The 57671-nt window shown below is 72.0% G+C and carries 48 protein-coding genes and 3 pseudogenes (1 of these 51 running past the window's edge); 30 read left to right on the forward strand and 21 right to left on the reverse strand.

Annotated features, from left to right (window positions below):
- Nucleotides 1-314: 314 nt before the first annotated feature.
- The 4 genes and pseudogenes from AB0I21_RS32620 to AB0I21_RS32635 all read right to left on the reverse strand — a co-directional run.
- Nucleotides 315-455, reverse strand: coding sequence for a hypothetical protein (locus AB0I21_RS32620; protein WP_360566937.1), 141 nt, complete (start codon nt 453-455; stop codon nt 315-317).
- 32 nt (nt 456-487) lie between these two features.
- A complete protein-coding gene (locus tag AB0I21_RS32625; RefSeq protein WP_360566939.1) occupies nt 488-1033 on the reverse strand; it encodes a hypothetical protein in 546 nt (181 codons plus the stop codon).
- A gap of 1174 nt (nt 1034-2207) precedes the next feature.
- A complete protein-coding gene (locus tag AB0I21_RS32630; protein ID WP_360566941.1) occupies nt 2208-3950 on the reverse strand; it encodes an IS1634 family transposase in 1743 nt (580 codons plus the stop codon).
- A 188-nt stretch (nt 3951-4138) separates the two neighbouring features.
- Nucleotides 4139-4327: pseudogene (locus AB0I21_RS32635) on the reverse strand (tyrosine-type recombinase/integrase); the annotation flags it as partial.
- Nucleotides 4328-4712: 385 nt separating this feature from the next.
- Here AB0I21_RS32635 and AB0I21_RS32640 point away from each other — a divergent pair.
- Entirely contained in the window at nt 4713-5306 is a 594-nt protein-coding gene (locus tag AB0I21_RS32640) for a TlpA disulfide reductase family protein (protein ID WP_360566943.1), read from the forward strand.
- Between the two features lie 280 nt (nt 5307-5586).
- Here AB0I21_RS32640 and AB0I21_RS32645 read toward each other — a convergent pair whose 3' ends face one another.
- The 3 genes from AB0I21_RS32645 to AB0I21_RS32655 all read right to left on the reverse strand — a co-directional run bounded on the left by AB0I21_RS32645 (nt 5587) and on the right by AB0I21_RS32655 (nt 7713).
- Nucleotides 5587-6300, reverse strand: a complete 714-nt coding sequence (locus AB0I21_RS32645) for a YcnI family protein (protein ID WP_360566945.1) — start codon at nt 6298-6300, stop codon at nt 5587-5589.
- Nucleotides 6301-6379: 79 nt separating this feature from the next.
- A complete protein-coding gene (locus AB0I21_RS32650) occupies nt 6380-6844 on the reverse strand; it encodes a vitamin K epoxide reductase family protein (protein ID WP_360566946.1) in 465 nt (154 codons plus the stop codon).
- Nucleotides 6845-6846: 2 nt separating this feature from the next.
- Nucleotides 6847-7713, reverse strand: coding sequence for a DUF929 family protein (locus AB0I21_RS32655; protein ID WP_360566948.1), 867 nt, complete (start codon nt 7711-7713; stop codon nt 6847-6849).
- Nucleotides 7714-7961: 248 nt separating this feature from the next.
- Here AB0I21_RS32655 and AB0I21_RS32660 point away from each other — a divergent pair, with 248 nt between their 5' ends.
- The 4 genes from AB0I21_RS32660 (at nt 7962) to AB0I21_RS32675 (ending at nt 11534) form a co-directional block, all read left to right on the forward strand.
- Nucleotides 7962-8777, forward strand: coding sequence for a cyclase family protein (locus AB0I21_RS32660; protein WP_360566949.1), 816 nt, complete (start codon nt 7962-7964; stop codon nt 8775-8777).
- A gap of 25 nt (nt 8778-8802) precedes the next feature.
- Complete coding sequence (locus tag AB0I21_RS32665; protein ID WP_360566951.1) at nt 8803-9321, forward strand: M15 family metallopeptidase; 519 nt, start codon at nt 8803-8805, stop codon at nt 9319-9321.
- A gap of 32 nt (nt 9322-9353) precedes the next feature.
- Nucleotides 9354-9806: a hypothetical protein gene (locus tag AB0I21_RS32670; RefSeq protein ID WP_360566953.1), complete on the forward strand. Its 453-nt coding sequence runs from the start codon at nt 9354-9356 to the stop codon at nt 9804-9806.
- 798 nt (nt 9807-10604) lie between these two features.
- On the forward strand, nt 10605-11534 hold the full coding sequence (locus AB0I21_RS32675; RefSeq protein ID WP_360566955.1) for a helix-hairpin-helix domain-containing protein: 930 nt from the start codon (nt 10605-10607) through the stop codon (nt 11532-11534).
- Between the two features lie 691 nt (nt 11535-12225).
- Here the strand turns inward: AB0I21_RS32675 and AB0I21_RS32680 are convergent.
- From AB0I21_RS32680 to AB0I21_RS32695, 4 genes and pseudogenes are all read right to left on the reverse strand, one after another.
- Nucleotides 12226-12846 (reverse strand): LUD domain-containing protein, encoded by a 621-nt coding sequence (locus AB0I21_RS32680; protein WP_360566957.1) that lies wholly within the window; start codon nt 12844-12846, stop codon nt 12226-12228.
- An 869-nt stretch (nt 12847-13715) separates the two neighbouring features.
- Nucleotides 13716-15170 (reverse strand): annotated as a pseudogene (locus AB0I21_RS32685) (LutB/LldF family L-lactate oxidation iron-sulfur protein); the annotation flags it as partial.
- Entirely contained in the window at nt 15167-15916 is a 750-nt protein-coding gene (locus AB0I21_RS32690) for a (Fe-S)-binding protein (protein WP_360566959.1), read from the reverse strand. The gene AB0I21_RS32690 and the pseudogene AB0I21_RS32685, both read right to left, overlap by 4 nt.
- A gap of 3 nt (nt 15917-15919) precedes the next feature.
- Nucleotides 15920-16963 carry a LacI family DNA-binding transcriptional regulator gene (locus AB0I21_RS32695; RefSeq protein ID WP_360566961.1) on the reverse strand — a complete coding sequence of 348 codons (1044 nt, stop codon included), beginning with the start codon at nt 16961-16963 and terminating at the stop codon, nt 15920-15922.
- Between the two features lie 115 nt (nt 16964-17078).
- Between AB0I21_RS32695 and AB0I21_RS32700 the strand changes: the two genes are divergently transcribed.
- The 8 genes from AB0I21_RS32700 (at nt 17079) to AB0I21_RS32735 (ending at nt 26684) form a co-directional block, all read left to right on the forward strand.
- Nucleotides 17079-18590, forward strand: coding sequence for a sugar ABC transporter ATP-binding protein (locus AB0I21_RS32700; RefSeq protein WP_360566963.1), 1512 nt, complete (start codon nt 17079-17081; stop codon nt 18588-18590).
- A gap of 82 nt (nt 18591-18672) precedes the next feature.
- Nucleotides 18673-19692, forward strand: coding sequence for an ABC transporter permease (locus tag AB0I21_RS32705; protein WP_360566965.1), 1020 nt, complete (start codon nt 18673-18675; stop codon nt 19690-19692).
- Nucleotides 19689-20720 carry an ABC transporter permease gene (locus AB0I21_RS32710; RefSeq protein ID WP_360566966.1) on the forward strand — a complete coding sequence of 344 codons (1032 nt, stop codon included), beginning with the start codon at nt 19689-19691 and terminating at the stop codon, nt 20718-20720. Before AB0I21_RS32705 ends, AB0I21_RS32710 begins: the two co-directional genes overlap by 4 nt.
- Before the next feature lie 55 nt (nt 20721-20775).
- Nucleotides 20776-21828, forward strand: coding sequence for a rhamnose ABC transporter substrate-binding protein (gene rhaS, locus AB0I21_RS32715; protein WP_360566968.1), 1053 nt, complete (start codon nt 20776-20778; stop codon nt 21826-21828).
- Nucleotides 21829-21839: 11 nt separating this feature from the next.
- Entirely contained in the window at nt 21840-22163 is a 324-nt protein-coding gene (locus AB0I21_RS32720; RefSeq protein ID WP_360566970.1) for an L-rhamnose mutarotase, read from the forward strand.
- Complete coding sequence (rhaI, locus tag AB0I21_RS32725; protein ID WP_360566972.1) at nt 22160-23338, forward strand: L-rhamnose isomerase; 1179 nt, start codon at nt 22160-22162, stop codon at nt 23336-23338. The genes AB0I21_RS32720 and rhaI overlap by 4 nt, the downstream gene beginning before the upstream one ends.
- Complete coding sequence (locus AB0I21_RS32730) at nt 23335-25320, forward strand: bifunctional aldolase/short-chain dehydrogenase (protein WP_360566974.1); 1986 nt, start codon at nt 23335-23337, stop codon at nt 25318-25320. Before rhaI ends, AB0I21_RS32730 begins: the two co-directional genes overlap by 4 nt.
- On the forward strand, nt 25317-26684 hold the full coding sequence (locus tag AB0I21_RS32735) for a rhamnulokinase family protein (RefSeq protein WP_360566975.1): 1368 nt from the start codon (nt 25317-25319) through the stop codon (nt 26682-26684). Before AB0I21_RS32730 ends, AB0I21_RS32735 begins: the two co-directional genes overlap by 4 nt.
- Here the strand turns inward: AB0I21_RS32735 and AB0I21_RS32740 are convergent.
- The 5 genes from AB0I21_RS32740 to AB0I21_RS32760 all read right to left on the reverse strand — a co-directional run bounded on the left by AB0I21_RS32740 (nt 26669) and on the right by AB0I21_RS32760 (nt 32269).
- A complete protein-coding gene (locus AB0I21_RS32740) occupies nt 26669-27199 on the reverse strand; it encodes an HD domain-containing protein (protein WP_360566977.1) in 531 nt (176 codons plus the stop codon). The genes AB0I21_RS32735 and AB0I21_RS32740 overlap by 16 nt on opposite strands.
- Nucleotides 27196-27843 (reverse strand): 4'-phosphopantetheinyl transferase superfamily protein, encoded by a 648-nt coding sequence (locus AB0I21_RS32745; RefSeq protein ID WP_360566979.1) that lies wholly within the window; start codon nt 27841-27843, stop codon nt 27196-27198. Before AB0I21_RS32745 ends, AB0I21_RS32740 begins: the two co-directional genes overlap by 4 nt.
- A gap of 796 nt (nt 27844-28639) precedes the next feature.
- Entirely contained in the window at nt 28640-29641 is a 1002-nt protein-coding gene (locus AB0I21_RS32750) for a hypothetical protein (RefSeq protein WP_360566981.1), read from the reverse strand.
- Nucleotides 29642-29720: 79 nt separating this feature from the next.
- Nucleotides 29721-31160 carry an FAD-dependent oxidoreductase gene (locus AB0I21_RS32755; RefSeq protein WP_360566982.1) on the reverse strand — a complete coding sequence of 480 codons (1440 nt, stop codon included), beginning with the start codon at nt 31158-31160 and terminating at the stop codon, nt 29721-29723.
- Nucleotides 31157-32269, reverse strand: coding sequence for a polysaccharide pyruvyl transferase family protein (locus AB0I21_RS32760; RefSeq protein WP_360566984.1), 1113 nt, complete (start codon nt 32267-32269; stop codon nt 31157-31159). Before AB0I21_RS32760 ends, AB0I21_RS32755 begins: the two co-directional genes overlap by 4 nt.
- Before the next feature lie 86 nt (nt 32270-32355).
- On the opposite strand from AB0I21_RS32760, the gene AB0I21_RS32765 reads away from it, so the two are divergent.
- The 5 genes from AB0I21_RS32765 (at nt 32356) to AB0I21_RS32785 (ending at nt 38676) form a co-directional block, all read left to right on the forward strand.
- Complete coding sequence (locus AB0I21_RS32765) at nt 32356-33372, forward strand: potassium channel family protein (protein WP_360566986.1); 1017 nt, start codon at nt 32356-32358, stop codon at nt 33370-33372.
- A 76-nt stretch (nt 33373-33448) separates the two neighbouring features.
- Nucleotides 33449-34000 carry a hypothetical protein gene (locus AB0I21_RS32770; protein WP_360566987.1) on the forward strand — a complete coding sequence of 184 codons (552 nt, stop codon included), beginning with the start codon at nt 33449-33451 and terminating at the stop codon, nt 33998-34000.
- Nucleotides 34001-34136: 136 nt separating this feature from the next.
- A complete protein-coding gene (locus AB0I21_RS32775; protein ID WP_360567063.1) occupies nt 34137-34637 on the forward strand; it encodes a sigma-70 family RNA polymerase sigma factor in 501 nt (166 codons plus the stop codon).
- Nucleotides 34634-35680, forward strand: coding sequence for a hypothetical protein (locus AB0I21_RS32780; protein ID WP_360566989.1), 1047 nt, complete (start codon nt 34634-34636; stop codon nt 35678-35680). The genes AB0I21_RS32775 and AB0I21_RS32780 overlap by 4 nt, the downstream gene beginning before the upstream one ends.
- Nucleotides 35681-35769: 89 nt before the next feature.
- Nucleotides 35770-38676 (forward strand): RICIN domain-containing protein, encoded by a 2907-nt coding sequence (locus AB0I21_RS32785; RefSeq protein ID WP_360566991.1) that lies wholly within the window; start codon nt 35770-35772, stop codon nt 38674-38676.
- Here AB0I21_RS32785 and AB0I21_RS32790 read toward each other — a convergent pair.
- Nucleotides 38673-39572: a pirin family protein gene (locus AB0I21_RS32790; protein WP_360566993.1), complete on the reverse strand. Its 900-nt coding sequence runs from the start codon at nt 39570-39572 to the stop codon at nt 38673-38675. The genes AB0I21_RS32785 and AB0I21_RS32790 overlap by 4 nt on opposite strands.
- A 68-nt stretch (nt 39573-39640) precedes the next feature.
- On the opposite strand from AB0I21_RS32790, the gene AB0I21_RS32795 reads away from it, so the two are divergent.
- Nucleotides 39641-40195 carry a hypothetical protein gene (locus AB0I21_RS32795; protein WP_360566995.1) on the forward strand — a complete coding sequence of 185 codons (555 nt, stop codon included), beginning with the start codon at nt 39641-39643 and terminating at the stop codon, nt 40193-40195.
- Here AB0I21_RS32795 and AB0I21_RS32800 read toward each other — a convergent pair.
- Nucleotides 40192-41211 carry an ROK family protein gene (locus tag AB0I21_RS32800; RefSeq protein ID WP_360566997.1) on the reverse strand — a complete coding sequence of 340 codons (1020 nt, stop codon included), beginning with the start codon at nt 41209-41211 and terminating at the stop codon, nt 40192-40194. The two genes, AB0I21_RS32795 and AB0I21_RS32800, sit on opposite strands and share 4 nt — an antisense overlap.
- Nucleotides 41212-41307: 96 nt before the next feature.
- Here AB0I21_RS32800 and AB0I21_RS32805 point away from each other — a divergent pair, with 96 nt between their 5' ends.
- Genes AB0I21_RS32805 through AB0I21_RS32825 form a run of 5 tightly spaced genes read left to right on the forward strand, consistent with a single transcriptional unit; the run spans nt 41308 to nt 48138 of the window.
- Nucleotides 41308-42732, forward strand: a complete 1425-nt coding sequence (locus AB0I21_RS32805) for a hypothetical protein (protein WP_360566999.1) — start codon at nt 41308-41310, stop codon at nt 42730-42732.
- Nucleotides 42733-42774: 42 nt separating this feature from the next.
- Complete coding sequence (locus AB0I21_RS32810; protein WP_360567001.1) at nt 42775-45135, forward strand: hypothetical protein; 2361 nt, start codon at nt 42775-42777, stop codon at nt 45133-45135.
- A complete protein-coding gene (locus AB0I21_RS32815; RefSeq protein ID WP_360567002.1) occupies nt 45132-46244 on the forward strand; it encodes a DegT/DnrJ/EryC1/StrS family aminotransferase in 1113 nt (370 codons plus the stop codon). The genes AB0I21_RS32810 and AB0I21_RS32815 overlap by 4 nt, the downstream gene beginning before the upstream one ends.
- Nucleotides 46232-47197 (forward strand): glycosyltransferase family 2 protein, encoded by a 966-nt coding sequence (locus AB0I21_RS32820; RefSeq protein WP_360567004.1) that lies wholly within the window; start codon nt 46232-46234, stop codon nt 47195-47197. The genes AB0I21_RS32815 and AB0I21_RS32820 overlap by 13 nt, the downstream gene beginning before the upstream one ends.
- Nucleotides 47197-48138, forward strand: a complete 942-nt coding sequence (locus AB0I21_RS32825; RefSeq protein WP_360567006.1) for a WxcM-like domain-containing protein — start codon at nt 47197-47199, stop codon at nt 48136-48138. The genes AB0I21_RS32820 and AB0I21_RS32825 overlap by 1 nt, the downstream gene beginning before the upstream one ends.
- Here the strand turns inward: AB0I21_RS32825 and AB0I21_RS32830 are convergent.
- Both AB0I21_RS32830 and AB0I21_RS32835 read right to left on the reverse strand, forming a co-directional pair.
- Nucleotides 48106-48747: a response regulator transcription factor gene (locus AB0I21_RS32830; RefSeq protein ID WP_360567008.1), complete on the reverse strand. Its 642-nt coding sequence runs from the start codon at nt 48745-48747 to the stop codon at nt 48106-48108. The genes AB0I21_RS32825 and AB0I21_RS32830 overlap by 33 nt on opposite strands.
- A complete protein-coding gene (locus AB0I21_RS32835; RefSeq protein WP_360567010.1) occupies nt 48711-50543 on the reverse strand; it encodes a histidine kinase in 1833 nt (610 codons plus the stop codon). The genes AB0I21_RS32830 and AB0I21_RS32835 overlap by 37 nt, the downstream gene beginning before the upstream one ends.
- A gap of 134 nt (nt 50544-50677) precedes the next feature.
- Between AB0I21_RS32835 and AB0I21_RS32840 the strand changes: the two are divergent.
- From AB0I21_RS32840 to AB0I21_RS32860, 5 genes and pseudogenes are all read left to right on the forward strand, one after another.
- Nucleotides 50678-51328 (forward strand): annotated as a pseudogene (locus AB0I21_RS32840) (ABC transporter ATP-binding protein); the annotation flags it as partial.
- Nucleotides 51329-51402: 74 nt separating this feature from the next.
- Nucleotides 51403-52143 (forward strand): ABC transporter permease, encoded by a 741-nt coding sequence (locus AB0I21_RS32845; RefSeq protein ID WP_360567011.1) that lies wholly within the window; start codon nt 51403-51405, stop codon nt 52141-52143.
- Between the two features lie 57 nt (nt 52144-52200).
- Nucleotides 52201-53313 carry an alanine racemase gene (gene alr / locus AB0I21_RS32850; protein ID WP_360567012.1) on the forward strand — a complete coding sequence of 371 codons (1113 nt, stop codon included), beginning with the start codon at nt 52201-52203 and terminating at the stop codon, nt 53311-53313.
- Entirely contained in the window at nt 53306-54376 is a 1071-nt protein-coding gene (locus AB0I21_RS32855) for a D-alanine--D-alanine ligase family protein (RefSeq protein ID WP_344503322.1), read from the forward strand. The genes alr and AB0I21_RS32855 overlap by 8 nt, the downstream gene beginning before the upstream one ends.
- A gap of 106 nt (nt 54377-54482) precedes the next feature.
- Complete coding sequence (locus tag AB0I21_RS32860; RefSeq protein ID WP_360567014.1) at nt 54483-55115, forward strand: hypothetical protein; 633 nt, start codon at nt 54483-54485, stop codon at nt 55113-55115.
- A 58-nt stretch (nt 55116-55173) separates the two neighbouring features.
- On the opposite strand, the gene AB0I21_RS32865 is transcribed toward AB0I21_RS32860, so the two are convergent.
- Nucleotides 55174-56013 (reverse strand): phosphoribosylaminoimidazolesuccinocarboxamide synthase, encoded by an 840-nt coding sequence (locus tag AB0I21_RS32865; RefSeq protein ID WP_360567064.1) that lies wholly within the window; start codon nt 56011-56013, stop codon nt 55174-55176.
- A 74-nt stretch (nt 56014-56087) separates the two neighbouring features.
- Between AB0I21_RS32865 and AB0I21_RS32870 the strand changes: the two genes are divergently transcribed.
- Nucleotides 56088-57671, forward strand: the 5' portion of a protein-coding gene (locus AB0I21_RS32870; RefSeq protein ID WP_360567016.1) for an FAD-dependent oxidoreductase. Its footprint extends 408 nt past the window's final position; the window shows 1584 of its 1992 coding nt (coding positions 1-1584); it begins with the start codon at nt 56088-56090; the stop codon falls past the right edge of the window.

The raw sequence follows: 57671 nt of genomic DNA on the forward strand, positions 1-57671 counted from the left end.
TACCGCTGTTCCGTCATGGTCAACTCCACCAGCACTCGGCGGAGTGTCACCCATCAAGTGAAGTCAACCTGTAACGGATCAAGCGGAGTACGACAGCCGCGTCTGGCCGTAAGGGTGAGAACTTTCCATACGTCTTCAAGGCGGCCCTGGCGGGCCGCTCGCGCTGCTCGGGACACGCCGCGCCTTGCCGCTTCGCTCCCGGCGCGGCGGCCCCGGCCGCGCGGAAGTTTCCGCTGGGCACGCCGAAGCCCCGGAAATCTCCAGGCGAGATCCCGGGGCGTAGCGCGATAGTACGGCCGACTGAACAGGGTCGATCAGCGATCCCGCTGCTCGTTGCGCCGGCGCTCTTCTTCTTCGCGGGCCTTGCGTTCCTCGGCCTCGCGCGCCCGCTTCAGCTCCTCCCAAGCCTGCGTCTCTCGCGGGTCTTCCTCTTGTTGGTTCGTGTATTTCGCCATCAGTCGCTCCTTCGTCGCAGCGCGATCAATGCCTAGGACGCCTCTGCGTGGACAATCTTTCGCGCAAATATGACAACGTTCTTCTTACGGCGACGCTCACACACCACTCGGCTAACAATTCGGACCGTTGTGGGAGTTGCCAACCCGAGACTCAGAAGCAGCTCATCCGTTACCGATTCGCTCGGTTCGATCCAACTGTGATCAGCGAAGAGTTCGTGGACCCCGCCGATTCGCTCCCATTCGACCGACGCCGGAGGATCGGGCTGCTCAGCCGATAGTCGGTTGACCATCAAGCCGGTACCCTGCTGCCTGATCGCGATCATGGAGGAGCCGATATTAGTTGCTGTGGCGTTTACTTGTAGCACATCTTTCCCGGCGACGCGGATCCACTGGCCCGTCAGCGTCACTTGGAGACGCGGCTGGAAGGTACGCCCCTTTGCAAATTTGAAGTATGCCCATGTGCCGCCGACGATTAAGGCTAGCGCTGTCACGACCGAGCCAGCAGCCTGCGCGACGGTACTAAAGGTGCCCAGAAAACCGCCTTCTTCGAGCAAAAGGCCAGCCAGATCTGTCCGCATCAGGCTGCCTCCTGCGGGTGGGCCCTGTGGGAATTCGTAATCCTAGCGGACATTCGGCTAGCAATCCGGCTTGGACGTCGCCCGATCGTCCATATCTGGGCGACCCGGTGGACGACCATGCGATCGCCTCCGGCGGGCAGGGCCTCCGGCCCTCCGACCCGGAGCGTGCCTCCGGCGGCCAGGGCTGCGCGCCCTGGACTGCGGCGGGCCGGGAAGCCCTCGGTGGGCTCCGAGCCCTCCCGTTGCGCACCGAGGGCTGCCATGCCGCACCGGCAGGGCGCCAGCGGCCGAGGGCAGCATTCCGGTCCGTACGTCATGGCGCCCCACCGGCACAGCATGTCCGGGCGGAGCCTGCGCAACGGGAAGCCTCTCCGGGTCGGACGTATGTTGCGGAGCAACCGCCAAGACGGGTTGCGCGACGCCGCCAGTGGGAGAAATCTGGGAGACGATCTTGCGAATTGACCCTCAGGACGCCTACGGAGACCTACAGGCACCAACGCGCTGAGCAGCGCAAACAGGATCAGCGCGAGGTAGATCGACGATGTTGACCTTGTTGACACGGAAGAGGTCACTGGTTCAAACCCAGTATCGCCCACCAGCAAAGGGCCCGTTCTCGGAGATCGAGAACGGGCCTTTCGCATGCAGGGGCCCTAACAGGGGGGCTACGGCGCGGCAGCGGCCCGGAGGCGCCCCGACGCCGTCACCGTCATCGGTCTTTCAATCGAAGGGCGATGCGTTGAGCGATCCGGCCCACGGCGACGCTGACCAGTAAGGCTGCCGGAGCTTTCTGCCAGTCGGGATATCCAGGCAGCCAGTGGCGTGACGTCACCGCCAGCGCGACGGCGACGGATATTGCAGCAACCGTGCCGACGGTACGGGAGGGTGGCTGGCTGTCAGCCTTATTCATCTGGTTTCAATACCTCGCCACCACTGTGGCTGTCCAGGGGTCTACGGCGCTGCGGCCGTCCCACCAGGCAAGCCGAACATTTGGTTCATGACCTCGGCGCCGTTCAGCCCGGGTTCGACGTAATTCGGTGGCCGGGAGAGTCGGATCTGGGCGCTGACCTGGGCGGACATGGTTGGGCCGCCTGGAGGGCGTTTCTCTAGGCGGTGGCGTTCCGGCTGGTCAGCGGGGTGCGGGTTGAAGGTCGAGGATCTGCTTGGGGTGGGGGTGTCAACGGCGGATCAGATCCAGATCCAGTCTCAGGCCGCCGTCGACAGGGGGATGCCGAGCTTGGCGAGGAGGTCTCGCTGGGTCTTGGTGAGGGTGGTGACCTGCTGGAACGTGCCGGTGGGGCCGGTGAACGTTCCGGTGGGGAGGCGTTGGAGTTCGCGGCGGGCTTGGGGCCAGGTTGTGCCGGTGCGGGTTTCGATGATGCGGACGAGCAGCAGGGCGAGCCAGCACAGCACGACGTGGGCGCGGATGCGTGCTTCGAGCCGGTGGTAAACCGGTCGGAGGTCGATGATCTGTTTTCATGTCGCGCCAGCCGCGTTCGACCTCGAGGAGTTGCTTGTAGCCCAGGGCGATGTCCTCGGCGCTGAGGTGGGGGTCGGAGCAGCGCAGGAGGTACTTGCCGTCGAGGTTCTCCTCCGCCTTGATCCTGGCGTGGTCGATGCGGAGCTTCCCGGCGGGGGTGGCTCGCAGGTAGCGGTTCAGTCCGGGCTTGCCGGCGATCTTCCCGCGCAGTTCGCCGCGTTTGAACTCGCTGAGCTGGTCGGTGTCGGCGATCAGTTCCTGCAGGTGGGTGACGAGTTGCTCACGCATGTGCTGGTCGCGTTGCGCGGCTTCGGGGTTGTGGCAGATGACGAACCGGTCGGTGTCGCTGATGCGGACTTCCTTGACGCGCATGTTCTCGGCGATCTCGGTGTAGCGGCCCTGCCGGGACAGGGCAGCCTTGACCTCGGGCGATCCGGAGCGCAGCTTCTCGCCGATGATGTAGGCGTGGTCGCCCTGGCGTAGGTAGCGGCGGTTCTCCGCGGAGGAGAAGCCGCGGTCGGTCACCCACACGATCTTCGACAGGGTCCAGTCCCGCATCTCGTCCTTGACCTGCCGGATCACCGTCTGGTCGGAGGCGTTGCCCGGCCAGCACCAGCAGCGCACCGGGATGCCGTCGCGGGTCACGGCCATGCCGATGACGATCTGTGGCAGGTCGTCGCGGGCATCCTTGGACTTGCCGTAGGCGCGGAACCCACCATGGTTGCCGTCGCTGCCGGTCTCGTTGCCGGTGTCGTTGTCGGTCTTACTGTGCTGTAGCGGGCGGCCGGTGTCGTCGCGGGCGACAGGCGCGTCGGGCTCCTCCAGTTCGAAGTAGGTGTTGGTGGTATCGAAGAACAGCAGGTCCACTTCAAGGTTCAGCAGCGTGGCGACCTCGTCGAAGACCTGCTTCTCCACCTCGCCGGTGACCTCGTGCAGCCAGTCCATCGCCCGGTAGCAGGACTGTTCGCCGATCTCGGCCAGCCCGTCGATGTGCGTGTCGTTGGTGATCCAGTCGGCGGCGGCGAGCTTCGACGACGGCGCCAGGGCCCGGTTGGCGACCAGAGCGAACAGCACCCGCTCGGTAGTGCTCATGTCCCGGGGCCGGCCGCGTTTGGGCTGTCCGGCCCGGGCCACGATCTGGTCGATGCGCAGGCTATGCCACAAGTGGTCCAGTACGTAGGTGCCGCCGAACGGCACCGAGGAGACGAACTCCAGGTCGGATGCGGCGGTGGCCGCGAGTGCGTCGCCGGGGTCGAGGAGTTTCGATAGAGACGCGACGAGACGTTTGACGGCGTCGCGGTCGAGGTGGTCCTCGCGGCCGAAGGTGAACAGCACCTTGGGCACTGCCCGGCCCGTGGCCGGGTCCCATTCGTTGTGGGCCAGGTGCAGGTAGCGGACCGTGCCGGACTTGTTCTCCCGTTTCGTCGTCTTCACGTACACGGCTCTAGACCATGCAAGGAACGCCCATTTCAGGGAAGGCTTAAACAACGAATCGCGTCTCTAGGCGCTTCCGGCTGTTCCGCCACTCCCGGCCCGCTGACCAGCAGGTTCTGCCCCGCAGTACCTCCAGGACAGCCGAATTACGTCGAACGCCGGTTCAGCAGGACCGGTCGGAGCTGGTGGCGTTAGACCGCCTCGGTGACCCTCGTCCCCGCGTGTCCGACGATGTCGGCGATCTGCTCCAGGGTCATCCCGTGCGCGGAAGCGATCGACACGAAGCTGTGTCGTAGCTCACGCGGCGTCCAGCTGTGATCCGTCAGCCCGGCCTTCCTGGCGACGGCCCGGAAGGCGCGCCGCACGTTGGCCGCGTCGAGCGCCGCCCAGCCATGAGCGTCCTCGTGGTGTGTGAGTAGCGCGACTGGATCGAACCGTCCTCGTGGCCGATCTGGTCATCCATGAGCGGTGCCGGCGTGCGACGTCGACGAGTTTCGGACCCGCCTGCCGCGCCGGGCCGGACGATGTGCTCCTCACCAGATCGGCCAGCCACCAGGGGATGAACACCGTCCGGTACGAGTCGTTCTTCGGCGGGCAGTGGACGAGTTCGCCGGTGTCCAATTCGTACGGCTGCCGGCGCTGCACCGAGCGTGATGCGGACGCGGAGCCGATCGACGGTGTGCGTTCCGGCGGCGCGGCTCAGATGAGAGGCAGGGATCGGCTACCGTCTACACGAATTTCGAGAGGTGTGTCGACCTCCAAGGGGGCATGGTGTCCACACATCATCGCGTTGTCGCATGCACAATCGTCGCAGTCGGCCTGGCGGCGGCGTGGTATTTGCAGGACACGGCCACCACGACCGGCCCGGGGGACGTCGCAGCGCGTCCCTCTGCTACCGCCATCGTCCAAGTTCCGCCGGCGAGCCGTCAGGCCGCGCCGGCGCTGACCGGGCAACTCCTCGACGCCAGCGCCTTCCGTCTCGCCGAATGGCGCGGATACGTCGTGGTCGTCAACTTCTGGGCGTCCTGGTGTGCGCCCTGCGGTGACGAAGCACCGGATCTGCAGGCCGTCGCCGACGCCACGGCCGGCCTCAGCGTGCGCATGCTCGGCGTGAACATCAACGATGACCGCGACGAGGCCAGGAAGTTTGTCGACGCCTACCATCTGACCTACCCGAGCCTGTTCGATCCGGCCGGTGAGATTCCGCTGATCTTTCCCGCGATCTCGCCCCGCACGCTCCCGAACACCGTCATCCTTGACCGGGCCGGCAACGTGGCAGCCGTCGCTCGCCGCAAAGTCACCCGCACCGAACTCGAGGCCGCTGTTCGAGCCCTCCTTGCGGAGTCGGTGGCAACCGGGTGACTGGCAGCCAACCGCTCCGCGGTCCGGATCCGTGCTGGCGCGTCGATGGCGGCGTTCCGTACGTTCGCCTCATGCCTGAGCCTTTGAACGTAGTGGCACCGAGTTCCCAGCAAGGAGGCACGCCAGGACAGTCGTTGTAGCCGACGACAAGGGCGGCGATGAACCGTTGCCGGGGCCGCCGGGCGGCGTGACCCGCAGCGTCACGGTGGCTGCGGTGATCAAAAAGCGGATCCGGTCGTGGTGACCGGATCCGCTGTTCGATCAAGCGGGGGTGCTGTCCTCAGGACGTCCGGGAGCGGCGGAGAGCCAGGACGGCGACGACCAGGCCGGCCAGGCCGGCGACGAGGCCCGCGATGCCCAGGCCGATGGCCGTACCGTCGCCGCTGTCGCCGTCGTCGTCCTTCGCGGCGACCGAAGCGGCAGGTGCCGCGGAGGCCCCGGATGCCGCAGCGTCGGTCTTCTTGGTGAGCTTGAGGACGGGGGCGGGGTGTTCGGCCTCGGCGCTGGCGGCGGGCTCGTCGATCCAGCGGACGATCTCGCCGGTGGAGTAGGTCTGGAGGGCCTTGAAGACGATCTGGTCGGTGGTCGGCAGGGGGCCGAGGGAGACGTCGAACTCCTGGAACTGGTGGGGCTTGATCTCCGCGCCGGCCGACGCGGTCCAGGTGATTTTGGAGACGGCGTCGGTGAGCTCGCCGTCGTCGGTCTTGATCGGGGTGGCGAGCTTGCTGGTCTCGGCGACGGCGGTCCAGCCCTGGAGCGGTTTGAGCGACACCGACGCGATCGGCTTGTCGGTGGGCAGCGCGATCTCGAGCTTGGTGGTGGAGGCGTCGTCGCGCTCGTTCGGCACCCGGAACGTCACCTTGGTGTAGCCGCCCTGCGTGGCGGTGTTGGGGTTGACGGTGACGTGAGCGGAGGCGGCGGCGGGGAAGGCGAGTGCAGCGGCGGCGGCCGCGGCGACGGCGACACCCGCGCGGACCACGTGGGTCAGGCGCATGATGCGGGCTGTCCTCTCGGGCAGGAACGACAAGGTCAACCGGGTAGTCGCCCCGGATCACCGGAAAGTTCCCGCGGTTCTACGCTAAATCCGCCGGGTCGGCATACGCCGTGCCGAGCGCCGTGACGGCGAACAGGCCGATCGCCAGGACGTGCACCGCCGTGCACCACAGGCAGATCGCGTCGAGGGTGAAGAGCTCCGCGTAGACGAGCCAGACGACGAACAGCACGCCGACGCCGGTGCAGGCGAGGCGGGCGAGCCGCACGTCCCGTCGGGGTGTCCGCCACAGCGCCGACAGGGCGAGCATGGCGACGAAGTACAGCAGACCCAGCACCGCCACGGGGATGCCGAACACCGCGGACTGCTCGCTGGTGGTGACCTTCAGGCAGTTGAGCGCTCCCGTGTCCGGGCAGGCGAGGGTCGTCGACGACGTGAAGTGCTCATACGTCAGGTACGCGGACACGGCCAGGCCGAGCACGGACAGCACCAGCGAAACGGGCGGCACCCACCGCTGCACCAGCGGGCCGGTGGTGGTCTCGGTCATGCTCAGACCTTTCCCTGGAAGGCGGTCACGGCCTGGGAGGTGCAGACGTTCGCCGGTTTGCCGCCGGTCACCTTGCACAGCACGGCGGTGATCGCGTTGGCGTTGCCGTTGACCGCCTTCGCGATCTCGCTGCCGGGGTCGGACAGCGCCTTGGTCACCTGCTCGGCGGTCATGCCGGCGAGCAGCTCCGGGCTGAACGTCGCGCCGGAGGTGATCGCCTGGTTGGCGTAGTCGACGAACGGGATCGATCCGGCGGACTTCGCGTCCACGTAGGGCGGGGCGTTGAACTTCTGCACCAGCTGCGCCTGCTGGGGGGTCAGCTGGTCCAGCGGCGTGTACGAGCCGCCCTTGCGGGTCCTGCCGCTGGTCTCGACGCCCTGGAAGGTGAGCACGTCGCTGGTGTACGTGCTGCCGTGGAACGACACCGTCGGCGTGTCGGGGTACACGTCGTCGGACGCCGAAGCGGTGATCGTCAGGCCGCTGAACGTCCCGAACCTGGACAGCGCCACGACCACCGGCCAGCGCTGCGCGGCGCAGAACGGGCAATACTCGGCGCCGACATACAGCACCAGGGGCTTGCCGCCCTCGGTGAGCACCGGCTGGCCGGTGACCGCCTTCGGCAGGATCTCGGCGGATCCGACGCCGACCTGGTCGAGGACCGCGGGCGGCACGGACGTCAACTGCGCGACGATCGCGGCGGCCGCCTCGCCGGTGGGAAAGGCCGGTGTGGGCTTGGTCTCGGGGCCGCCGGCGCCGCCGAGCTTGGCGACGATCATGACCGCGAACACGACCAGGACGGCGGCGATCGCGGCCGTCGCCTTGCGCATCCTGCCCCGCCTGGCGGTCGCCCGCTCCTGGATCAGTCGCATCCGTCGCGCGTATTCGCGCGAGTCCCGCTGGCGCTTCGACACGCGCAACCCCCCACTCGTCTGTCTATTAGTCGTATCGGACCCGCCCGTTGGTTCCCTCCGTGGCTGAATTTAGGCAGACACGCGTCCGTCGCACTGGGTCGAAGGGCCCGCCACGCCGGGTACAGCGGCAGATCTTGCGCGGGCCGGTGTGGCGGTGCAATGTGGCTTGTCGGCACCTGGACACGGACGCGAGGGGCTAAACGACCATGCAGCGACGACATCTTCTGACAGCGGCGGCGAGCGGCGCGGTCGCCGGCGCCGCGGGACTGGCCGGCACCGCGTCGGCCGGCGAAAGCGGGGGGCCAGCGTTGAAGCCCGGCAAGACCCGGCTGATCAGCCTGTCGCACGTCAACGACCCGGCGACGACCAACATCTACCCCGGCGACCCGGCGTTCGAGCTGGAGACCATCGCCACCATCGAGAACGAGGGCTACTACCTGCAGTACGTCCGCGAGGGCGAGGCGACCGGCACACACTGGGGCGCGCCCGGGCACTTCAACGCCGGCGAGCCACTGGCGGACGACCTCGACCCCAACGACCTGTTTCTGCCCGCGGTCAAGATCGACGTGCGGGACAAGTGCGCCCGCAACGCCGACTACGCGCTGACGGTCGACGACGTGAAGCAGTGGGAGCGCCGGCACGGCCGCATCCCCGCCGAGTCGATGATCATCATGTGGACCGGCTGGGAGTACAAGTGGGGGACCGACGCGTTCCCGAACCTCGACGCCGACGGGGTCCTGCACCAGCCGGGCTTCGCACCCGAGACGGTCCAGTGGTTCATCGACACCGGCCGGATCGGGCGCAACGGCGGCACCGGCATCGACACGTTCGGCCCCGACCTGGGCACCGACCCCGACTTCAGGGCGTCGCTGCTGGTGTACCGGCGGCACCGCATCAGCCTGGAGATCCTGGCCAACCTGGCCAAGTTCCCGGCGACCGGCGGGTCGATCCTGTGCGGCGGCTTCATCAACGCGAAGGGCTCCGGGTCGACCGCGCTCATCTACGGCGTCCTTCCTCACTAAAGTCGCGCCTCCGGGTGCCGATGCGGTGCGTGTGGAAGGCATCACCGGCATCGCCACCCGGATGGCAGAGATCCGCTCGCAGCTCGCCGCCCTGTCCCCGCCTCCTCCTGCCGTACAGGCCGCGCCGGAGTCGTCCTTCGCCTCCGCGTTGTCGGCGGCGACGTCGTTGCAGGACCGCTACGAGAACGGCCGCATCCCCGTCGCGGCGCTCGCCGAGGTCGGCTCGACCGGGCACCGCCTCGCCGCCCCGGCCGCGGCCGCGCTCGAGAGCCTCCTGCGCGCGGCGCAGCGCGACGGCGTGAAGATCGGGATCACCGACTCGTACCGCAGCTATGACGAGCAGGTCGACCTCGCCCGCCGCAAGGGCCTCTACTCCCAGGGCGGCCTGGCGGCGAAGCCCGGCACCAGCGACCACGGCTGGGGCCTCGCCGTCGACCTGGACCTCGACGCCAGGGCGCAGGCCTGGATGCGGGCCAACGGCGGCCGTTTCGGCTTCACCGAGAACACGCCGCGCGAGCCGTGGCACTGGAAGTTCACCGCCTGAAGTTGTCGTACCCGGCGGTTACGCTGCCGGGCATGGTGTTGTCGTTGCTGCTCACCGCGCATCTCGGCCTGGCCGCCATGTGGTGCGGCTCGATGGGCTACAGCCTGCTGGTCGTCCAGCCGAAGCTGGCCCGCGCCGGGCTCGGCGACGACCAGCTGGAGGAGCTGCTGACGCTGCTCGCCCAGGGCAACCGCTGGAAGGTCATCCCGATCGTCGCCGCCCTGCTGGCCACGGCCGCCGCGATCCTCACACTGACGGGCAGTGCTGCCTTCATCGCGGTGTTGCTCCTGTACGGCGTGGCCGCCGCCGTGTTCGCCGACGTGTCCTGGCGGCACTGGCCGACCAGGGTGTTCGCGCTGCCCGCCGAGCGTCCCGGCCTGCGCCGCGCACTCCGCTTACGCGCCTGGACGATGCTGGTCCTGGTCGGCGCGGCCTTCACCACCGCGCTGTGGACGTCGGCGTGGGCTTGGGCGGGTGCGTCCTGACCTCCCCGGTTAGCGGTCGTAGGTGAGCCACCGGTTCAGCTCGACGGGGCAGTGGTCTTCGTTGGCGATGATCATTGGGTCGGGCCGTGCGGCGGGCGGTGGGGGTGCGGGTCGTGCGTAGCCACGATTGTCGGTGGGCTGCTGGTCACGGGCGCTGTGATCGTTGCTCTGACGGGCGGTGCTGTCTTCGTCGCGGTGTTTGCCCATGTACGGTGTGGCCGCCGTCGCCGTGTTCGCCGGCGTGTGCTGGCGGCGCTGGCCCCGGGGTGTTCGCGCTGTCTGCCGTGCGTCCGGGCCAGCGCCGCGCTCCTGTCCTGGTCGGCGCGGCCTTCACCGTCGCGCTGTGGACGTCGGCGTGGGCCTGGTCGGGTGCGTCCTGACCCTGGTCAGCGGTCGTCGGTGAGCCACCGGTTCAGCTCGACAGGGCCGTGGTCTTCGTTGGCGATGATCATTGGGTCGGGCCGTGCGGCGGGCGGTCGGGGTGCGGGTCGTGCGTAGCCACGATCGTCGGTGGGCTGCTGGTCACGGGCGCTGTGATCGTTGCTCTGACGGGCGGTGCTGTCTTCGTCGCCGTGTTTGCTCATGTACGGCGCGGCGCCGTCGCCGTGTTCGCCGACGTGTCCTGGCGGCGCTGGCCGACGCGGGTGTGTTCGTGCTTCCCGCTGAGCGCCACGGTCTGCGCTGCGATCGTCGTTCTGGCGGACGGTGCTGTGGGCAACGGCCTGGGCCGGCCGCTGTTAGTGTTCGCGGGGCGACCAGCGTCGATGCAATGGCCGCCCGGACTGACAGGAGGACCTGATGTATCCGGCACCCGCCGCCCGCCCGAGTTTCGGCTGGAAGCTCCTGCAGAGCTGGTGGGTCCTCATCTCGATCCTGGGGTTCGGCTGCTTCAGCGGCGCGGGCCTGGTCCTCGTCGGTCTGCGCGCACGGAAGCCGGCGTGGTGGGGCTGCGGCGTCGGGTACCTCCTCATCGGCACGGCCATGGTCGTCCTGTCCGAGAAGGCCACGATGCCGGACGATCCTTCCAGCGGCGGCGGCTTCGCGGCGCTGTGGCTCGTGCTGTGGGTGGTGTGCGTCGTGCACTCGTTCGTGCTCAACGTGTACTGGCTCCGCTGGCTGGAGCAGCGCCGCGCCGTGGCGGCGTTCGGCTCTCCCGCGGCCGTCGGCTCCCCGGCCGCGTTCGGGTCGCCCGCGGCGTTCGGGTCTCCGGCCGCCTTCGGTTCGCCTGCGGCGTTCGGCTCGCCGGTGGGTCCGGCGTCCGCGGTGCCGTATTCCGTGCCGCCGGCCGGTTTCCCTGCCCAGGCGACCCCGTCCGCCGGGTTCAATCCGTACGCGACGCCGGCGGCCGGTTTCCCCGCGCAGGCGACGCCGCCCGCCGGCTTCGGTCCGCAGGCCACGCCGTCGGCCGGCTTTCCGGCCCAGTCCGGCGGGTTCACGTCGCAGCAGTTCACGGTCGACCCGATCCCGTCGACCTCCACCACCCCGTGGCCCGCCCCGACACCCTGGACGCCGACCGCCGCTTCTGTCGACGTCAACACCGCCGACGCCACGCTGCTCGCCACCCTCGACGGCTTCGACGCCGCCCGCGTCGCGTACGTCCTCTCCGAACGCCACCGCCGCGGCGGCTTCACCAGCCTCTCCGAGTTCGCCACGACCGCCCAGCTGTCCCCGCACCAGTTCGACCGTATCCAGCACCGCCTGACCCTCACACCCCCTCGCCGGTACTGATCCGGCGTGTACAGGCTCCCTCGCACAGCGTGACGCGACTGGATTCGGCGTTGCGCGGGAGGGAGAATGGTGGGGCAGCGCCAATCGGGGGAGGCGGCGCATGTTCGCTCTGCCATTGTCTGAGATGTGTCGATCTGATCTGGTGGCTGGCCAGCACGCCCGCCGCCGCGAGGAACGCCGGCGGGCCAGGGCCGAGTTCGCCGAGGCGCGCACGCACGGACTCGCCGCCCGCCACGCCTTGAAGCTGGCCCGCCTCCGCCCGCCACCGTCCGACAGGCCACACACCGCAGCTCGGTTCGCAGCCCAGCCCGCTGACGGGCCTGCTGCCGTGGCTCCGCCTACTGCCCGGCCCACTGCTGTGGTTTCGCGTGCTGCCGGGCCTGCTGACTGGTCCCCTGCCCGGCCGGCTGTTGTGGTCCCGCACGTCGCGTGTCTTCACCGACGATCGCGCCGACCGGCCGCCCGCGCGCGGGTCGCGGCGGTCCAGCTGGCACTCTTCCCGATCGATCTCGTGCTCGACGCACTTCCACCGAGGGCCGCCCCGGTCGACGCAGTTTGTGGAGGAGCTTCAGCTGGGCCGGGGATGGCTTCGCCCGCACCGGAAGTTGCTTCGGCTGGGTCGGGGGTGGCTTTCCCCGCACCGGAAGTTGCTTCGGCTGGGTCGGGGGTGGCTCTGGGCGCGGCGGGGGTGCTAGTGGACGAGGAGGACGACCAGGGTGCGGGGGCCATGGACGCCTTCGACGCGGTTGAGTTCGATGTCGCTGGTGGCGGAGGGGCCGCTGATGAGGGTCAGGGGGCGGGTCGGGGTGAGGCGGGCGAGCAGGTCGGGGACGGTGCGGACGACCTGGTCGGCGCGGACCACGCAGAAGTGGCGGTCGGGGACGAGGGTGATCGCGCGGCGGCCCTGGTCGGGGCTGCCGTCGAGGGCGATCGTCCCGGTCTCGGCGCACGCGGCGGCGCAGGCGGTGGCGACGCCGGCGAAGGTGTCCAGGTCGGCGGGGGTGAGGGTGCCGTCGTCGACGTGGGCGCCGGGGAGCTCGAACGGCAGGGCCGGCGGCACGATCAGCCGGCCGCCGGGAGGCATGGTGGCGTCCAGGGCGGCCCGCAGGTCGGTCTCGAGCGTGGCGGGGGTGGTGGGGACGACCGTGGCTTTGTAGTCGGTCAGGCGGTCGGCGAGCAGGGACAGCAGCTCGGGGGAGTCCGTCGGCACCGCCCCCGCGCGCCGGTAGTCCCGTGGCACGGCGGGCACGGCCGGGTCGGACCCGAGCGCGGCCCGGATACGGGCCAGCACGTCGGCGCGGGCGTCAGTCATCGGCCCTCCTGCGCATCGAGATGGGGGAGGTCACGCCGCTGATCAGAAGACTCGCCAGGAAGGCCACCAGCGGGCGACCCCGGCCGGGGATCAGCCGGCGAACCGGGGCGGAGGTCAGAAGCGGGGCCGGGACCAGGATCAGATGACGGTTCGGGAAGCGGTTCAGAGGCCGGCCCGGGGCGGAGGTCAGCAGGCGAGCTCGGAAGGAGATCGGCAGGCGAGCTGGGCTGGGGGTCCGAAGCCGAGCCGGTCCGGGCGTCGGCGGGCAGGTCGGGCTGGGCAGCTGGAGGTGGGCTGGAGCGTGGGCCAGCGGGCGAGCCGGGCTGGGCGTCGGAAGCCGTGCCGGTCCGGGCGTCGGCGGGCAGGCCGGAGTGGGGGTCGGCGGGCCGGGAGTCAGGCGCCGGGCCGGGATCGGCGTCAGCGGGCAGATCGGGCTGGGCAACAGAAGGCGGGCCGGATCGAGGGCCAGCGGGCGAGTTGGGCTGGGCGTCGGATGGCGGGCCGCCGGGATGGGCGTCGGCGGGCAGATCGGGCTGGGCAGCCGGAGGTGGGCCGGAGCGAGGGCCAGCAGGCGAGTTGGGCTGGGCGTCAGAAGGCGGGCCGGAGCGGGAGTCAGGAGGCGAGCCGGGACCGGGGTTGGTGGGTGAGTTGGGGTGGGCGTCAGAAGGCGGGCTGGAGCGGGGGGCAGGAGGCGAGCTGGGATCGGGGTCAGTAGACAGGCCGGGGCCGGGGTTGGTGGGTGAGTTGGGGTGGGCGTCAGAAGGCGGGCTGGAGCGGGGGGCAGGAGGCGAGCCGGGATCGGGGTCAGTAGACAGGCCGGGGCCGGGGTTGGTGGGTGAGGTGGGGCGGGCGTCTGAAGGTGGTGCGGGGCGGGTGCGCCACCAGTCGCGGAAGGACTGGGCCGGGGGGCGGGGGAGGTCGCGGGAGGTGGTCCATGCGGAGAGGGGTGGGGGCAGGGTCGTGATGTGGTCGGTGCGGCGGCCGAGGAGGCGGCCGAGGCGTAGGAGGCGTTCGGCGCTGCGGAAGCGGGCCGGGCGGGACATCACCCAGGACATGGCGGCCATGGTGATGGCCTCGGGGGAGGGGAGCGGGGAGGCGGCGCGGGCTTCCACGTGGCGGTTTCGCAGGTGTACGAGCATCGAGGGGATGTCGATGCGGACGGGGCAGGCGTCGAAGCAGGCGCCGCAGAGGCTGGAGGCGTAGGGGAGGGAAGCGTTGTCCTCGACGCCGGTGAGCTGGGGGCTGAGGACGGCGCCGATCGGGCCGGGGTAGACGGAGCCGTAGGCGTGGCCGCCGGTGCGTTCGTAGACGGGGCAGACGTTGAGGCAGGCGCTGCACCGGATGCAGTGCAGGGCGGCCCGGCCCGAAGGGTCCGACAGGACGGCGGTGCGGCCGTTGTCGACCAGGACGAGATGGAAGTCCTGCGGGCCGTCGCCGGGGGTGACGCCGGTCCAGAGGGACGTGTAGGGGTTCATCCGCTCGCCGGTCGACGAGCGGGGCAGCAGCTGCAGGAACACCTCCAGGTCGGTCCACGTGGGGACGACCTTCTCGATGCCCATGACGGTGATCAGGGTCTGCGGGAGGGTCAGGCACATGCGGCCGTTGCCCTCGGACTCGACGACGGCGAGGGTGCCGGTCGCGGCGACCGCGAAGTTGGCCCCCGACACCGCGACCCGGGCGGTCAGGAACTTCTCGCGCAGGTACGCGCGGGCGGCCATCGCCAGCTCACGCGGGTCGTCGGAGAGCGAGGAGGCGGCAGGCATCGTGCGGCGGAAGATGTCGCGGATCTCGGTGCGGTTGCGGTGGATGGCGGGGACCAGGATGTGCGACGGCTTGTCGTCGCCGAGCTGCACGATGAGCTCCGCCAGGTCGGTCTCCCACGCGGTGACACCGCCCTCGGCGAGCGCCTCGTTGAGCCCGATCTCCTGCGTCGCCATCGACTTGACCTTGACGACCTCGGTGGCGCCGGTCGCGCGGACCAGGTCGAGGACGATCGCGTTGGCCTCGACCGCGTCGCGGGCCCAGTGCACGGTGCCGCCGCGGGCGGTCACCTGCTCCTCCAACTGCTCCAGGTACACATCCAAGCGAGCCATGGTGGAGGCCTTGATCGCCTCGCCGGCGAGGCGCAGCTCCTCCCAGTCGGGCACCTCGGCCACGACGGCGGCACGCTTGCCGCGGATGGTGCTCGTGGCATGGCCCAGGTTGCGCCGCAGCTGGTCGTCGGCGAGCGCCGTCCGGGCCGCGACCGGGAAGGACGTCGAGCCACGCAGCGCGCCGACCCCTCGCGGCGCGTACACCGGCATCCCAAGGAACACGGAGGTCATGTCGCCGCCAGAATCTCTGCGAGGTGCACGGGCCGGGCGACCGCCTCCAAAGAAGATGCATCAGAGGAAGAGAGGCGGGACAGGCCGCCGCCGATGTGCATGAGGCAGGACGAGTCGCCGGCCGAGACGACCGAGGCGCCGGTGGACAGGACGCTGCGGAGCTTGTCGCTGAGCATGGCCGCGGACGTGTCGGCGTTCTTCAGCGCGAACGTGCCGCCGAAGCCGCAGCACTGGTCGGCGCCGGGCAGCTCGACGAGGTCGATGTCGCGGACCGCGCGCAGCAGCCGCAGCGGCCGGTCACCGACCCGCAGCATGCGCAGCGAATGGCAGGTCGGGTGGTAGGTGACGCGGTGCGGGAAGCGGGCGCCGACGTCGGTGACGCCGAGGACGTCGACGAGGAACTCCGACAGCTCATAGGTGCGCTCGCCGAGCTCCTCCGCCCGGTGCGACAGCGCGACCCGGCCGGCCCGGCGGGCGACGGCCGCGTGCTGGTGGCGGATCGAGCCGACGCACGAGCCCGACGGCGCGACGATCGCCTCGTAGCCGGCGAACGTGTCGACCTGGTGCTCGACCAGCTTCAAGGCTTCGCGCTGGTACCCCGTGTTGATGTGCATCTGGCCGCAGCAGGTCTGCGCCTCGGGGAAGACGACCTCGTGGCCGAGCCGCTCCAGCAGCTCGACCGTGGCCCGGCCGACCTGCGGAAACATCGCGTCGGCGAGACAGGTCACGAACAGTGCCACACGCATCGATCACCGCCCTTTCGGAGAATCCCGCTGAGATGGCCGGCGGGTGCGGGGCCGGCCACTCGACTCGCGGACGATCAGCTCCGGCTGGAACACCACGTGGCGGTGCTCATGGCGGCCGTCGTCCTCGATCTCCTCGAGCAGCAGGGCCGTGGCGGTGCGACCGAGCTGTTCCCGAGGCTGTCGCACGGAGGATAGCGGCACCGCGGCCGCCGCGGCGAATTCGATGTCGTCATATCCCACGATCGCCACGTCCTGCGGCACGCGGATGCCCCGCTGGGTGAGGCCCTGCAGCACGCCGAGCGCGACGAGGTCGTTGGCGCAGAAGACCGCCGTGGAGCCGGCCGCGGCGTCGATCTCGGCGGCGGCCGCCCGGCCCGCGGCGACGGTGAGGTTGGGCGTGGGGACCACCGAGAGCTCGGCCTTCCCGGCCACGGCCGCGGAGATCCCGGCGTGCCGCTCCCGGACCTGGGTGATGGAGGCCGGCCCGCCGACGAACGTGATCCGCCGGTGGCCCTGCTCCACGAGGTGCTCGCCGGCGAGCCGGCCGCCGAGCACGTCGTCGACGGCGACCGAGCAGCGGCTGTGCCGGCCGGTGCCGCGGTCGACCAGCACGACCGGGGTGCCGCGCTGGATGAGCAGCTCCAGGCGCGAGTTCGGCGACTCGTCGACGGGCGTGATCAGGACACCGCGGACCCGCTGCTCCTCGAGGAGGTCGAGGTGGCGGTGCTCGCGGCCGGCGTCCTCGCCGCTGTTGCAGACCACGACCATGACGCCGTGCTCCTCGGCGGCTGCCTCCGCGCCGCGGACCACGTCGGTGAAGAACGGGTTGGTCACGTCGAGCACGACGAGCGCGATCTGCCGGCTGTGCCCGGCCCGCAGCTGCCGCGCCGAGTCGTTGCGCACGTAGCCCAGCTCGGCGATGGCGTCGAGGACCCGCTGCCGGGTCGACGAGGCGACCAGCTCGGGACGGTTGAGCACGTTGCTGACGGTGCCGATGGAGACGCCCGCGCGGCGGGCCACCTCCTTGATGCCGGTCGTGGTGGACATCGATCTCCCGTACCTCTGAAACGTGTCAACTCGAAGAGGGTGTATCAAACCGGTAACGCCATTGAAACTCTTGACGCCATCGACGGTCTGCTTCTACCGTCACTGTAGTCATCGCATGAAACGTTTCACAAGGGAGGACGGCGAGGTGCTGGTTCTCGAGGGCGTGAGCAAGTCGTTCGGCGCCGTGACCGCGCTGCGCGACGTGCGCCTGGAGCTGCGCGGCGGCGAGGCGCACGCCCTCGTCGGGGAGAACGGCGCGGGCAAGTCGACGCTGGTGAAGATCCTGGCCGGCGCGCACGCCCCCGACACCGGCACGATCACGCTCGACGGGCAGCCGCTGCGGCTCGGCGGCCCCGCCGACGCCCGCGACGCCGGCATCGCCGTCATCTACCAGGAGCCGACGCTGTTCCCGGACCTGACCGTCGCGGAGAACATCTTCATCGGCCGGCAGCCGCTGCGCTCGCTGCGCCGCGTCGACACCGCCGCGATGCGGGCCCGGTCCGCCGAGCTGTTCGCCAGGCTCGGCGTGCACCTCGACCCGGACCGGCCGGCCCGTGGGCTGTCGATCGCCGACCAGCAGCTGGTCGAGATCGCCAAGGCGCTGTCGTTCGACGCCCGGATCCTGGTCATGGACGAGCCGACCGCGGCGCTGTCCGGGGTCGAGGTCGAGCGGCTCTTCGCCGTCGCCCGGTCGCTGCGCGACGCCGGGGCCGCGGTGCTGTTCATCTCGCACCGCTTCGACGAGGTCTTCTCGCTCTGCCAGCGGATCACCGTCATGCGCGACGGTCAGTGGGTCTCCACCGACCCCGCCGACGCGCTCACCGTCGACCAGGTCGTGCGGCGGATGGTCGGCCGCGAGGTCTCCACCATGTACCCGCAGCGCACCGCCGAGGTCCGCGAGGCCCGGCTGGAGGTCGAGGGGCTCACCCGTGCCGGGGTCTTCCAGGACGTGTCGTTCACCGTCCACAGCGGCGAGATCGTCGCCCTCGCCGGGCTCGTCGGCGCCGGCCGCTCCGAGGTGATCCGCGCCGTCTTCGGCATCGACCGGCACGACGCCGGCGAGGTCCGGGTCGACGGCAGGCCGCTGCAGAAGGGCAGCGCGTCCGCGGCGATCGCCGCCGGTCTCGCGCTCGTGCCCGAGGACCGCCGCCAGCAGGGCCTGGTGATGGAGCTGTCGGTGGAGCGCAACGCGACCCTGCCGCGGCGCTGGTCGCTGAGCCGGCTCGGGCTGCTCCTCGGCCCGTCGGAGCGCCGCGACGCCCGCACCTGGACGGAGCGGCTGCAGGTGAAGGCGGCCAGGCTGAGCGACCCGGTCGCCACGCTCTCCGGCGGCAACCAGCAGAAGGTCGTCCTGGCGAAGTGGCTGTCGACGGCGCCCCGGGTGCTCATCGTCGACGAGCCGACCCGCGGCATCGACGTCGGCACCAAGGCCGAGGTGCACCGGCTGCTCAGCGAGCTCGCGGACCAGGGCGTCGCCGTGCTCATGGTCTCCAGCGAGCTGCCCGAGGTCCTCGGCATGGCGGACCGGGTCCTCGTCATGCACGAAGGGCGGCTCGCCGCCGACATCCCCCGTACCCGAGCCGACGAGGAGTCCGTGATGCTGGCGGCGACAGGACAGGCGACATGACCGGCCAGCGAAGCGGCTCGGGCCGGTCATCGTGTGGCAGGTTCGGGGCAGGCCGACGCCGGAGCGCAGCGGAGGTGGCGGCATGACCGCCGTGCTCGACCGGGGCGAGGTGAAGACCTCGAAGCTCACCCACCGGGTGTTCCTGGTCCGCGAGCTCGGCATCCTCGTGGCGCTGGCGCTGCTCATCGGCGGCACCGCGATCAGCAACCCGCGGTTCCTGCACGCGCAGAGCGTCAAGGACCTGCTGCTCGGCTCGACGATCCTGGCGATCCTCGCGACCGGCCAGGCGATCGTGGTCGTCACCCGCAACGTCGACCTGTCCGTCGGCTCGGTGCTCGGGCTGTCGGCGTTCGCCACCGGCACCCTGTTCCTCGACCATCCCGGGCTGCCGATCCCCGTGGTGCTCCTGGCCGGCACGGCGCTCGGGGCGGTGTGCGGCGCGGTCAACGGCGCGCTCATCGCCGCCGCCCGGGTGCCGGCGCTGGTGGTCACGCTCGGCACGCTGTACGTCTTCCGCGGCATCGACTACCGGTGGGCGACCGGCAAACAGATCAACGCCGCCGACATCCCGCACGGGTTCCTGCGCATGGGCACCGCCACCGTCCTCGGCGTGCCGGTGCTGACCCTGTTCGCGGTCGTCGTCGTCATCTGCGCCGGGTTCTACCTGCGCTCGTATCGCAGCGGGCGGGAGTTGTACGCGATCGGCTCCGACCCCGCCGCGGCGCGGCTCTCGGGCATCCGGGTGGGCCGGCGGGTGTTCGCCGCGTTCACCGCCAGCGGCGCGCTCGCCGGGCTCGCCGGGGTGCTGTACGTCGCCCGGTTCGGCACCCTCGACGCCAACGCCGGCCTCGGCCTGGAGCTCAACGTCGTCGCCGCGGTCGTCGTCGGCGGGGTCGCCATCTTCGGCGGCAGCGGCTCGGTCTACGGCGCGGCGCTCGGTGCCGTGCTGCTCACCACGATCGCCAGCGCCCTGCCGGTGCTCGGCATCAACCCGTTCTGGCAGCGGGCCGCGATCGGCGCGCTCATCCTCGCGGCGATCGGCCTGGACCGGGTCCTGTCGCTCCGCGTCGCACGCAGCCTGCAGGGAGGCCCGGGCAAATGATCGAGCTCAGCACCACGGCGAAGGCCGCGCCGGCCGCACCCGGGAGAAGAGGCCTGGTGGTCTCCTGGGACGTCGTGGTCCTCGTGGCCCTCGTCCTTGTCGCCGTCATCGGCGCCGCCACCATCGACGGCGTCGCCAGCCCGCGGTTCTGGCGGTTCGTGACCCTGGAGGTCGTGCCGATCGCGATCATCGCGCTGCCGATGACCCTGGTCGTCATCACCGGCGAGATCGACCTGTCCGTCGCCAGCACGCTCGGCCTCACCTGCGCCGTCATGGGTGACCTGTGGGCGCACGGGGTCACGTCGCTGCCGCTGCTGATCGCGCTGTGTCTGCTGCTCGGCGCGGTCCTCGGCGCCGTCAACGGCCTGTTCGTCACCGTGTTCGGGCTGCCGTCGCTGGCGGTCACGATCGGCACCCTCGCGTTGTACCGGGGGCTCGCGTACGTCGTCCTCGGCGACAAGGCCGTCGCCGACTACCCGGTCGCATGGACCGACGCCGCGATCGACCCCATCCCCGGCCTCACGATCCCGTGGGTGATCATCGTCGTCGCGGTCCTCGCGGTGCTGTTCGGGGTGCTGCTGCACGCCACCCCGGTCGGCCGCGGCCTGTACGCGATGGGCAACAACACGGAGGCGGCCCGCTTCGCCGGGATCGCGGTCGCCCGCACCAAGTTCTGGCTCTTCGTCGCCACCGGCACGATGGCGTCGCTCGCCGGGGTCTTCTGGACGTTCCGGTTCGCCAGCGCCCGCGCCGACAACGGCAACGGCCTGGAGCTCGCGGTCGTCGCGGCGGTCCTGCTCGGCGGCGTCTCCATCTTCGGCGGCCGCGGCGGCATGATCGGCGTCATCGGCGCCGTCCTGCTGCTCAGCACCCTCCGCAACGCCCTGCAACTGGCGAACGTGCCGGCGAACACCCTCACCATCATCACCGGCTCGCTGCTCATCGCCTCGGTCGTCGGGCCGAACGTCGTCGGCATGGCGCGCGAGCGCCTGCGCCGGCGGCGTTCCGCGAAATCGAGCACCACGTAAGCGACACCCCCCACCCCCGTTTCCCGCGCGACCCCCGCTGAAAGGATTCAATCCCATGAGAGCTGGCAAGCTCATCGCGGTCGCGGTAGCCGCCGCGCTCGCGTTCAGCACCACCGCCTGCGCCGAGGACTCCGACACCGGCAGCACCGGCGACACCGGCACCGCCACCTCCGACACCATCAAGAGCGGCCTGAAGGTCGCGTTCCTGCCGAAGCAGGTCAACAACCCGTACTTCGACACCTCCGACAACAAGGGCGGCAAGGTCGCGGTCGAGGAGTTCAAGGGCTCCTACACCGAGACCGGCCCGTCCGAGGCCAGCCCGTCGGCGCAGGTCAGCTACATCAACACGCTGTCGCAGCAGGGCACGAACGTGATCGCGGTGTCCGCCAACGACAAGGACGCCATCTGCGGCGCCCTCAACGAGGCCCGCAAGGCCGGCGCGAAGGTCGTCACGTACGACTCCGACACCAAGCCCGAGTGCCGCGACCTCTTCATCAACCAGGCGACCTCCGAGGGCATCGCGAAGGTCCAGATCAAGCTCATCTCGGAGGCGATCGGCGCCGACGGCGGCGAGATCGCGATCCTGTCGGCGACGGCCAACGCCACGAACCAGAACGCCTGGATCGAGATGATGAAGACCGAGCTGGCGAAGCCGGAGTACAGCAAGCTCAAGCTCGTCGACACCGTCTACGGCGACGACGACGACCAGAAGTCCTTCCAGGAGGCGCAGGGCCTGCTCGCCAAGCACCCCAACCTGAAGGGCATCATCTCGCCGACCACCGTCGGCGTCGCCGCCGCCGGCCGGTACCTGTCCGGCTCCACGTACAAGGGCAAGGTCCAACTCACCGGTCTCGGCACCCCGAACCAGATGAAGGCCTACGTCAAGGACGGCACCGTCAAGGCGTTCGCGCTGTGGAACCCGGCCGACCTCGGCTACCTGGCCGCCTACGCGGGCGCGTCGCTCGCCTCCGGCGTCATCAAGGGCAAGGAGGGCGACAAGTTCAAGGCCGGCAAGCTCGGCGAGTTCACCGTCGGCAAGGACGGCACCGTGCTGCTCGGCGACCCGTACACCTTCAAGGCCGACAACATCGACCAGTTCAACTTCTGAGAGGGCTTGGCGTGCGCCGGGTTTGTTTCACGCTGCAGGTCCGTCCTGACCGGTTGGACGAATACCGGCGCCGCCACGCCCACGTCTGGCCCGAGATGCTCGCCGCGCTGCGGGACGCGGGTTGGCACGACTACTCGCTCTTCCTCCGCGACGACGGCCTGCTCGTCGGCTACCTCCTCACCGAGGACTTCGCCGCCGCGCAGGCCGCCATGGACGCCACCGACGTCGACCGGCGCTGGCAGGCGGAGATGGCGGAGTTCTTCATCAACGGTCGGCACTTCGTCGTCCTCGACGAGGTGTTCAACCTCGACCACCAGCTTGGAGCGTTGCAATGACAGAGCTCGCCCCGGAGACGCGCACGCGTGTCGCGGCCCAGCTGCGCGGCCAGCGGATCGAGACGGCGTCCTGGGCATACGGCAACTCGGGCACCCGGTTCAAGGTGTTCCCGCAGGAGGGCGTGCCCCGGGACCCGTATGAGAAGCTCGCCGACGCGGCGACCGTGCACCGGTTCACCGGCGTGGCGCCGACCGTGGCGCTGCACATCCCGTGGGACCTCGTCGACGACTACACCGACCTCGCCCGCCACGCCCGGGACCTCGGCGTCGCGCTCGGCACCATCAACACCAACGTGTTCCAGGACAACGACTACAAGCTCGGCAGCGTCACCAACCCGGACCCCGGCATCCGCCGCAAGGCGATCGGGCACCTGCTGGAGTGCGTCGGCGTGATGGACCGCACCGGCTCGCGGGACCTGAAGCTGTGGTTCTCCGACGGCACCAACTACCCCGGCCAGGACGACGTGCGGACCCGGCAGGACCGCCTCGCCGAGGCGCTGCGCGAGACGTACGACCGGCTCGGACCCGACCAGCGGATGCTGCTGGAGTACAAGCTGTTCGAGCCGGCTTTCTACATGACCGACGTGCCCGACTGGGGCACCGCCTACGCGCACTGCCTCACGCTGGGGGAGCGGGCGCAGGTCGTCATCGACACCGGGCACCACGCGCCCGGCACCAACATCGAGTTCATCGTCGCGGTCCTGCTGCGGGCCGGGAAGCTCGGCGGCTTCGACTTCAACTCCCGCTTCTACGCCGACGACGACCTGATGGTCGGCGCCGCCGACCCGTTCCAGCTGTTCCGGATCATGCACGAGATCGTGCTCGACGACGCGCTGACGGGAAAGGGGATCGCGTTCATGCTCGACCAGTGCCACAACCTGGAGCCGAAGATCCAGGCGGTGATCCGGTCCGTGCTCAACGTGCAGGAGGCGACCGCGAAGGCGCTGCTCGTCGACCATCCCGCGTTGAAGGCCGCGCAGGACGCCGGCGACGTGCTGGGCGCCAACGAGGTCCTCATGGACGCGTACAACACCGACGTGCGGCCGCTGCTGCGGTCGGTACGGGAGGACATGGGCCTCGACCCGGACCCGATCGGCGCGTACAAGCGGTCCGGGTACCTGGAGAAGGTCCGCGCCGAGCGGGTCGGCGGCACGCAGGCCGGGTGGGGCGCGTGAAGGACCTCATCGCCCGCTCCCGCCGCCTGGGCGCCGACCCCCGCAACACCAACTACGCCGGCGGCAACACCTCGGCCGTCGGCCTCGCCGCGGACCCCGTCACCGGCGGCGACGTGGAGGTGCTGTGGGTCAAGGGATCCGGCGGCGACCTCGGCACGCTCACCGAGGCGGGCCTCGCCGTGCTGCGCCTGGACCGCCTGCGCGCGCTCACCGGCGTGTACCCGGGGGTGGAGCGCGAGGACGAGATGGTCGCCGCGTTCGACTACTGCCTGCACGGCCGCGGCGGCGCCGCACCGTCGATCGACACCGCCATGCACGGCCTGGTGGAGGCCGCGCACGTCGACCACCTGCACCCGGACGCGGGCATCGCCCTCGCCACGGCCGCCGACGGGCCGGCGCTGACGAAGGAGTGCTTCGGCGACCGGGTGCTGTGGGTGCCGTGGCGGCGGCCCGGCTTCCAGCTCGGCCTCGACATCGCGGCCGTCCACCGGGCCAACCCGCAGGCGATCGGCGTCATCCTCGGCGGGCACGGGATCACGGCGTGGGGCGCCACGTCGGACGAGTGCGAGGCGAACTCCCTGGAGATCATCCGGACCGCGACCGAGTTCCTCGCCGCCCGTGGCCGCCCGGAGCCGTTCGGGCCGGTCGTACACCCGCCGCTGCCGCTGGAAGAGCGCCGCTCGCGGGCGGCGGAGCTGATGCCGGTGCTGCGCGGGCTGGCGTCCAGCGACCGGCCGCAGGTCGGGCACTTCACCGACACCGACGTCGTGCTGGACTTCGTGTCGCGGGCCGCCCTGGAGGACCTCGCATCGCGGGGGACCTCGTGCCCGGACCACTTCCTGCGGACCAAGGTGCGGCCGCTCGTGCTGACAGCCGACGACGTCGCCGGGCAGTTCGCCGCATACCGCGCCGAGTACGCGGCCTACTACGAGCGGCACGCCACCCCGGACTCGCCGGCGATGCGCGGCGCCGACCCGGCGATCGTGCTGGTGCCCGGCGTCGGGATGTTCTCCTTCGGCGCCGACAAGCAGACCGCGCGGGTCGCGGGGGAGTTCTACGTCAACGCGATCAACGTGATGCGCGGCGCCGAGTCGGTGTCGACCTACGCGCCGATCCCCGAGTCGGAGAAGTTCCGGATCGAGTACTGGGCCCTGGAGGAGGCGAAGCTCGCCCGCCGCCCCGCGCCCCGGCCGCTCGCGTCGCGGGTCGCGTTCGTGACCGGCGGCGGCTCCGGGATCGGGCGGGCCATCGCGCTGCGGCTGGCCTCGGAAGGCGCCTGCGTGGTCGTCGCCGACCGGGCCACCGATGCGGCCGCCGCGGTCGCCGCCGAGATCGGTACCTCCGACAAGGCGGTGGCCGTCACCGTCGATGTGACGTCCGAGGCGGCGATCAAGGCGGCGTTCGCCGAGGCGGTCCTCGCGTTCGGGGGCGTCGACCTCGTCGTCAACAACGCCGGCCTGTCCATCTCCAAGCCGCTGCTGGAGACCACCGTGGACGACTGGGACCTGCAGCACGACGTGATGGCCCGCGGGTCGTTCCTCGTCGCCCGCGAGGCCGCCCGCGTCATGATCGACCAGGGCACGGGCGGCGACATCGTCTACATCGCCTCGAAGAACGCCGTCTTCGCCGGGCCCAACAACGTCGCGTACGGCGCGACCAAGGCCGACCAGGCGCACCAGGTGCGGCTCCTCGCCGCCGAGCTCGGCGAGCACGGGATCCGGGTCAACGGCGTCAACCCCGACGGCGTCGTCCGCGGCTCCGGCATCTTCGCCTCCGGCTGGGGCGCGCAACGCGCCGCCGTCTACGGCGTCCCGGAGTCCGAGCTCGGCGCGTTCTACGCCCAGCGCACGATCCTGAAGCGGGAGGTCCTGCCGTCGCACGTGGCGAACGCCGTGTTCGCCCTGGTCGGCGGCGAGCTGTCGCACACCACCGGCCTGCACGTCCCGGTCGACGCGGGCGTGGCCGCGGCGTTCCTGCGATGAACCGGCTCGCGGCCGTCGACCTCGGCGCCTCGTCCGGCCGGGTGATCGTGGGCTCGGTCGGGTCGGGCGCCGTCCACCTCACCGAGGTCGCCCGCTTCGCCAACACCCCGGTGCAGGTCCAGGGCACCCTGCACTGGGACATCCTCGGCCTGTACCAGGGGATCCTCGACGGACTGGACGCGGCCGGCCCGGTCCAGTCCGTCGGCGTCGACTCGTGGGCCGTCGACTACGGGCTGCTCGACGGCGACGGCCGGCTCCTCGGCAACCCCGTCCACTACCGCGACGCCCGCACCGACACGGTCGTCTCGCCGGTCCCGGCCGCTGCGCACTACGCGGCGACCGGGATCGCCAACCAGCCGTTCAACACCGTGTTCCAGCTCCTCGCGGCCGGCGGCACCGCACAGCTCGACTCCGCGCGCACGCTGCTGCTGATCCCGGATCTCATCACGTACTGGCTCAGCGGCACGATCGGCGCGGAACGCACCAACGCGTCCACCACCGGCCTGCTCACCGCCGGCGGCGGGTCCTGGGACCTGCCGCTGGTGGCGCGGCTCGGCATCCGGGCGTCGCTGCTGCCGCCGCTGCGCGACCCCGGCACCGTCGCGGGGCCGATGCTGCACGCCCCCGAGACCCTGGTGACGACGGTCGCCTCGCACGACACCGCCTCCGCCGTCGTGGGCGTCCCCGCGCGCACGGACCGGTTCGCGTACATCTCCTGCGGCACCTGGTCCCTCGTCGGTGTCGAGCTGCCGTCGCCGGTACTGACCACCGACAGCTTCGAGGCCGGCTTCACCAACGAGACCGGCGTCGACGGGACCGTGCGGTACCTGCGCAACGTCATGGGCCTGTGGCTCCTGCAGGAGTGCATGCGCGCCTGGGGACCCGCCGTCACGCTGGCCGACCTCCTGTCGGGCGCGGCCGCGGCACCCGCCCGGCGCAGCGTCGTGGACGCCACCGACCCGCGGTTCCTGGCCCCGGGCGACATGCCGGCCCGCATCGCCGCCGCGCTGAAGGAGACCGACCAGCCGGTGCCCGCGGACCCGTACGCGATGACCCGCTGCATCCTGGACAGCCTCGCCCTCGCGTACCGCCGCGCGATCGACGACGCCCGGCGCCTCACCGGCCGCCCCGTCGACGTCGTCCACCTCGTCGGCGGCGGCGCGCAGAACGCCCTGCTGTGCCAGCTCACCGCCGACGCTTGCGAGCTGCCCGTCGAGGCCGGCCCGGTCGAGGCCGGCGCCCTCGGCAACATCCTCGTCCAGGCCCGTGCCCTGGGCCTGATCCCCGCCGACCTGCCGTCGATGCGCGCCCTGCTGCGGTCCTCCCGCCGGTACGAGCCCCGCGCCGCTCAGGCCGTGGGGTAGGCGTTCTGGAAGGCCAGGCGCTCGTCGGCCGTGTCGGCGATCCGGGTCAGCTCGTCGTCGAGCGCCATGAACGCCTCCCACGGCTCGCCCGGAAGGAGACCGGCGACGCGGCGTTCGAGGTCGTCGACCCGCTTGCCCTTCCACACCTTGTCGGCGAGCGTGACCAGCAGCTCCTCCGGGGTCGCGTCGGGCCGGTCCCACCGCGCGTGGTTGGCCGCGAACCTGGCGAGGTCGCCGAACTCCTCCAGCATCCGCGCGCCGGCGGCCTCGTGCGCGCTGCCGGGGCCCGCCAGCTCCTCCGGGTGCAGGGTCTTGCCGATGTCGTGGGTGGCCGCCCCGAACAGCACCGCCGCCCGGTCCACGACCAGCCCGGGCGCGTGTGCCGCCAGCCAGTCGAGGAGCTGCGCCGCGACGTCGTGCACCAGCCGCAGGTGCGCGGCGAGCCGCGGCGGCGCGCCGACCCGCCGCAGGAGCGCCGCCACCTCCGCCGGCAGCGGGCGCAGGTCGTCCGTCATCGCGTGATGTAGCCGGCGGTGCGGATCAGGTCGGGCTCCACCGCGAACCGTCCCCGGAACACCGCCGGCGCCCCCGGCTCCTGGTCGAGCTTCTCCGGCAGGATCGCCGCCTCGAACGTCCCGTTCACCGGGTCGATGGTCAGCCTCGCGTCGTGGAAGTCGAGCCACGTCCCCATGATCGGCGACCACATCTTGTACACCGTCTCCTTGGCGCTGAAGTGCACCGCCGGCCACCACGGCTCATCCGCCCGCTCCGCGCACCAGGCGATCTCCTCCGGCAGGCAGATCGACGCGACGATGTTGGCCGGCAGCACCGTCCTGCGCTCCGCGTCGATCCCGACCGCCCGCAGCTCGGGCACCCGCCCGACGGCGACCGCACAGTAGCCCTTGGTGTGCGTGATGCTCCCGGTCGTCCCCGCCGGCCACACCGGCGCCCGGCTCGGCGCCGACAGCACCGGCGCCCCGTGCACCCCGACCCGGCTCAGCGCCCGCCGCGCACACACCCGCCCCGCGGTGTACTCCCGCCGCCGCCCGTCAACCGCCCGCGGCGACAACCCGGCCGCCTCGTCGGGCAGCAGCACCCCCGTCCAGTCGTCCTCCCCGGCCACCTCAACGACGACGATCTCTGGCAACAGGTCCCGCACGACCCGGAACTCTACCCGCCGCCACCCTTCCCCGCCGCGCTCGTCCTGCCCGCCAGCCACAACCTTGTCGCGCCGCCCCTGACCCGACGCCGGGCACGCATCAATCCCGTCCCAGGGCGGGCGGATCCGGATGGCCAGGCCTTTCGGTGCCGGGCCCGCCGCGTGGCGTTCGCCCTTGCCCACGTCCAGCCCGAGGACCACGCCATGTCCCGCAGTGCGGCACGCTACCTGCTGCCGGCGAAGCGGTCCCGGGTGCCGGATCCACGGGACGAAGCGACCAGTCATGGCCGTCGGGGACGGCACGTAGCCGGGCGAGCATCTCGACACGGTCGAAGTTCGGTGGTCTGCCGCCTGCGCGGTCGCGTTGCTTCCGGCCGGCGATCTGGTCGTTCGGGTTCTGGGATGACCGTGGTGAACGCAGCAGGCTCCGGTTGGCCCGGGATGAAGCAGGCCTTGTCACCGGGTCATTGAGACCGGGCGTATGCGTGGGCGTCCGGGGTCCGCGACCGGAACCTGCTCCAGCTGGCGGGTGTCGGTGGCCTGCCCTGGCGTGATCCGGGTGGCCAGAGACCGGCCGCGCGCGTCGGACAGGGGTGTGCACCTTGGTGGTCAGCCCACCACGGGAACTTCGTCCGATCCCTTGCAGTGCCCTCGACCCGTCACCGTCGAGCCCCTGTACGGACACCGGCCGCGAACGATGGTCGAGCCTTGCTTGAGCATCGTCCACGTCCCGCCACCGCCCACCACGAACAGGCTGCGCCGGACAGTCCCCAGCTGAGGAGCATCGGCGGCGGGCTCAGGCGGTGGGCCGGGTCGATGGGGCTAACAGGCCGCCGAGTGCGGCGCCGGTCAGGGCGGTCAGGACGACGACGCCCGACCACAGCTCCTCCGTCCAGGCCACCCCCAGCGAGAGCTGGACGCCGATCAGGTGCGTGGACCAGATCAGCGGTGGGACCAGGGCGCCGAGCGTGACCGGCACCAGGTCGGGGCGTTGGGCGGCGACCCACTGGACGGCGAGGTCGGCGAGGACGGCGCCGAGCAGTGGCCAGAGCTGGGCGGCGAGGTGCGCGAAGTCGTTGAACACGCCGTCGGGGATCGAGGCCGCCGCCACCACGACCGTGACCAGGCCGGCGGGGACGCGGCCGAGCCGGGTCCAGGCGAACAGGCAGGCGGTGACGACGAGCACCGTGAAGGCGAGGTACTGCGCGAGCCCGAACGCCTGCCCGTTGCGGAAGCCGTTGAAGGCGGCCGGCGCGTCGGTGAACGGCGACAGGTAGTTGAGGAAGAAGGCCGCGACGCCGACCGCGCTCAGCAGGCTCAGGAGGACGGGCAGGTCGCCGGCGAGGGACGCCACGGCGCGGCGGGCGGCGGCGGCGCGGACCGGGGTGGTGATCATGAGCGTGCCGGCGGTGAGGAGGAGCAGGTGCGGCGGGCTGAGGAGGGCCTCCAGGCTGGCCTCGACGCCGAACAGGGTGTGCCAGGTCATGTCGACCACGCCGCCGACGGCGAAGAGGACGGTGCCGAGCAGGCCGAGGCCATAGCCCGCGGGGACCCAGTCGCGGACCGGGCCGGCCGGGCGGCCGCGCCACAGCACGGACGGCACGATGGCGAGGGCGAGGGCCGCATAGCCGCTGTAGAGCACGCCGTGCCACGGGGTGAAGAACGTCTCCAGCTCAGGCACGTGCGAGTGCGCCCAGCCGTCCAGGTACAGGCCGCTGGTGAGCCACAACGTGGCGAGCGCCGCGGCGAGGTCGCGGCGCGTGGTGGACTGCGGCCGGTGCGAGACAGCCAGAACCATGGATCGATCCTGACGCATCGTGAGGATCGGAGCGACCCCGTTCCCTCGAAATGGACGCAGCGTGACGCCGCCGGCACGGTCAGCTCAACGAGGCGCCTTGCGCTCGCAGTACACGCTGAACCTGCGTGACAGGGATCTCCCTCGGCGGCTTGCCGGCCCGCGCCGCCAGGGCCGCGCACACGCCCGCCGCCTGGCCGGTCGCCATCGAGATCGGCATGATGCGGTAGGAGCTGTGCGCCACGTGGTCGCCGGAGATGCAGCGGCCCGCGACGAGCAGGCGGTCCACGTCGCGGGGCAGCAGCGTGCGCAGCGGGATGTCGTAGGAGGTGCCCTGCGGGAGGCGCCGCAGGATGGTGCCGGGGCCGTTCGGGTTGTGGATGTCCACCGGGTACGCGCCGCGCGCCACCACGTCGGAGAACTTCCGCGCGTCGAGGACGTCCTGGCCGGTGAGCTGGTAGTCGCCCAGCACGCGGCGGGTCTCCCGGACGCCGATCTGCACGCCGCTCTGGATGACGTAGGAGGACTCGAAGCCGGGCACCCTCGTGCGCAGGAACCGCGAGATGCTGTCGAGCTGCTGGTGCATGGCCAGCTCAGCCCGGGTGAGGTCCCACACGCTGATGCCGAGGCCGCCGAAGCGGGTCGAGTTCACCGACACCTCATTGGAGTGCGGCGTGGCGAAGAAGAGGATGTCCTCGCGCGGCAGCTCCAGCTCGCCGGCGTCCCGCGCGGCCCGGATCAGGTCCCACAGGCCGTGCACGCCCTTCCATTGATCCGGATGCTCCTGTACGTAGGAGGCGAACCCGTCGCGCCGCATCTCGCCGATCCGGAACATCAGCGTCATCGGCTGGGTCAGACCGTCCTCGGGGCGGCCGACCTCGAACGGCGCGCCCGCCGACGCGGCCAGGTCGCCGTCGCCCGTGCAGTCGACGACCACGTCGGCGTCGATGACGACCGGGCCGGACTTCGTCTCGAACACCACCCGCGACGAGTCCGGCAGCGTGATCAGGTCGGAGGCGAACGCGTGCAGCAGCAGCTTCACGCCCGAGCCGCCGAGCATGTCGTACGTGACGAGCTTGAACACCTCGGGATCGAACGGCACCGTGTAGCCGGTGTCCGGGGCCGGCCTGATCGCCCCACCGGCTCTGACCAGGCGGTCCAGCAGCATCCACAGCACACCGGCGACGACCGGCTCGCCCTCGCCGTGGTCGGTCGGCAGCAGACGGTTGTCCTCGCCGCCGACGGCCTGCTTCATCTCGTTGTGGAAGCTCATGAGCGGCATGACGAGCGCCGCGGTGGCGTTGCCGCCGAGGAACCCGTAGCGCTCGACCAGCACGACGTCGGCGCCCGCGGCGGCCGCGCCCATCGCCGCGCCGAACCCGGCCGGGCCACCGCCGACGACGAGCACCTCGGTGTGCCCGCCGTACTCCGCGGTCCTCGGCGGCAGGTGTACGCGGTGCGAGTCCGCCGGCTTCGCCAACGCGGTCGTGTTGTTGCCCTCGTTGCGTTCCGGCTCGCTCATGCCGCCACCTTCGTCCGTTCGAGCTGGGCGTCGAGACGGCGGCCGGTCTCCGTGGCGCGTTGCTTGAGGGCCGCGACCCGCGACGCGGTCTCGTCCAGGCGCTGCGGCCGCTCGTCCCACAGCCGGTCGACCTGGGCGAGCAGCGGGCCGGCGGCCTCCCGGACCACCCCGCGGGGCACCGGCGCGCCGATGCGCTGCGCGAAGTCGAAGACCTTTCCCGCGTACGGCAGCGCCAGCAGCGGCACGCCGGCCAGCGCGGCGAACATCAGGAAGTGCAGCCGCATGCCGACCGCCAGCTCCAGGTGCTTCATGAGGCCGAGGATCTGACCCGGCCGGAAGTCGCCGTGCAGCACCCGGCAGTGCTCCGCCGCCGTCATCCGGGCCAGCACCGCGTGGGCGTGCTGGATGTCGGAGCGCTCCATCGGCACGAACAGCAGCGACGCGTCGAGCCGGTGCACGATGAAGTCGCCGACGTGGGCGAGCAGTTGGTGGTACCCGTCGGCGTCGAGGTGCTGCGCGGCGCGGCCCGGCTCGCGGACGCTCATGCCGACGACCCGCCGACCGTGCGGCAGCGAGTCGCTCAGCAGCCCGGCGTCGAACTCCTCCGGCGTCAGCAGCAGCGCCGGGTCGGCGGTCACGGAGACGCGGCAGGTCACCCCCGCCTCTTCGAGCGCGACCTTCGACTCCTCGTCCCGGACGGTCACCTCGACCGCCTGCGCGAGCACGTCGCGGGCCATGGCGCAGTCGATCTCCTCCGTCAGCGGACCGGCGCCCAGCGCGTACGTGAAGACCGGCACCCGTTGCTCCTGCGCCGTGCGCACCACCCTGAGGTAGCGGCGGGCCTCCGTGTCGTACAGGATGCCGCCGCCGCCGAGGATCAGCAGGTCGAGCCGTCGGAGCTCGGCCGCGATCCGGTCCCGGCTGACGCCCTCCCAGGGGGCGACCTCGACGTCCGGGTGCGCCGCCGCCGTGTGCCCGGGCTCCCGCGAGAGCACCAGGACGTCGACGTCCGGGCGGCGGGCCCGCAGGTCGGCGAGGACGCTCGTGAGGATGGCCTCGTCGCCGAGGTTGCAGCCACCGTACGAGCCGAGCACGCCCACTCTCGTCATGGCGCCTCGCTACCCAGGCATGGTTCTGTCATACCTGGCCCGTATGGTGGGTTTCGACCATTCGGGCAATCCGTGGAGCGAAGCACGTGATCCAGTTTCCGGCTGTGCGGCGGGGGCCACTGCGGGCGATCAGCGCCCGGCTCGGCTTCGCGGTCCTGCTCGTCTCCGCGATCGTGCTGGTCATTTTCGTCGACCGCGACGGCTACCGGGACGTCAACGAGGACGGTCTCACGCTCCTCGACTGCTTCTACTATGCGGTCGTCACCCTCTCCACCACCGGTTACGGCGACATCACCCCGGTGTCGGAGACGGCCCGCCTCGCCAACATCCTGATCATCACCCCGGCCCGCGTGCTCTTCCTGATCATCCTGGTCGGCACCACCCTCGAAGTCCTGACCGAGCAGTACCGCACCAACCTCAGGTTGCAGCGGTGGAGGAAGCGCGTGAAGAACCACGTCATCGTCTGCGGCTATGGCACGAAGGGCCGGGCGGCCGTCGGCACCCTGGTGGAGAACGGGCTGGACCGGGCGCAGGTGGTCGTCGTCGAGACCAACCCGGCCGCCGTCCGGCAGGCCCAGTCCGACGGCCTCGTGGTCGTCGAGGGCTCCGCGACCCGCTCCACGGTGCTCAAGGAGGCCCGCGTCGAGGAGGCAAAGGCGATCATCATCGCCACCGACAGCGACGACGCGTCGGTCCTCGTCACGCTCACCGTCCGCCAGCTGACCGCCGGCAAGGTCTCCATCATCGCCGCCGCCCGCGAGGCGGAGAACGCGCCACTGCTCCGCCAGTCCGGCGCCCACCACGTCATCGTCTCCTCCGCCACCGCCGGCCGGCTGCTCGGCCTGTCGACGACGGCCCCGCCGCTCATCGAGGTCGTCGAGGACCTGCTCACCCCCGGCCAGGGCATGGCCCTCGCGATGCGCTCCGCCCGCCGCGACGAGGTCGGCTCCTCCCCGCGCGAGCTGACCGAGCTGGTCATCGCCCTGTTCCGCCGCGGCAAGGTCCTCGCCCTCACCGACCCCGAGGGCACCACCATCCAGACCGGCGACATGGTCGTCTACGTCCGCGACGACCGCCCCCAGGCCGTCCCCGCGATGCCGTGACCCTGCCGGTCGGGATCTGATAAGAGTGCTCACGATGGGGGTGGGGCGGAGGCTGCTGGCGGGGGTGGTGCTGGCAGTGGTGCTGGTGTTCGGGTGGGCTTCGCCGGCGGGGGCGCATGGTGGGGCGTCCGTCACCATGCACTCGGATGGGCGGGGGTCGGTGTGGATCACTGCTCAGTGGCAGGACGGGCATCCGATCAACGAGCCGATGGTGGTCACGCTGTCCGCTGGGCCTGCGGGGGCGTCGGCCGGGGCTCCGGGGAGCGGGCCGGCGTCGGCGATCGTGGGGGAGCGGCTGACGCAGACGGGGGACGAGCGGGGGACGCAGACGTGGAGTGGGGTGCTGCCCGCTGGGACGTGGCGGGTCGCGATCGACCTCGGGGCGCCCGTTGAGGGGCATTGCCAGGCGCTTGTTCCGTCGGCCGGCAGTACCGGGGCCAGTGTGCAGGCGGTTGAGGTGGCGTGCCTGATTCCGGCTACCGGTGCCACGGCGGACGGCCAGGGTGGCGACGTGGGGTCATCGGCGGGGAGTCTCGCGCCGCTGTGGGTCACGCTGTCCGTGCTGGGCATCGCGGGGCTGATCGGGGCCGAGGTGGTGCGCCGGCGCCGAGGTAAGCCGAAGACGTAGATGATGGTCACTGGGTGGGACGGTGGGCGAGGCGGTGGGGGTGTTGGCGGGAAAGAGCGTTACGCTTCCTCGCGTGACTGGTGAGGCCGGCGTGGACGCAGCTGACCCGGCGTCGGACCCGGCGACGGTCGCGCTGCTGGCGGCCCGTGACGGTGACCGGGGCGGGGCCGGGGCGTTCGTCCGGCTGACGCAGCCGGAGGTGTGGCGGTTCGTCGCCGCGCTGGTCGGGGCGGGGCATGCCGATGACGTGACGCAGGACACCTACCTGCGGGCGTTCCGGGCGTTGCCGGAGTTCGCCGGGAGGTCGAGCGCGCGCACGTGGGTGCTCGCGATCGCGCGGCGGGCGTGTGCCGACCACGTGCGGGCCGCGGTGCGGGGGCGTCGGCTCGAGGCGCGGGTCGCGGCGGAGCCGGAGGAGCTGGCCGGGGGCGACCACGCGGGGCTGCACGCGGCCGCCGACCTGGTGGCGGGGTTGCCGGCGGAGCGGCGGGTGGCGTTCGTGCTGACGCAGGTGCTCGGCCTGTCGTATGCCGAAGCCGCCGAGATCGAAGACGTCCCCGTGGGCACGATCCGGTCCAGGGTCGCCCGTGCCCGCGCCGACCTGGTCGCCGCGATCGCCGCCGCCCGAGCCGGATGACACTCAGCACCGGCAAGACGATGACACACGGCAACAGCAAGACGATGACACGCGGCAACAGCAGGCAGAAGACGCGCACGGCGGCACGAGCGGCGGTGGCCGTGGTGCTGGGGGTCCTCGCCGCGCTCGGGTACGTCGCGCCGGCCGGCGCGCACGGTGCCGACGCCCCGGCCGCCGTCGACTACGTGGTGCGCGTCGACTCGGTGTCCGAGCCGGGGGTCACCGTCCGGGCCGTCGAGGGCGGGGCCCGCCTGGAGCTGCGCAGCGCCTCGGACCGCACGGTGGTCGTGCTCGGCATGCAGGGCGAGCCGTTCCTCAGGATCTCCGGGGACGGGGTGGCCGAGAACCGGGGCTCCCCGACCTGGGCGGCCAGCCGCTCCCTGACCGGCACCGTGAAAGGTGCCGCGGCCGCGGCGCCGCAATGGCACCAGGTGTCCCGGCAGCGCACGGTGCGCTGGCACGACGAGCGGGCGCGGGAGCTGCCGGCCAGGGCGTGGAGCGTCCCCCTCGAGATCGACGGGACCACGCCCGGCATCATCCGCGGCGTCATCACGAAGGCGGAGCCGCCGGCGACCGGCTGGTGGTGGTCCGGCGCGCTGCTCGCGGCGGTGGCGATCGGGCTGGCGACGCCCAGGTCCCGGATCGCCCTGGCGGTGGTCGCCGGGGTGGCGGGCGCGGTCGTGGTGGCCTGGATCGTGGTGAGCGCGCAGCTGGCCACGTCGCCGGCCGAGAACCTCGGCACCCAGCTCCTGGCCAGGCTGTGGCCGCTGCTCACCGGCGTCGGGGTGCTCGCGGCGGCCGGGCTGCTGGCACTGAGGAAGAGCGCGGCGAACCTCGTGGCCGCCATCGGCGGGGCGTGCCTCGCGGTGATGACCGGGTTCGCCGACGCGGGCGTGTTCAGCAACGGCGGCCTCGCCGGCCCGGGCTGGTCGAGGTGGGCGGTCGCCACCGCGCTCGCCGGCGGTCTCGGGCTGATGGCCGGCGGCGCGGCGAGCTGGTACAGGACACCGGTGGAAGACCGCACAAGCGAAGCCGATAAATAAACAAAATCCAACGGGTTCTTTCATAAAGACCCTTAAAAAAGCATAATCGGGCATCGATGTTCCCCGCCAGGAGCAAAGGAGTCCGGTCCATGGACCGCAGAACGTTCGTCGCGAGCGGTGTCGCCCTCACGGGTGGCGCGATCGCCCTGTCCACCGCCGTAGCCGGCCCCGCCAGCGCAGCGGTGCGGACGGCGAAGACCGTCACGCCCGGGGCGAGAGGCGGTCACTACTGGCCGAACCTCGCCCCGCTGAAGGCGACCGCGTTCCTGAAACTGCCACCGGGCGCGGTCCAGCCCCGCGGCTGGCTCCGCACACAGCTCAACATCGAGGCCGACGGTCTCTGCGGCCGGATGACCGAGGTGTCGGACTACCTGCAGTACTCCGGCAACGGCTGGGTCGACAAGACCAAGGGCGCCTGGGAGGAGCTGCCCTACTGGCTGCGCGGCTTCGGCGACCTCGGCTACGTCACCGGCAACACCCGGATCCTGACCCTGGCCCGCCAGTGGATCGACGGGATCATCAACAACCAGGCCGCCGACGGCTTCTTCGGGCCGAACGCGCTACGGACGAGCCTGGAGGGCGGCCCGGACTTCTGGCCGCACATGCCGCTGCTGGACGCGATCCGCTCGCACGCCGAGTACAACGAGCGCAACGGCACGCCCGACAACCGGGTCAACACGTTCATGCGCAAGTACTTCCAGTTCCAGAACGCGCAGCCCGCCGCCGTGTTCAACCGCAGCTGGGCCGCCCTGCGCTGGGGCGACAACATCGACAGCGTGTACTGGCTGTTCAACCGTACCGGCGAGACCTGGCTGCTCGACCTGGTGCGGAAGATCCACGCCGGTTCCGCGGACTACACCAACGGCATCCCCAACTGGCACAACGTGAACCTGGCGCAGGGCTTCCGCGAGCCGGCGCAGTTCGGCCTGCTGGACCCGGACCCGAAGTTCCCCGCCGCCACGTACCGCGACTACGACACCGTGATGGGGCTGTACGGCAACTTCCCCGGTGGCGGGTTCGCCGGCGACGAGAACTGCCGCCCCGGGTACACCGACCCGCGCCAGGGCTTCGAGACCTGCGGGATCGTCGAGTTCATGCACAGCCACCAGATGCTCGCGCGGATGACGGGCGACTCGATCTGGCTGGACCGGTGCGAGGACCTCGCGTTCAACCTGCTGCCGGCCTCGCTCGACCCGGCGCAGCAGGGCATCCACTACATCACGTGCGCCAACAGCATCGGCCTGACGAACGCGACCCTGACCCAGGGGCAGTTCCAGAACGGCTTCCCGATGCTCGCCTACATGCTCGGCATTCACAACTACCGCTGCTGCCCGCACAACTACGGCATGGGCTGGCCGTACTACGCGCAGGAGCTGTGGTTCGCGACCTGGGACAAGGGCCTGTGCGCGGCGATGTACGGCAACTCGCAGGTGACCGCGAAGGTCGGCGCCAACGCCACCACGGTCACCGTCACCGAGGACACCGACTACCCGTTCAGCGACGCGATCACGCTGACGATGGGTACCCCCGGGGCGGTGGCGTTCCCGCTGTACCTGCGGATCCCGAAGTGGAGCACCGGCGCGGTCGTGCGGGTCAACGGCACCGTGGTCACCGGCACGGTCGAGGCGGGCTCGTTCGTCATCGTCGACCAGACCTGGAACAACGGCGACAAGGTCACCGTCACGCTGCCGATGCGCACCACCGTGCGGACCTGGGCGAAGAACGGCAACGCGGTCAGCGTCGACAACGGCCCGCTGACCTTCTCGCTGTCGATCGCGGAGCGCTGGCAGCGCATCGGCGGCACCGACGCGTGGCCGACCAACGAGGTGTACGCGAACTCGCCGTGGAACTACGGCCTGCTCATCGACCCGGCGAACCCGCAGGTCACGGTGACCCGCAAGGCCGGGCCGCTGGCGGCGAACCCGTTCACCCGCGACGGCGCGCCGATCTCGCTGAGCGTCACCGCCCGGAAGATCCCGAACTGGCAGGCGGACGCCGAGGGCGTGGTGCGCACGCTGCAGCAGAGCCCGGCCCGCTCCACCCAGCCGAACGAGACCGTCCAGCTGCTGCCGATGGGCGCGCAGCGGGTCAGGATCACCACGTTCCCGCGGGTCAGCGACGGCGCCGACGCGGTCGACTGGGTCATCCCGGCCACCCCGTCGGCGTCGCACTGCTGGAGCGGCGACTCGGTCGCGGCGATCAACGACGGCAAGATCCCGAGCAGCTCCGCGGACCAGTCCATTCCGCGGATGACGTTCTGGGACCACCTCGGGACCAGCGAGTGGGTGCAGCTGACCTACGCGAGCGCGATCACGACCGGCGCGGTGTCGGTGTACTGGTTCGACGACACGGGCAACGGCCAGTGCCGGACCCCGCAGTCGTGGCAGGTGCAGTACCGCAACGCGAGCGGCGCGTGGGTGCCGGTCAGCGGGGCGTCGGCGTACGGCACCGCGACGAACACCTTCAACCGGGTGACGTTCACCGCCGTGAGCACCACCGCGCTGCGGCTCGCGGTGCAGCTCAAGGCCGGCGTGTCGGCCGGCATCCTGGAGTGGCGCGTCGAGGGCAGCACCACGCCGGTGGCCTGGAAGCGGATCCAGAACAAGAACAGCCTGAAGGTCCTCGGCGTGGACGGCATGTCGACGGCGAACAGCGCCAACGTCGTGCAGTTCGACGACAACGGCACCGCCGACCACAACTGGCGCCTCGTCGACGCCGGCGGCGGCTGGTTCAAGATCGTGAACCAGAACAGCGGCAAGATGCTCGCCGTGCAGAACATGTCGACGGCCAACTCGGCGCTCGTCCAGCAGTTCGAGGACAACGGCTCCGCCGACCACCTGTGGCGGCTCATCGACAACGGCGACGGCTGGGTGCGCATCCAGGTGCAGCACAGCATGAAGGTGCTCGGCGTCTCGGGCATGTCGACGGCCAACTCGGCGCAGGTCGTGCAGTTCGACGACAACGGCACCGCCGACCACCTGTGGCGGCTGCTCTAGCTCGCTCGCGCGCGCGGCCGGGGCAGCAGCCGGGTGGTGGGCAACGCGGGCGCCGGCAGCGGCTCCTGACCACCCGGCACGACCCCGAACCGTGGCGATCCCGCCTGCCACTCGTCGCGCGCTTCCACGATCTCCTCGTGGGAGCGCGCGACGAAGTTCCACCACATGACCAGGTCCTCGTCGAGAGGCACGCCGCCGACGAGGAACAGCCGCGCGCCGCCGTCGGACGCGAGGCGCAGCGACGAGCGGCCCTCGGGCAGGTGCAGCAGCGAGCCGGGCAGCACGTCGACCCCCTCGACCCGCGCGCTGCCGTCGGTGACGACCACCCCGTGCTCATAGGTCTGATCGATCGCGATCTCCGCCGGTGTACCGGCATCGAGGCGCACCTCGGCGCCGACCAGCTCGCTGTGCACCGCCGCCGGCGACGCGACCCCGCCCAGCGCACCGATCGCCACCGTCGCCCGGACCCCGGGCGCTTCGAAGACCGGCAGCGCGGAGAGGTGCTCGAACCGGGGCTCCTGCCACCGCGCGCCGTCGGGCAGCGCCACCCACAGCTGCACCCCGTGCAGCAGCGGCGGCTTCTCCGTGGGGGAGTCCTCCGAGTGCGCGATGCCGCGCCCCGACGTCATGATGTTCAGCTCGCCGGGGCGGATCAGCACGTCGGAGCCGAGGCTGTCGCGGTGCCGGATCTCCCCGTCGAAGAGCCAGGTCACCGTCTGCAGCCCGATGTGCGGGTGCGGCGGGACCCGCATCCCCGGCTTCCCGGTGACCTCCTCCGGCCCGAAGTGGTCGAGGAAGCACCACGCGCCGACGGTCCGCCGGACCTTGTTGGGCAGCGTCCGCCGCACCACCGAGTAGCGGCCCAGCGGCACGTCCCGGCCTTCGAGGAGTTCCATCGTCCGATTCTCCCTCCGGCGCCCGGCGGCAACCACGGACGGGTAATTTGTCCGATGTGATGGCATTGGTGGTGGCGGTACTGGCGACGCTCGCCGCTGGTGCCGCCGTGTTCGTCGCCTTCCAGGCGCTGCGGGGCGTCCAGCGCGCGGTGGCCGGCGCCGCCGGTCTGCTCGCCGCGTATCAGCTGGCCGAGGCGCGCGCCGACGCCGAGCGGGTCTGCGCGTGGGCGGTCAGCGAGCGCGAGACGTTCGAGAAGATCATCACGCGGGGCGTGGTCGGCGCCGCGATCCGCAACGCCGGCCAGACGCCCGTCTACGACCTGGAGATCGTGTTCCGGGACCCGCCCGCCGCCTGGACGGCGATCAGACGGGTCCGGATCGTGCCGCCGGCGGAGCAGCCGGAGGTGTACGCCGGGTTCGACGAGGAGAACACCGACGGGCCCGTCGAGCGGGACCGGATCAACGAGGACGGGACGATCCGGCTCGCCCCGTCCGCCGACATGCACGTCGAGCTGCGCTTCACCGACAGCCGGGGCCGCCGCTGGCAGCGCGACGACAAGGGCGTCCTCAACCAGGTCGGGGCGGACGTGGCCCGCGCCCCGGCGCCGGTGGAGACCCCCTAGAGACTCGCCGCCGCCGCGATCGCGGCGCCCCGGGCGCCCGCCATGTCGCGGTCCGGCACGAGGGCGAACGTGGCGACCGCCGCCTGCTCCTCGCGCAGCAGCGTGTATTCGCGCACCCGCGCCAGGAACCACTCGCGGAAGTGCGCCGCGGCCTCGACGACACCGCCGCCGACGAAGTAGCAGTCCGGGTCGGTGAAGTTCGCCGCGATCGTGAACAGCCGGCCCAGCCCCATCGCCTGCTGGTCGAAGATGCGCAGCGCCAGCTCGTCGCCCTGCTCGGCGAAGGACCGGACCTGCTTCGCGGCGGCCTTCACCGAGTCGGCCCGGTGCAGCGGGTGGTCCGGGAAGCGGGTCAGCCAGTACGGCAGCAGGTTGCGCACGATGCCGGTGAGGGAGCTGACGCTCTCCACGTCGCCCAGGAACCCGCAGCCGCACGACGGCAGTGGCTGCCCCTCCTCGAGCAGGCCGTGCATCGGGATGTGGACGTGGCCGAGCTCGCCGGCCATCCCGGCGGCCCCCTTGACCACGTTGCCCTGCTCGATCACGCCGCCGCCGAGCCCGGTGCCGACGATCGCGGACACCGACGACCGCTGCGTCGCGTCGGCGCCGAAGTGCACGTGGTGCGCGTAGAGGGCGGCGGCGTTGCCGTCGTTGTTGTAGACGACGGGCAGCCCGAGCCGCTGCTCCAGGGCCCCGCGGAAGTCGAAGCCCCACCAGGCCTGCTGGGAGAAGTTCGTCGAGCCCTTCGAGGAGATGACCCCGTCGGCGGTGGCCGGGCCGGGGGTGTCGAGGCCGACCGCAGCGACCCGCGACCGGTCGGTCTTCGTCACCGCGAGGATGTTGTCGAACGCGCCGGCGAGGGCCTCGACCGCGACCGCCGGCCCTTCCAGGACCCGGCTCGGGACCTCGACCAGGCCGTCGACCAGGAACGCCCCGTCGTGGGAGAGCACGGTGGCGTTGTTGGCGGTGCCGCCGTTGTCCAGGCCGACGACGACCCAGTCCTCTGCCGTGCCCATCGATCGTGCTCCTCACCGGGATCGAACGTCAGCGGCGAACACGGTACCGCACCCCGTGACCCGGCGGGCACCTCGATCGTTCGGATCCTCATGGCGGTGCTGGAGCGGCAAGGGCACCTCGTCAGGTGGTGGCCGGCGGCGGCGCTGCTCGCGGCGACCGTCGCGCAGGGGCCGGCCGGTGGGTTCGTCTACGACGCCGCCCACTACTTCGACGGCTCCCTGGCCCTCTTCACCGCCGCGGACACGGTCCGGGTGGGCGACCTCGACTTCCGCGGCGCCCTGACACCGCTGGTCTACGCTCCGGCCGCGCTCGCCGAGCACCTGGTCACCGGGGCCGGCCGGTACGCAGTCCTGCTGGAGAACGCGCTGCTGGTCGCGCTCGTCGGCGGGTTCCTGCTGCCCCGGATCGCCGCCCGCCCGGCCGCCGTGTGGGTGTGCGCGCCGCTGACCTGGCTCGTCGCGGCGAGGTTCGCGCCGTTTCCACTGATGGACCTGCCCGCCGTCGCCGCCTTCCTGACCGCGGTGTGGTTGGCGCTGCGACCCGACGTGCTGCGACCCGACGTGCTGCGACCCGACGCGCTGAGACCCGACGCGCTGCGACCCGACGTGCTGAGACCCGACCCACCGCGGTTCGGCACGCCGCGGTTCGGCACGGCGCGGTTCGGCCCGCTGCGGTTCGGCACGGCGTGGTGCCTGGGGCTCGCCGGGGTGGCCGCCGGCGCGACGGTCAACCTGCGGCCCGCCTACCTGCTGCCCCTGGCCGCGCTCGGCGGGATCGTCGTGGTGACCCGCCGGCGCTCGGCGCTGTGGTTCGCGGCCGGGGTGGTCGCCGGGTCGCTGCCGCAGGTGGCGTTCAACGCGCTGCGCGGATCGGCGCCGGGGCCGACGCCGCCGGGCACGGCGGACCTCGCCGGGTTCCAGGCAGGGTACGCGTCGTACGTCGTGCGCTACGACACGATCGAACCGGCGGTGGGGGCGCCGCAGCAGTTCTACTGCGACCCGTCGATGGCGGCGGCGGTCGGCGGGCGCCTGGCCGCCTCGACCGGCGGACTGGTCCGGGCGCTGCTGACGAACCTGCCGGAGTCGGCGCTGTTCCTCGTGGAGAAGGTCGCCGCCGCCCTGGCGTGGTCGTGGTCGACGCCGTACAGCGCCGCCGCGAGCGCCGAGCACTACGAGCTGACGGTGCCGGTCGTCCTGATCGTCGCCACCGGGATCGTCGCCGCGTGCCGCACACCGGGGGCACGGACCCTCGCGATCCTCGCCGCGGGTGTCTGCGCGTCGCTGATGACGTCGGCCACCGAGACCCGCTTCGCGCTGCCCCTCGTGCTGCTCGCGGTGGCCGGCTGCGCGCTGGTGACCGGCCCGGCCGGCGGCGCCGCCGAGTCGCGCCCGAGGGTCATCCGGTTCGTGGCGGTCGTGCTGGTCGTGGCGGCCGCCGTGGCCGCGGTGGCGGCCCTGGGGGTCGCGCACCCGCTGCCGCCCGGGCCGGCGACCCCGGCGGTGTGCGCCGCGAACGGGTGAAACGGCGCGACGCGCCCGGCGCCCGCCGCGTTGGGCGGTGCAGTGACCACGACATTGGACGCGATACGTGACCCGGCCGCAGGTCCGGACGAGCCGTCCGCGACCCCCGGCCGCGGGCCGCGCGGCGCCGCGCTGGCGTCCCTGCTCCCGCTCGCCGCCGGCCTCACCGGGATCGCGTTCACGCTGCGGTTCTACGGGGTGGCGCTGCCCACCACGCTCGCGTTCGCCGGCTGGCTCACCGCCGGGGTCGCGCTACCCGGCCTGCTGCTGTGGCGGACACTGCGGGGCCGGTCTGGCTGGCTCGTCGCCGACGTCGTCGCCGGCGCCGCGGTCGGCTACGTCGCCGAGGTCCTCACGTACGTCGCCGCCCGCGCCGCCGGGTTGCCGCTGCTGGTGCTCGCCTGGCCCGCCGGGATGATCGGCGCGTCCCTGCTCGTGCCGCGGTTGCGCAAGGCCTGGCGCGGCTGCGGGGAGCGCGCCCCCGCGCTGTGGTCCTGGTCGATGCTGGCCGTCGTCGGCGTGTTCTGCCTGCGCAGCATCCGCATGTTCCGCTCGCACGGCCTCGGCTGGCCCGTCAGCGGCCCGCTCGACGCCGACACCCCGTTCCACCTGGCGCTCATCGCCGAGGCGAAGCAGCACATGCCGATGCAGGCGCCCTGGGTGTCCGGTGAGCCGCTCGTCTACCACTGGTTCGTCTACCCGGAGATGGCCGCCACCAGCTGGGTGACCGGCATCGACCCGCTCGCGCTGCTGGTCCGGCTCACCCCGCTGCCGATGTTCGCCGGGACGCTGCTGCTCGTCGCGGTCCTCGCCCGGCGGATCGTCGGCCGCTGGTGGACCGGCCCGGCCGCCGCCGTCGTCACGATGCTCGTCCTCGCCCCCGACCCGTACGGCTGGCCGCACCCCGACGGCTGGTTCGGCTTCGGGCCCTACGAGGACGGCTCCGTCTTCCGCCTGATCGCCTGGACCAGCCCGACGCAGACGTTCGGCGCCCTGCTCTTCGCCGCCGCCGTGCTGCTCCTGCTCGACATCCTCGACGGCGCCGAAGATGTCGAGCAGGGCGGCTCCGCCAAGGGCCGGTGGGCGCTGTTCGTGCTGCTGCTCGCCGGGCTCGCCGGGGCGAAGGCACCGTACCTGCCGCTGCTCACCGGCGCGCTCGTCCTCGTCGTCGCCGGCCGGCTCGCCGCCCGCCGCGGCCTGCACCGGCCGGCGCTGCTCGCGGCCGTCGTGACCGGCGTGCTCACCGTCGCCTCGACGGTCCTGCTGTACGGCGGCGGCGCCAACCAGAGCCTCGTCGTCGAGCCCCTGGCGACCATGAGCGGCTTCGCGACCGTCGCCGGCACCTGGACCGGCTACACCGGCCCCGGCACCCCGGCGGCGCACGCCTGGGTCGCCGCCGGGATCACCGTCCTGTGCTGGCTGTTCATCTGGGGCGGCGGCCTCGCCCTCGGCCGGCGGGCCCTGGACGCGCCGGTGCTGCTGCTCGCCGCGATCGGCGTCGAAGGCATGGCCGGCGTGCTGCTGTTCGGGCACCCCGGCGGCTCCCAGTCCTACCTGATCGTGTCCGCCCGGCCGTACCTCGCGCTCGCCGCCGTCGCCGGGCTCGCCGCGGTCGTCGGGACGATGACCTGGGCGCGCGGCGGGCTCCTCGCGCTCGCCGCGGTGGCCGGCACCACGGTCGTCCTCCTGCTGCGCACCGTCGACGGCACCCGGCCGGCGGGGGACCGGCTCGGGTGGGAGCTCGGCCGCCCGTACGTCGTCCTCGCCGCCCTCGCCGTCGTGGTCGTCGCCGCCGGGCTGATCCGCCGCGACGGGCGGATCCTGGCGGTGGCGATCGCGATGTGCGCCGGGTTCGGGCTGCCCACCGCCTACGACCAGACCGCCGCCGTCGTCACCGACACCGCCCGGGGCGGCTGGCGCGCCGTCCCCCGCTCCGAGCAGGTCGCGCCCGACGGCCGTACCAGCGCCATCGACCGCGACACGTGGAACGCCGGCCGCTGGTTGCGGCGCCACGCCGCGCCCGGCGACCTGCTCGCCACCAACGCGCACTGCTTCGGGGTGACACCCGCCGGCGGCAGGTGCGACAACCGGCGGTTCGCCCTCGCCGCGGCGAGCGGCCACCGGGTCCTCGTCGAGGGCTGGGGCTTCACCAACAGCACGTACGAGCGTGCCGCCGCCGACGGGGTGCTGCCCTGGTTCGCCGCCTTCTGGGACCCCGCGCGGCTCGCCGGGAACGACGCCGCGTTCACCGACCCCGGCCCCGCGACGATCGGGGTCCTCCGCGACCGGTACCAGGTCCGCTGGCTGGTCGCCGACACCACCGCCGGACCGGTCGGCGACCTGGGCGCGCACGCCCAGGAGCGGTTCCGGGCCGGAAAGCTCACGGTCTATGAGGTGACATGAACGATCTCGCCGCCCACCACGCGCCGCTCGCCGGCGCCCTCACCGACGCCGTCCGGCGGGTCATCGACAGCGGGTGGTTCGTCCTCGGCCGGGAGGTCGCCGGGTTCGAGGAGGCGTTCGCCGCCTACTGCGGGGTCCCGCACGCCGTCGGCGTCGCCAGCGGCACCGACGCGATCGAGCTCGCCCTCGCCGGGGTCGGCGTCGGCCGCGGCGACCGGGTCGCCCTCGTCGCCAACGCCGGCGGCTACGGCACCACCGCGCTGCTCGCCCTCGGCGCCGAACCCGTCTACGTGGACGTCGACGAGGACACCGCCACCCTCGACCCGGCGCTGCTGGACCGGGAGACGTTCGACGCGGTCCTCGTCACGCACCTGTACGGCCGGCTCGCCGACATGCCCGCGATCCTCAAGGTCGCCGCCCGGCACGGCGCGCCCGTGGTCGAGGACTGCGCGCAGGCCCACGGCGCGTCCCGGGACGGCAGGCGCGCCGGCTCGTGGGGCGACGCGGCCGCGTTCAGCTTCTACCCGACGAAGAACCTCGGCGCGCTCGGCGACGGCGGCGCCGTCGTCACCTCCTCCGCCGAGGTGGCCGAGCGGGTGCGGCGGCTGCGGCAGTACGGCTGGGACCGCAAGTATCACCAGGTGACCGGCCCGGCCCGCAACAGCCGCCTCGACGAGGTGCAGGCCGCGGTCCTGTCGGTGAAGCTGCCGCACCTGGACGGCTGGAACGCCGCGCGGGTCGCGGTCGCCGCCCGGTACCGCGCCGCGATCCGGCACCCGAAGCTGACCCTGCCGGAGGTGGCGGCGCCGGGGCACGTCGGCCACCTGTACGTGCTGCGCTGCGCCGACCGCGACGCGCTGTCGGCGCACCTGCGCGCGCACGGCGTGGCGCACGACGTGCACTACCCGCTGCCCGACCACCGCCAGCCGGTGCACGGCGACCGGTTCGCCGGGCTCGAGCTGCCGGCCACCGAGCGGCTGTGCGCCGAGGTGCTGAGCCTGCCGTGCTACCCGGAGCTGCCGGCCGGGCAGGTCGACCGGGTCGCCGCCGCCGTGAACGCGTTCGGCGCCGGCACCGAGAACTGGAAGGGCCAGCCGTGTACTCCCTGATCGTCCCCGTGTACCGCAACGAGGGCACCATCCACGACCTGCTCGCCGCGGTCGGCGACCTGCACGACGCGCTGGGCGGTGCCCTCGAGGCGGTCTTCGTCGTCGACGGCAGCCCCGACCGGTCCGCGGAGCTGCTGCAGTCGCTGCTGCCCGCGCAGCGGTTCCCGGCGCGGCTGGTGCTGCTGTCGCGCAACTTCGGGTCGTTCGCCGCGATCCGGGTCGGCCTGCAGCACGCCACCGGCGAGTACTTCGCCGTCATGGCCGCCGACCTGCAGGAGCCGCCGGAGCTCGCGCTGCAGTTCTTCCGGACCCTCGCGACCGACGAGTTCGACGTCGTCGTCGGCACCCGCGAGGGCCGCGCCGACCCGCTCGGCGGCAGGATCGCGTCGAAGCTGTTCTGGGGCCTGTACCGGCGGATGGTCGTGCGCGAGATGCCCAGCGGCGGCGTCGACATGTTCGGCTGCAACCAGGCGTTCCGCGACTGCCTGCTGGCCTGCGAGGAGGCGAACACGTCGCTCGTCGCGATGCTGTTCTGGCTCGGGTTCCGCCGCAAGCAGGTCGCCTACACCCGCCGCGCCCGCATGAGCGGCAGCTCCGGCTGGACGCTGCGCAAGAAGGTCACGTACCTGATGGACAGCGTCTTCGCGTTCACCGACCTGCCGGTGCGGTTGCTGATGGCGGCCGGGGTGCTGGGGCTGCTGGTGTCGGTGGTGCTCGGCGCGGTCGTGCTGTCCGCGCGCCTCGCCGGCCTGTTCGACGTGCCCGGCTACGCCGCGACGATCCTCGTCGTGCTGTTCTTCGGCGGCGTGAACGCGCTCGGCCTCGGCGTCGTCGGCTCCTACGCGTGGCGCGGCTACGAGAACACGAAACGCCGTCCCCTCGCCGTCGTGGCGTGGGAGCTGCAGTACGCGGGCGCGCAGAAGGTCGTGGTCCGGCAGGGAGGACAGCGCTGATGTCGTACTTCACCCACCCAAACGCCCTGTGCGAGAGCACCGCCATCGGCGACGGCACCCGCATCTGGGCGTTCGCGCACGTGCTGCCGGGCGCGCGGATCGGCGCCGACTGCAACATCTGCGACGGGGTGTTCGTCGAGAACGACGTCGTCGTCGGCGACCGGGTCACCGTCAAGTGCGGCGTGCAGCTGTGGGACGGCGTGGCCCTGGAGGACGACGTGTTCGTCGGCCCCAACGTCACGTTCACCAACGACCGGATGCCGCGCAGCCGCCAGTATCCGGAGGCCTTCGCCCGCACGACGGTCGAGACCGGCGCGTCGATCGGCGCGAACGCCTCGATCCTGCCGGGGGTCACCATCGGCCGGCACGCGATGGTCGGCGCCGGCGCCGTCGTCACACGGTCGGTGCCGCCGTACGCGATCGTCGTCGGCAACCCGGCGCGCCTCACCGGCTACGTCGACGCCGCGCCGGTGCCGGCGGAGCCGCACGACACCCAGACCGGCGAGCGGATCAACGCGACCAAGGTCCGCGGGGTCACCGTGCACCGCCTCGACTACGTGCACGACCTGCGCGGCGACCTGTCGGTGGGGGAGTTCGAGCGGGACATCCCGTTCCCGGTGAAGCGCTACTTCATCGTCTTCGACGTGCCGAACGAGAAGGTCCGCGGCCAGCACGCGCACCGCGAGTGCCACCAGTTCCTGATCTGCGTGAAGGGCCGCTGCAGCGTCGTCGCCGACGACGGCGTCGTCCGGCAGGAGTTCCTCCTGGACAGCCCCGCGACCGGCCTGTACCTGCCGCCGATGACCTGGGCGACGCAGTTCCGCTACTCGCCGGACGCGGCGCTGCTGGTCTTCGCGTCGCACTACTACGACGCGGCCGACTACATCCGCGACCACGCGGAGTTCGTCTCAGCCGCTCTGCAGGTGAGCGAGCACGGCTAGGACCCGCCGGTTGTCGTCGTCGGACACCGGCAGGTCGAGCTTGGCGAAGATGCTGGCGATGTGCTTGCCGACGGCGCTGTCGCTGAGGAACAGCTGCTTGCCGATCGCGGCGTTGGAGCGGCCCTCCGCCATCAGCGTCAGCACCTCCCGCTCCCGCGGCGTCAGCGTGCCGGTCGCCGGCGACTGCCGGGCGACGAGCTTCGCGATGACCGTCGGGTCCATCACGGTCCCGCCGGCGGCGACCCGGCGGACCGCGTCGACGAACTGGTCGGCGTTGAACACGCGGTCCTTCAGCAGGTAACCGACCGCGCCGGTGCCGTCGGCGAGCAGCTCCCGCGCGTACAGCTGCTCCACGTGCTGGGACAGCACCAGCACCGGCAGGCCCGGCACCTCCCGGCGGGCGGCGAGCGCCGCCTGCAGCCCCTCGTCGGTGAAGCTCGGCGGCAGCCGCACGTCGACGACCGCGACGTCCGGGCGGTGCTCCAGCAGCGCCGCGAGCAGCGCCGGGCCGGTGTCGACGGCGGCGACAACCTCGAAACCGTGGCTCTGCAGCAGCAGGACCATGCCGTCCCTCAGCAGGTAGAGGTCTTCGGCGAGGACAACACGCACGGCAGCTCCAGCGTCGCGACGGTCGGCCCGCCGGGCGGGCTGTGCAGGGCCAGGGTCCCGTCGAAGGTACCCAACCGGCGTTCGATGCCGCGCAGGCCGGTGCCCCGCGACGGGTCCGCGCCGCCGGTGCCGTCGTCGGCGACCACGACCCGCAGCAGCCCGTGCTCGTGGCCCAGGTCGACGGTGACCTTCGCGGCGCCGCCGTGCCGGGTCGCGTTCGCGATCAGCTCGCTGACCGCGAAGTAGGCGGCCGACTCCACCGGCGCCGGCGGCCGGCCCGGCAGCGTCCCGGTGACGGTCACGTCGGCGGCCGTGTCGGTGCTGAGGTCCAGGGCGAGGGCCCGCACCGCGTCGGCGAGGCCGCGCTCCGACAGCACCGGCGGGTGGATGCCGCGGACCAGATCCCGCAGCTCCTCCAGGGCCGCCGCCGCGGTCTCCTTCGTCTGCTTGACGAGGCGCCTGGCGGCGGCCGGGTCGGTGTCCATGAGCCGTTCGATGGCGCCGAGGGTGAGCCCGACCGCGATCAGCCGCGCCTGCGCGCCGTCGTGCAGGTCCCGCTCGATCCGGCGGACCTCGGCGGCCTGCGCGTCGACGGCGTCCGCACGGCTGCGCGTGAGCTGCTCCACCCGGCGGCGCAGCGCCGCCTCGCGGGTCGGGCGCAGCAGCAGCGCCGTCCACCGCGCGTGGACGGTGACGAGCTGCCCGGCGGTGACGAGCGCGACCGCGACGAGGCACACCCCCATGATCAGGCCGGCGGTCCGGTCGCCGTCCCACGCGCCGTACCAGGCGGACCACTCCGCGTCGAACACGGTCGTCCACAGCCACGGCAGCGCCAGCCCGAACGCGCCGTAGACCCCGGCGGCGACCGGCGGCCCGAGCAGCACGGCGGTGACGACCGGGTCGACGGCCAGCCACACCAGGTCCCGCCACGACGCGACGTCGTGCCACGTCCACAGCCAGCGGGCGTTGAACCCGGCCATCGACTCGGTCTTGTACAGGTTGTTGCGCACCTGCAGCATCCCGTCGGGGCGGCGGTGCGGCCGCAGCTCCGGCTCGTACGGGCGCGGCACGTCCACCCCGCCCCACTGCGCGAACTGCCGGCGCAGGTTCGCCAGCCAGCGGTAGTGCGAGACCGCGACGGGGATCGTGAAGACGAACCCGAGGCCGAAGCCGAGCGTGAAGCAGGTGAGGGTGAACGCCAGCAGCACCACCTCGAGGGCGGCGCAGCACACCAGCAGCGCGGCCCGCCCCCACGCCAGGAGCCGCCGCTGGGTGCGCTCGCCGCGGGTCAGCTTCCTGGCCGCCCGGCCCGGGTCCATCGGCGCCAGCATCCACGCCGACCAGACCCCCACGGCGCGGACCGTCCACGGCGCCACCAGCAGCCCCACCGGCACGAGCGCGAGGACGACGAACGGGAACAGCAGCTGCCACGTCAGGTCCCGCTTCGTCGCCGGGTCCTTCATCAGCCAGTCGAGGCGCTGGAAGAACCGCGGGAAGCGCGGCGTCTTGTAGAGGGTCGCGTCGTGCCGGTACATGCCGTCGGCGTCCGGCTCCGGGTCCGCCGCCGGCGGCGGCCGGTACGGCTCCGGCACCGCCCGCCCGGTCCACGCGGCGAACATCGCCCGCCACCGGTTGGTCAGGCGCCGCCCGTACAGCACCGGCGGCGGGATCAGGAAGACCAGGCCCAGCAGGACCCCGGGGAACAGCATCACCAGCGACAGCAGGAACTGCACGAACACGACGACGGCGACACCCAGCAGCACCCCGCTGCGCGTCACACCCCTCACCCAGGTCATGCCGCCCAGTCTCGTGTCACGGTCCCGCCTCCCACATCGGCCCTGGCCGCCGTCTCCGGGGTGGGGCCAGGTGCACCCCCGTCCGGTGCCCAGCGTCATTCTGCCCGGCCGGCCGGTTCCGCACGATCGACGGCATGGCAGTCATCGAGGTCCACCAGTTGCGCAAGCGCTACGGCGACCGGCACGCGGTCCGGGACGTGTCGTTCACCGTCGAGCGCGGCGAGATCTTCGGCGTCATCGGCCGCAACGGCGCCGGCAAGACCACCACCGTCGAGATCATCGAGGGGCTGCGGTCCGCGGACGGCGGCACGGCCCGCGTCCTCGGCCTCGACCCCCGCGACCCGGCGCTGCGCGAGCGGCTCGGCGTGCAGCTGCAGGAGTCGCGGCTGCCGGACCGGATCCGGGTCCGCGAGGCCCTGGAGCTGTTCGCCTCGTTCTACCGCGACCCCGCCGACCCGGCCACGCTCCTGGCGTCCCTGGGCCTGGCGGAGCACGCGAACCAGCAGTACAGGCGGCTCTCCGGCGGGCAGCAGCAGCGCATGTCGATCGCGCTGGCGCTGGTCGGCTCGCCGGAGGTCGCGGTCCTCGACGAGCTCACCACCGGCCTCGACCCGCACGCCCGCCGGGAGACGTGGCGGCTCATCGAGGACGTCCGCGACCGCGGCGTCACCGTGCTGCTCGTCACCCACTTCATGGACGAGGCGGAGCGGCTCTGCGACCGGATCGCCGTCATCGACGCCGGCCGCACCGTCGCCGTCGACACCCCGGCCGGGCTGAAGGGCCGCGCCGACTCGCTGGAGTCCGCCTTCGTCTCGCTCACGTCCCCTGCTTCGGCCACGACCGCTCTGGAGGGCTGATCATGCGTACCCTGGCCCGGCTCACGATCGTCGAGACCCGGCTCATGCTCCGGGAGGTGACGCCGCCGCTGTTCACGGTCCTGCTGCCGGTCGCGCTGCTGCTCGTCTTCGGCTGGTCGCCCGGCACCCGCGTCCCCGACGCCGCGCTCGGCGGGCACCGCGGCATCGACACCGTCCTGCCGTCGATGTCGGTCATGGTGTCCCTCGCCATGGTCGCGTTCTTCATGCTGCCGGTGGTGCTCACCACGTACCGGGAGAAGGGCATCCTGCGCCGCTTCGCGACGACCCCGGTGCGACCGTCGGCGATGCTCGGCGCGCAGCTCCTCATGAACGGCGCCGTCGTGCTCGTGTCGACCGTGCTGACGCTGGCCGTCGGCGTCACCCTGATGGACATGCGGCTGCCGGACCTGTCGCTGGTCCTGCCCGTGCTGCTGCTCGGCGTCCTCGGCCTGTTCCCCGTCGGGCTGCTCGTCGCCGCCGCGGCCGGCGGCCCCAAGACCGCGACCGGCTGGGCCTTCGTGCTGTGGTTCCCGTCCGCGTTCTTCGCCGGCCTGTACGTGCCGGTCGAGCAGCTCCCGCCGGTGCTGCGCCGCATCGGCGACTGGACGCCGCTGGGCGCGTTCCGGCAGGCGGTCCAGGCCGCATGGGCCGGCGACACCCCGCGCCCGCTGCACCTGGCCGTGCTCGCCGCCACCTGCCTGATCGCCGGTGGACTGTCCGTCCGCCTGTACCGTGCCGGTTAACCGACACTGCGGTGACGCACGGTGACCACTATGATCGGCGGGACAAGGGGGTGCCGGGTGCAACCAGTGGCAGAGGCGGTCGTCGATCTCGACGCCGTGGCGCACAATACGCGGCTCCTTTCCGGTCTCGCCGCCCCGCGCGCCCAGACGATGGCCGTCGTCAAGGCGAACGGGTTCGGTCACGGATTGCTACCGGTCGCCCGTGCGGCGCTGGCCGGCGGCGCCACCTGGCTCGGCGTCACCTCCATCGCCGAGGCCCGCACGGTGCGCGACGGCGGGATCGGCGCGCCGACGCTCGCCTGGCTGTTTGGCACCGGCGACGACTTCGCGTGGGCCGTCCGCAACGACGTCGACCTGTCCGTGTCGACGCCGCGGCACCTGGAGGCGATGCCGGCCGGCGCCGCCGTCCACCTCAAGGTCGACACCGGGCTGACCCGCAACGGGGTCGCCTGGGCCGACTGGCCCGACCTGGTGGCGCGGGCCGCCGACCTGGAGCGGCGCGGCACGATCCGGGTCCGCGGGATCTGGTCGCACCTCGCCGCCGCCGACGACCCCGGCAACCCGTCGGTCGCGCTGCAGCTCGAACGGTTCGACGAGGCCCTCGCCGTCGCCGCGAAGGCCGGGCTGGAGCCGGAGCTGCGGCACCTCGCGAACTCCGCCGGGATCGTCGACCTGCCCGCCTCCCACTACGACCTCGTGCGGGCCGGGCTCGCGCTGTACGGTGTCGAGCCGATCGACGGGGTGACCGCAGGGCTGCGGCGGGCGATGACGCTGCGGGCCCGCGCCGTCAACGTCAAACGCGTCCCGCCCGGCACCGGCGTGTCCTACCTCCACCAGTACGTGACGGACCGCGACACCACAATGGTCCTGGTCCCGGCCGGATACGCCGACGGGGTGCCGCGCCTGCTGAGCAACCGCGGCGCCGTCGCGATCGGCGGCCGGCGGTGCCCGATCGCCGGGCGGGTCGCGATGGACCAGTTCGTCGCCGACGCAGGTGACCTCGACGTCGCCCTCGGTGACGAGATCGTGCTGTTCGGCCCGGGCGACGGGGCCGAGCCGACCGTGGAAGAGTGGGCGGCCTGGGCGCAGACCAACCCGCACGAGATCTTGACGGGCATCGGCGCCCGCGTCCCGCGAACGTACATCGGTAAGGAGCACGTGCATGGCTGATCCTCGCGTCCGCGTCGCCGTCGTTTTCGGAGGGCGCAGCGGCGAGCACGAGGTCTCGTGCAAGTCGGCCCTGAGCATCGTGCGGTTCCTCGACCGGTCCCGCTACGACGTGGTGCCCGTGCGCATCACCCCCGGCGGCACGTGGGTCTTCGGCCCCGACGCCGGCTCGCCGGAGGCCCTCGACCTGGAAGGGCTGCTCGACCTGACCAAGGAGACCGACGTGCCGGCCCTCGCCAGCCTCGCCGAGGCGATCGGGGCGCTGCGCGAGTGCGACGTCGTCTTCCCCGCCATCCACGGCCCGTACGGCGAGGACGGCACGATCCAGTCCGTCCTGGAGATGGTCCGCCTGCCGTATGTCGGCAGCGGGGTCTTCGCCAGCGCCGCCGGCATGGACAAGGAGTTCACCAAGCGGCTCCTCGTCGCCGACGGCCTGCCCGTCGCCGACGGCGTCGTGCTGCGCGGCGGCACCGGCACCGTGACGCCCGCCGAACGCGAGCGGCTCGGGCTGCCCGTGTTCGTCAAGCCGTCCCGGGCCGGGTCGAGCCTCGGCGTGTCCAAGGTCGACGACTGGGCCGAGCTCGACGACGCGCTCGCCGAGGCCCGCGCCAGCGACGCGAAGGTCCTCGTCGAGGAGATGGTGCACGGGCGCGAGGTCGACCTCGGCGTCCTGGAGCACCCCGACGGCTCCCTGCAGGTCGGGCCGCCGCTGGAGATCAGCTTCCCCGACAAGCACGAGTTCTTCGACTACGAGGCCAAGTACCTCGACCCGACCACCATCTTCGACATCCCGGCGAAGCTGGAGCCGGCGATCATCGAGCGGCTCCAGGACCTCGCGGTGCGCACGTTCCGCTCCCTCGAATGCCGGGGGCTGCTGCGGGTCGATTTCTTCCTGCGGTACGGCACGGAGCCGGTCATCAACGAGGTCAACACGTTCCCGGGCTTCACCGCCGTCTCGCAGTACCCGCAGATGTTCCGCGTCGCGGGGCTGGACTATCCGGCGCTGCTCGACGTCCTCATCGCGACCGCTCTGGCCCGGCAGCCGAAGCCCGCGCTGGAGTCCTGAGCAGTTCCGGGTCGGCGACGGTGGGGCGGCCTCGATACGATGGCCGTCCCATGGTGTCGACGGGCGTTGTGACGGTTTGTCTGACGGTTCTAGGAGGCAGGTGCCGGTGACGTATCCACCAGCTGGAGATCCGCAGCAGCCCTACCAGCCGCCGTCACCGCCGCAGTACCCGTCGCCGCAGCAGCCCTACCAGCCGCCCGCGCAGTACCAGCCGGCGCCTGGTCCTTATGAGCCCGCGCAGTACCAGGGCTACGACCCGACCGGCCAGTTCCAGCCGCCCACCGGGCAGTTCCAGCCTGCCGGGGCCGGTGGCCAGCAGTCCGGGTCCGGCAAGTGGGTGCTGCTCATCGCCGGCGCGTTCCTCGCGCTGCTCGTCGTGGTCGTCGGCGGCTGGTTCTTCGTCCAGCGGGTCCTCGTCGACTCCCCGACCGACGTGACCGAGCGCTACCTCGACGCGGTCAACGACCGCGACCGTGCCGCCGTCGTCGACATGGTGTGCTCCTCCGAGCGGCCCAAGGCGCTGCGGGGCAGCGACTACGTCGATGACGACGACGAGGACAAGACCACCATCGACTGGAAGATCCTCAGCGAGACCAAGGGCCGCAACTCCGCCGAGGTGCGCGCGCGGGTGACGCTGCACGACCCCGAATCGGACCGCACCCAGTCGGTGAACATCTCCGTGACCCTCGTCAAAGAGGACGGCGACTGGATGATCTGCGGCGTCCGCACGGACGACTGACCTGCCGTCCCCGCCGCCCGGCCACGGCCCGTTCGCGGACCGTGGCCGGGCGGGAGGTTCAGAAAGAGAGTCCGGTCAGCCGCTCGTACACCTCGACATACCGCGAACGGGTGCGCTCGACGACATCGGCGGGGACCTCCGGACCGGGCGCCTTCTGGTCCCAGCCGGCGTCGCGGGACCAGTCGCGGACCGACTGCTTGTCGAAGGAGAACTGGGTGCGGCCCGGCTCCCACTCGTCGAGCGGCCAGAAGCGCGACGAGTCGGGCGTGAGGACCTCGTCGGCGAGCATCAGGGTGCCGTCGGCGGTGCGGCCGAACTCGAGCTTGGTGTCCGCGACGATGATCCCGCGCTCGGCGGCGATGTCGCGGCCGCGGGAGTAGACGCGCAGGGTCAGGTCGCGCAGCTCCTCCGCCTGCTCCTTGCCGACCTGCTCGACCACGTCGTCGAACGTGATGAACTCGTCGTGCACCCCGACGGCTTCCTTCGTCGTCGGCGTGAAGATCGGCTGCTCCAGGCGGTCGGCCTCGACCAGGCCGGGCGGGAGCGTGACGCCGCTCACGGCGCCGTCGCGGACGTACTCCTTGAGGCCGAGGCCGGTCAGATAGCCGCGGGCGATGCACTCGACCTGCACCATGTCGAGGCGCCGGCAGCGGATGGCCCGGCCGGCGAACTCGGCGGGCACGTCGGTCGCGGACAGCACATGGTTGGGCACGATGTCGGCGAGCTGCTCGAACCACCACAGCGACAGGCGGGTGAGGACCGCGCCCTTGTCGGGGATCGGGGTCGGCAGCACCACGTCGTAGATCGAGATGCGATCGGACGCGACCAGGACCAGGTCGTCGCCGTCGAGATAGACGTCGCGGACCTTGCCCGAATGCAACAACTTCACGTCCGCCAGCCTAACGTCTAGACTTCCATCGATCTCAGGGGTGCGGCGACCCCTCCGTTGTGGTTACCCGGAGGAGCCCTGCCATGCCGCAGACCCGTCGCCAGCTCATCGTCGCCGGCGCGCTCGGCACCGGTGCCGTGGTGCTCGGCCCCGGCGTCCGCGCGTCCGCGGCCGTCGTCACCGCGGACCTCGTCGTCTACGGGGCGACGCCCGGCGGGCTCGCGGCCGCCGTCCAGTTCCGCCGGTCGGGCGGCACCGCCGTCGTGATCGACCCGGGCACGCACGTCGGCGGGATGACGACCGCCGGCCTCGGCGCCACCGACACCGGCAACACGGCCGCGATCGGCGGGCTGTCGCACGAGTTCTACCGCCGCGTGCACGCCAGGTACGCCGGCACGCCGGTCACGCCGACGTCACCGGCGCGGTTCAAGTTCGAGCCGCACGTCGCCGCCGCCGTCTTCGCCGACCTCCTCGCCGAGGCGGGCGTCACCGTCCAGCTCGGCCGGAAGCTCGCCACCGTCACGAAGGCCGGCAACCGCATCGTCGAACTGTCCACCGAGGACGGTCAGGTGTACCGCGGGCTCATGTACGTCGACGCCAGCTACGAGGGCGACCTGATGGCGAAGGCCGGCGTGGCGACGACCCTCGGGCGCGAGGGCAACGCCGCCTACGGCGAGAGCATCAACGGCGTCCAGCTGCGCGACAAGCACCAGTTCGTCAAGCCGGTCGACCCGTACGTGACCCCGGGAAACCCGGGCAGCGGGCTGCTCCCGGGCGTCTCCGCCGCGGCCCTCGCACCGAACGGCACCGCCGACGGCCGGATCCAGGCGTACAACTTCCGCATGTGCCTGACCAGGGCCGCGGACCGGCTCCCGTGGCAGCGCCCGGCGGGCTACGACGCGGGCCGCTACGCGCTGCTGCTGCGCTACATCGAGGCCGGCTACACGGGACCCTTCTTCAACACGGTCGACGTCGGCGGCGGCAAGACCGACTCGAACAACGACGGCGCCTTCTCCACCGACCACATCGGTGCTTCGTGGAGCTATCCGACGGCCTCGTTCGCCGTCCGGGACACCATCGTCGCCGACCACCGCACCTACCAGCAGGGCCTGATGTGGTTCCTGGCCAACGACCCCCGCGTCCCGGCGACGATCCGCTCCGCCACGGCGGCCTGGGGCCCCGCCCCGGACGAGTTCGGCGCGACCGGTTTCTGGCCGCCCATGCTGTACGTGCGGGAGGCCCGCCGGATGGTCTCCTCGTACGTCATGACCGAGCACAACTGCCGGGGCGCCGCGACCGTCCCCGACTCGGTGGGCCTCGCCAGCTACACGATGGACTCGCACAACTGCCAGCGGCTCGTGGTCTCCGGCGTCGCGAAGAACGAGGGCGACGTGCAGGTGGGGGTGCCCGGCCCGTACCAGGTGAGCTTCCGCTCGATCGTCCCGGTGGAGGCGCAGTGCGCGAACCTGCTGGTCCCGGTCTGCCTGTCGGCGAGCCACATCGCGTACGGCTCGATCCGCATGGAACCCGTCTTCATGGTCCTCGGCCAGTCGGCGGCGGTGGCGGCCCGGCTCGCCCTGACGACCGGCGTGCCCGTGCAGCAGGTGAACATCTCCACGCTGCAGTCCCTGCTCCGCGACCTGGGCCAGCGCATCGACATCTCCGTG

The organism is Dactylosporangium sp. NPDC050588 (genome assembly GCF_040654975.1).
GTDB classification, from domain to species: Bacteria; Actinomycetota; Actinomycetes; order Mycobacteriales; family Micromonosporaceae; genus Dactylosporangium; species Dactylosporangium maewongense.

Bases quoted from the DNA above. Each gene is read 5' to 3' on its own strand.
- AB0I21_RS32620 (WP_360566937.1), bottom strand. From the start codon at position 455: ATGGCGAAATACACGAACCAACAAGAGGAAGACCCGCGAGAGACGCAG.
- AB0I21_RS32625 (WP_360566939.1), bottom strand. From the start codon at position 1,033: ATGCGGACAGATCTGGCTGGCCTTTTGCTCGAAGAAGGCGGTTTTCTG.
- AB0I21_RS32640 (WP_360566943.1), top strand. From the start codon at position 4,713: ATGGTGTCCACACATCATCGCGTTGTCGCATGCACAATCGTCGCAGTC.
- AB0I21_RS32645 (WP_360566945.1), bottom strand. From the start codon at position 6,300: ATGCGCCTGACCCACGTGGTCCGCGCGGGTGTCGCCGTCGCCGCGGCC.
- AB0I21_RS32650 (WP_360566946.1), bottom strand. From the start codon at position 6,844: ATGACCGAGACCACCACCGGCCCGCTGGTGCAGCGGTGGGTGCCGCCC.
- AB0I21_RS32655 (WP_360566948.1), bottom strand. From the start codon at position 7,713: ATGCGACTGATCCAGGAGCGGGCGACCGCCAGGCGGGGCAGGATGCGC.
- AB0I21_RS32660 (WP_360566949.1), top strand. From the start codon at position 7,962: ATGCAGCGACGACATCTTCTGACAGCGGCGGCGAGCGGCGCGGTCGCC.
- AB0I21_RS32670 (WP_360566953.1), top strand. From the start codon at position 9,354: ATGGTGTTGTCGTTGCTGCTCACCGCGCATCTCGGCCTGGCCGCCATG.
- AB0I21_RS32675 (WP_360566955.1), top strand. From the start codon at position 10,605: ATGTATCCGGCACCCGCCGCCCGCCCGAGTTTCGGCTGGAAGCTCCTG.
- AB0I21_RS32680 (WP_360566957.1), bottom strand. From the start codon at position 12,846: ATGACTGACGCCCGCGCCGACGTGCTGGCCCGTATCCGGGCCGCGCTC.
- AB0I21_RS32690 (WP_360566959.1), bottom strand. From the start codon at position 15,916: ATGCGTGTGGCACTGTTCGTGACCTGTCTCGCCGACGCGATGTTTCCG.
- AB0I21_RS32695 (WP_360566961.1), bottom strand. From the start codon at position 16,963: ATGTCCACCACGACCGGCATCAAGGAGGTGGCCCGCCGCGCGGGCGTC.
- AB0I21_RS32700 (WP_360566963.1), top strand. From the start codon at position 17,079: ATGAAACGTTTCACAAGGGAGGACGGCGAGGTGCTGGTTCTCGAGGGC.
- AB0I21_RS32705 (WP_360566965.1), top strand. From the start codon at position 18,673: ATGACCGCCGTGCTCGACCGGGGCGAGGTGAAGACCTCGAAGCTCACC.
- AB0I21_RS32710 (WP_360566966.1), top strand. From the start codon at position 19,689: ATGATCGAGCTCAGCACCACGGCGAAGGCCGCGCCGGCCGCACCCGGG.
- rhaS (WP_360566968.1), top strand. From the start codon at position 20,776: ATGAGAGCTGGCAAGCTCATCGCGGTCGCGGTAGCCGCCGCGCTCGCG.
- rhaI (WP_360566972.1), top strand. From the start codon at position 22,160: ATGACAGAGCTCGCCCCGGAGACGCGCACGCGTGTCGCGGCCCAGCTG.
- AB0I21_RS32735 (WP_360566975.1), top strand. From the start codon at position 25,317: ATGAACCGGCTCGCGGCCGTCGACCTCGGCGCCTCGTCCGGCCGGGTG.
- AB0I21_RS32740 (WP_360566977.1), bottom strand. From the start codon at position 27,199: ATGACGGACGACCTGCGCCCGCTGCCGGCGGAGGTGGCGGCGCTCCTG.
- AB0I21_RS32750 (WP_360566981.1), bottom strand. From the start codon at position 29,641: ATGGTTCTGGCTGTCTCGCACCGGCCGCAGTCCACCACGCGCCGCGAC.
- AB0I21_RS32755 (WP_360566982.1), bottom strand. From the start codon at position 31,160: ATGAGCGAGCCGGAACGCAACGAGGGCAACAACACGACCGCGTTGGCG.
- AB0I21_RS32760 (WP_360566984.1), bottom strand. From the start codon at position 32,269: ATGACGAGAGTGGGCGTGCTCGGCTCGTACGGTGGCTGCAACCTCGGC.
- AB0I21_RS32780 (WP_360566989.1), top strand. From the start codon at position 34,634: ATGACACTCAGCACCGGCAAGACGATGACACACGGCAACAGCAAGACG.
- AB0I21_RS32785 (WP_360566991.1), top strand. From the start codon at position 35,770: ATGGACCGCAGAACGTTCGTCGCGAGCGGTGTCGCCCTCACGGGTGGC.
- AB0I21_RS32790 (WP_360566993.1), bottom strand. From the start codon at position 39,572: ATGGAACTCCTCGAAGGCCGGGACGTGCCGCTGGGCCGCTACTCGGTG.
- AB0I21_RS32800 (WP_360566997.1), bottom strand. From the start codon at position 41,211: ATGGGCACGGCAGAGGACTGGGTCGTCGTCGGCCTGGACAACGGCGGC.
- AB0I21_RS32815 (WP_360567002.1), top strand. From the start codon at position 45,132: ATGAACGATCTCGCCGCCCACCACGCGCCGCTCGCCGGCGCCCTCACC.
- AB0I21_RS32825 (WP_360567006.1), top strand. From the start codon at position 47,197: ATGTCGTACTTCACCCACCCAAACGCCCTGTGCGAGAGCACCGCCATC.
- AB0I21_RS32835 (WP_360567010.1), bottom strand. From the start codon at position 50,543: ATGACCTGGGTGAGGGGTGTGACGCGCAGCGGGGTGCTGCTGGGTGTC.
- AB0I21_RS32845 (WP_360567011.1), top strand. From the start codon at position 51,403: ATGCGTACCCTGGCCCGGCTCACGATCGTCGAGACCCGGCTCATGCTC.
- AB0I21_RS32855 (WP_344503322.1), top strand. From the start codon at position 53,306: ATGGCTGATCCTCGCGTCCGCGTCGCCGTCGTTTTCGGAGGGCGCAGC.